This window comes from Variovorax sp. Soil_C_19, assembly GCF_057657255.1.
This window is the reverse complement of sequence record NZ_JBDGIV010000006.1, coordinates 169789-226123: the sequence shown is the minus strand read 5'-3', so window position 1 is coordinate 226123 and position 56335 is coordinate 169789. Positions and strand designations below refer to the sequence as shown.

52 protein-coding genes and 1 pseudogene (2 of these 53 running past the window's edge) are annotated in these 56335 nt (G+C 69.3%); 37 read left to right on the top strand and 16 right to left on the bottom strand.

Features of this window, described 5'->3' with window-relative positions:
- On the top strand, positions 1-94 hold the final stretch of the coding sequence (locus AC3A6R_RS15380; RefSeq protein WP_487864801.1) for an FAD-dependent monooxygenase. It extends 1076 nt beyond the left edge of the window; 94 of the gene's 1170 nt are visible here — the last part of the coding sequence; the start codon falls outside the window, past its left edge; it ends in the stop codon at positions 92-94.
- Between the two features lie 6 nt (positions 95-100).
- Here the strand turns inward: AC3A6R_RS15380 and AC3A6R_RS15375 are convergent, their stop codons facing one another.
- From AC3A6R_RS15375 to AC3A6R_RS15355, 5 genes are all read right to left on the bottom strand, one after another.
- A complete protein-coding gene (locus AC3A6R_RS15375) occupies positions 101-829 on the bottom strand; it encodes a TerC family protein (RefSeq protein WP_487864815.1) in 729 nt (242 codons plus the stop codon).
- Positions 830-949: 120 nt separating this feature from the next.
- Complete coding sequence (locus AC3A6R_RS15370) at positions 950-2359, bottom strand: sensor histidine kinase (protein ID WP_487864800.1); 1410 nt, start codon at positions 2357-2359, stop codon at positions 950-952.
- Complete coding sequence (locus AC3A6R_RS15365; protein ID WP_487860407.1) at positions 2346-3020, bottom strand: response regulator; 675 nt, start codon at positions 3018-3020, stop codon at positions 2346-2348. Before AC3A6R_RS15365 ends, AC3A6R_RS15370 begins: the two co-directional genes overlap by 14 nt.
- A 49-nt stretch (positions 3021-3069) precedes the next feature.
- Positions 3070-4767 (bottom strand): FxLYD domain-containing protein, encoded by a 1698-nt coding sequence (locus tag AC3A6R_RS15360; RefSeq protein WP_487864799.1) that lies wholly within the window; start codon positions 4765-4767, stop codon positions 3070-3072.
- Between the two features lie 89 nt (positions 4768-4856).
- Positions 4857-5990, bottom strand: coding sequence for an SMP-30/gluconolactonase/LRE family protein (locus tag AC3A6R_RS15355; RefSeq protein ID WP_487864798.1), 1134 nt, complete (start codon positions 5988-5990; stop codon positions 4857-4859).
- A gap of 133 nt (positions 5991-6123) precedes the next feature.
- On the opposite strand from AC3A6R_RS15355, the gene AC3A6R_RS15350 reads away from it, so the two are divergent.
- The 3 genes from AC3A6R_RS15350 to AC3A6R_RS15340 all read left to right on the top strand — a co-directional run bounded on the left by AC3A6R_RS15350 (position 6124) and on the right by AC3A6R_RS15340 (position 7571).
- On the top strand, positions 6124-6408 hold the full coding sequence (locus tag AC3A6R_RS15350; RefSeq protein WP_487864797.1) for a YlcI/YnfO family protein: 285 nt from the start codon (positions 6124-6126) through the stop codon (positions 6406-6408).
- Positions 6405-6725 (top strand): type II toxin-antitoxin system RelE/ParE family toxin, encoded by a 321-nt coding sequence (locus tag AC3A6R_RS15345; protein ID WP_487864796.1) that lies wholly within the window; start codon positions 6405-6407, stop codon positions 6723-6725. The genes AC3A6R_RS15350 and AC3A6R_RS15345 overlap by 4 nt, the downstream gene beginning before the upstream one ends.
- A 105-nt stretch (positions 6726-6830) precedes the next feature.
- A complete protein-coding gene (locus AC3A6R_RS15340; protein ID WP_487864795.1) occupies positions 6831-7571 on the top strand; it encodes a competence protein CoiA in 741 nt (246 codons plus the stop codon).
- A gap of 39 nt (positions 7572-7610) precedes the next feature.
- Here AC3A6R_RS15340 and AC3A6R_RS15335 read toward each other — a convergent pair whose 3' ends face one another.
- Positions 7611-7880: a type II toxin-antitoxin system Phd/YefM family antitoxin gene (locus AC3A6R_RS15335; protein ID WP_487864794.1), complete on the bottom strand. Its 270-nt coding sequence runs from the start codon at positions 7878-7880 to the stop codon at positions 7611-7613.
- A 188-nt stretch (positions 7881-8068) separates the two neighbouring features.
- Here AC3A6R_RS15335 and AC3A6R_RS15330 point away from each other — a divergent pair, with 188 nt between their 5' ends.
- Genes AC3A6R_RS15330 through AC3A6R_RS15320 form a run of 3 tightly spaced genes read left to right on the top strand, consistent with a single transcriptional unit; the run spans position 8069 to position 10392 of the window.
- Positions 8069-8350 (top strand): iron uptake protein, encoded by a 282-nt coding sequence (locus AC3A6R_RS15330; protein ID WP_487860412.1) that lies wholly within the window; start codon positions 8069-8071, stop codon positions 8348-8350.
- A 31-nt stretch (positions 8351-8381) separates the two neighbouring features.
- Positions 8382-10079: a PepSY-associated TM helix domain-containing protein gene (locus AC3A6R_RS15325; RefSeq protein ID WP_487864793.1), complete on the top strand. Its 1698-nt coding sequence runs from the start codon at positions 8382-8384 to the stop codon at positions 10077-10079.
- Positions 10072-10392, top strand: coding sequence for a DUF3325 domain-containing protein (locus AC3A6R_RS15320; protein ID WP_487864792.1), 321 nt, complete (start codon positions 10072-10074; stop codon positions 10390-10392). Before AC3A6R_RS15325 ends, AC3A6R_RS15320 begins: the two co-directional genes overlap by 8 nt.
- A gap of 20 nt (positions 10393-10412) precedes the next feature.
- On the opposite strand, the gene AC3A6R_RS15315 is transcribed toward AC3A6R_RS15320, so the two are convergent.
- Entirely contained in the window at positions 10413-11246 is an 834-nt protein-coding gene (locus AC3A6R_RS15315; protein WP_487864791.1) for an IclR family transcriptional regulator, read from the bottom strand.
- Between the two features lie 135 nt (positions 11247-11381).
- Between AC3A6R_RS15315 and AC3A6R_RS15310 the strand changes: the two genes are divergently transcribed.
- The 15 genes from AC3A6R_RS15310 (at position 11382) to AC3A6R_RS15240 (ending at position 26049) form a co-directional block, all read left to right on the top strand.
- A complete protein-coding gene (locus AC3A6R_RS15310; protein WP_487864790.1) occupies positions 11382-13115 on the top strand; it encodes an FAD-dependent oxidoreductase in 1734 nt (577 codons plus the stop codon).
- Entirely contained in the window at positions 13112-13888 is a 777-nt protein-coding gene (locus tag AC3A6R_RS15305) for an SDR family NAD(P)-dependent oxidoreductase (RefSeq protein ID WP_487864789.1), read from the top strand. Before AC3A6R_RS15310 ends, AC3A6R_RS15305 begins: the two co-directional genes overlap by 4 nt.
- A gap of 28 nt (positions 13889-13916) precedes the next feature.
- On the top strand, positions 13917-15113 hold the full coding sequence (locus AC3A6R_RS15300; protein WP_487860418.1) for an ABC transporter substrate-binding protein: 1197 nt from the start codon (positions 13917-13919) through the stop codon (positions 15111-15113).
- 60 nt (positions 15114-15173) lie between these two features.
- Positions 15174-16097, top strand: a complete 924-nt coding sequence (locus AC3A6R_RS15295; RefSeq protein WP_487860419.1) for a branched-chain amino acid ABC transporter permease — start codon at positions 15174-15176, stop codon at positions 16095-16097.
- Positions 16094-17887 (top strand): branched-chain amino acid ABC transporter ATP-binding protein/permease, encoded by a 1794-nt coding sequence (locus AC3A6R_RS15290; protein WP_487864788.1) that lies wholly within the window; start codon positions 16094-16096, stop codon positions 17885-17887. The genes AC3A6R_RS15295 and AC3A6R_RS15290 overlap by 4 nt, the downstream gene beginning before the upstream one ends.
- A 10-nt stretch (positions 17888-17897) precedes the next feature.
- Entirely contained in the window at positions 17898-18608 is a 711-nt protein-coding gene (locus AC3A6R_RS15285) for an ABC transporter ATP-binding protein (protein ID WP_487864787.1), read from the top strand.
- 36 nt (positions 18609-18644) lie between these two features.
- Positions 18645-19610 carry an MBL fold metallo-hydrolase gene (locus AC3A6R_RS15280; RefSeq protein WP_487864786.1) on the top strand — a complete coding sequence of 322 codons (966 nt, stop codon included), beginning with the start codon at positions 18645-18647 and terminating at the stop codon, positions 19608-19610.
- Entirely contained in the window at positions 19607-20797 is a 1191-nt protein-coding gene (locus tag AC3A6R_RS15275) for an NADH:flavin oxidoreductase/NADH oxidase (RefSeq protein WP_487864785.1), read from the top strand. The genes AC3A6R_RS15280 and AC3A6R_RS15275 overlap by 4 nt, the downstream gene beginning before the upstream one ends.
- Entirely contained in the window at positions 20794-21492 is a 699-nt protein-coding gene (locus tag AC3A6R_RS15270) for an EthD domain-containing protein (RefSeq protein WP_487864784.1), read from the top strand. Before AC3A6R_RS15275 ends, AC3A6R_RS15270 begins: the two co-directional genes overlap by 4 nt.
- Positions 21493-21790: 298 nt before the next feature.
- The gene (gene blaOXA, locus AC3A6R_RS15265; protein ID WP_487864814.1) at positions 21791-22600 is read left to right on the top strand and encodes a class D beta-lactamase; all 810 of its coding nucleotides are present in this window, start codon (positions 21791-21793) and stop codon (positions 22598-22600) included.
- 42 nt (positions 22601-22642) lie between these two features.
- The gene (locus AC3A6R_RS15260) at positions 22643-22909 is read left to right on the top strand and encodes a glyoxalase superfamily protein (protein WP_487864783.1); all 267 of its coding nucleotides are present in this window, start codon (positions 22643-22645) and stop codon (positions 22907-22909) included.
- A 47-nt stretch (positions 22910-22956) separates the two neighbouring features.
- Positions 22957-23211, top strand: coding sequence for a hypothetical protein (locus AC3A6R_RS15255; RefSeq protein ID WP_487864782.1), 255 nt, complete (start codon positions 22957-22959; stop codon positions 23209-23211).
- Positions 23212-23315: 104 nt separating this feature from the next.
- Entirely contained in the window at positions 23316-24653 is a 1338-nt protein-coding gene (locus AC3A6R_RS15250) for a glycosyltransferase family 2 protein (RefSeq protein WP_487864781.1), read from the top strand.
- Positions 24650-25612, top strand: a complete 963-nt coding sequence (locus AC3A6R_RS15245; protein ID WP_487864780.1) for a hypothetical protein — start codon at positions 24650-24652, stop codon at positions 25610-25612. The genes AC3A6R_RS15250 and AC3A6R_RS15245 overlap by 4 nt, the downstream gene beginning before the upstream one ends.
- Before the next feature lie 17 nt (positions 25613-25629).
- A complete protein-coding gene (locus tag AC3A6R_RS15240; RefSeq protein ID WP_487864779.1) occupies positions 25630-26049 on the top strand; it encodes a BLUF domain-containing protein in 420 nt (139 codons plus the stop codon).
- Positions 26050-26064: 15 nt separating this feature from the next.
- Here AC3A6R_RS15240 and AC3A6R_RS15235 read toward each other — a convergent pair whose 3' ends face one another.
- From AC3A6R_RS15235 to AC3A6R_RS15200, 8 genes are all read right to left on the bottom strand, one after another.
- Positions 26065-26505: an ester cyclase gene (locus tag AC3A6R_RS15235; RefSeq protein WP_487864778.1), complete on the bottom strand. Its 441-nt coding sequence runs from the start codon at positions 26503-26505 to the stop codon at positions 26065-26067.
- Positions 26506-26517: 12 nt separating this feature from the next.
- Positions 26518-27069, bottom strand: a complete 552-nt coding sequence (locus tag AC3A6R_RS15230; protein ID WP_487864777.1) for a VOC family protein — start codon at positions 27067-27069, stop codon at positions 26518-26520.
- A gap of 33 nt (positions 27070-27102) precedes the next feature.
- On the bottom strand, positions 27103-27873 hold the full coding sequence (locus AC3A6R_RS15225; RefSeq protein WP_487864776.1) for an SDR family NAD(P)-dependent oxidoreductase: 771 nt from the start codon (positions 27871-27873) through the stop codon (positions 27103-27105).
- Positions 27866-28840 (bottom strand): Bug family tripartite tricarboxylate transporter substrate binding protein, encoded by a 975-nt coding sequence (locus tag AC3A6R_RS15220; RefSeq protein ID WP_487864775.1) that lies wholly within the window; start codon positions 28838-28840, stop codon positions 27866-27868. Before AC3A6R_RS15220 ends, AC3A6R_RS15225 begins: the two co-directional genes overlap by 8 nt.
- A 33-nt stretch (positions 28841-28873) precedes the next feature.
- Positions 28874-29662 carry an SDR family NAD(P)-dependent oxidoreductase gene (locus AC3A6R_RS15215; protein ID WP_487864774.1) on the bottom strand — a complete coding sequence of 263 codons (789 nt, stop codon included), beginning with the start codon at positions 29660-29662 and terminating at the stop codon, positions 28874-28876.
- Positions 29659-30723, bottom strand: a complete 1065-nt coding sequence (locus AC3A6R_RS15210; protein WP_487864773.1) for a LacI family DNA-binding transcriptional regulator — start codon at positions 30721-30723, stop codon at positions 29659-29661. Before AC3A6R_RS15210 ends, AC3A6R_RS15215 begins: the two co-directional genes overlap by 4 nt.
- A gap of 194 nt (positions 30724-30917) precedes the next feature.
- Positions 30918-31796 carry a TauD/TfdA dioxygenase family protein gene (locus AC3A6R_RS15205; protein WP_487864772.1) on the bottom strand — a complete coding sequence of 293 codons (879 nt, stop codon included), beginning with the start codon at positions 31794-31796 and terminating at the stop codon, positions 30918-30920.
- 34 nt (positions 31797-31830) lie between these two features.
- Positions 31831-32817, bottom strand: coding sequence for a tripartite tricarboxylate transporter substrate binding protein (locus AC3A6R_RS15200; RefSeq protein WP_487864771.1), 987 nt, complete (start codon positions 32815-32817; stop codon positions 31831-31833).
- Positions 32818-32907: 90 nt separating this feature from the next.
- Between AC3A6R_RS15200 and AC3A6R_RS15195 the strand changes: the two genes are divergently transcribed.
- The 9 genes from AC3A6R_RS15195 (at position 32908) to AC3A6R_RS15155 (ending at position 51309) form a co-directional block, all read left to right on the top strand.
- Positions 32908-33708: an IclR family transcriptional regulator gene (locus AC3A6R_RS15195; protein WP_487864770.1), complete on the top strand. Its 801-nt coding sequence runs from the start codon at positions 32908-32910 to the stop codon at positions 33706-33708.
- A gap of 199 nt (positions 33709-33907) precedes the next feature.
- Positions 33908-35395, top strand: coding sequence for a Fic family protein (locus AC3A6R_RS15190; RefSeq protein WP_487864769.1), 1488 nt, complete (start codon positions 33908-33910; stop codon positions 35393-35395).
- A 77-nt stretch (positions 35396-35472) separates the two neighbouring features.
- Positions 35473-35934 (top strand): hypothetical protein, encoded by a 462-nt coding sequence (locus AC3A6R_RS15185; protein ID WP_487864768.1) that lies wholly within the window; start codon positions 35473-35475, stop codon positions 35932-35934.
- Between the two features lie 239 nt (positions 35935-36173).
- The gene (locus AC3A6R_RS15180) at positions 36174-36908 is read left to right on the top strand and encodes a secretin and TonB N-terminal domain-containing protein (RefSeq protein WP_487860441.1); all 735 of its coding nucleotides are present in this window, start codon (positions 36174-36176) and stop codon (positions 36906-36908) included.
- A gap of 4 nt (positions 36909-36912) precedes the next feature.
- A complete protein-coding gene (locus tag AC3A6R_RS15175; RefSeq protein ID WP_487864767.1) occupies positions 36913-37431 on the top strand; it encodes an RNA polymerase sigma factor in 519 nt (172 codons plus the stop codon).
- 110 nt (positions 37432-37541) lie between these two features.
- Positions 37542-38537 carry a FecR family protein gene (locus AC3A6R_RS15170; protein ID WP_487864766.1) on the top strand — a complete coding sequence of 332 codons (996 nt, stop codon included), beginning with the start codon at positions 37542-37544 and terminating at the stop codon, positions 38535-38537.
- A gap of 89 nt (positions 38538-38626) precedes the next feature.
- Positions 38627-50065 carry a filamentous haemagglutinin family protein gene (locus AC3A6R_RS15165; protein WP_487864765.1) on the top strand — a complete coding sequence of 3813 codons (11439 nt, stop codon included), beginning with the start codon at positions 38627-38629 and terminating at the stop codon, positions 50063-50065.
- A gap of 12 nt (positions 50066-50077) precedes the next feature.
- The gene (locus tag AC3A6R_RS15160) at positions 50078-50719 is read left to right on the top strand and encodes an RNA polymerase sigma factor (RefSeq protein WP_487864764.1); all 642 of its coding nucleotides are present in this window, start codon (positions 50078-50080) and stop codon (positions 50717-50719) included.
- 119 nt (positions 50720-50838) lie between these two features.
- Positions 50839-51309, top strand: a complete 471-nt coding sequence (locus AC3A6R_RS15155; protein WP_487864763.1) for a YbaB/EbfC family DNA-binding protein — start codon at positions 50839-50841, stop codon at positions 51307-51309.
- A 39-nt stretch (positions 51310-51348) separates the two neighbouring features.
- On the opposite strand, the gene AC3A6R_RS15150 is transcribed toward AC3A6R_RS15155, so the two are convergent.
- Positions 51349-51720 carry a hypothetical protein gene (locus tag AC3A6R_RS15150; RefSeq protein WP_487860447.1) on the bottom strand — a complete coding sequence of 124 codons (372 nt, stop codon included), beginning with the start codon at positions 51718-51720 and terminating at the stop codon, positions 51349-51351.
- 171 nt (positions 51721-51891) lie between these two features.
- Here AC3A6R_RS15150 and AC3A6R_RS15145 point away from each other — a divergent pair, with 171 nt between their 5' ends.
- The 6 genes and pseudogenes from AC3A6R_RS15145 to AC3A6R_RS15120 all read left to right on the top strand — a co-directional run.
- A complete protein-coding gene (locus AC3A6R_RS15145) occupies positions 51892-52602 on the top strand; it encodes a response regulator transcription factor (protein WP_487864762.1) in 711 nt (236 codons plus the stop codon).
- A gap of 11 nt (positions 52603-52613) precedes the next feature.
- A complete protein-coding gene (locus AC3A6R_RS15140; protein WP_487864761.1) occupies positions 52614-54371 on the top strand; it encodes an ATP-binding response regulator in 1758 nt (585 codons plus the stop codon).
- A gap of 82 nt (positions 54372-54453) precedes the next feature.
- The gene (locus AC3A6R_RS15135; protein WP_487864760.1) at positions 54454-55446 is read left to right on the top strand and encodes a hypothetical protein; all 993 of its coding nucleotides are present in this window, start codon (positions 54454-54456) and stop codon (positions 55444-55446) included.
- An 82-nt stretch (positions 55447-55528) separates the two neighbouring features.
- Positions 55529-55648: pseudogene (locus AC3A6R_RS15130) on the top strand (peptidoglycan-binding protein); the annotation flags it as partial.
- A gap of 111 nt (positions 55649-55759) precedes the next feature.
- Positions 55760-56086 (top strand): DUF1330 domain-containing protein, encoded by a 327-nt coding sequence (locus AC3A6R_RS15125; protein WP_487864759.1) that lies wholly within the window; start codon positions 55760-55762, stop codon positions 56084-56086.
- Positions 56083-56335 carry the 5' portion of a RidA family protein gene (locus AC3A6R_RS15120; RefSeq protein WP_487860452.1) on the top strand. The gene runs 149 nt beyond the window's last position, so 253 of the gene's 402 nt are visible here — the first part of the coding sequence; the start codon lies at positions 56083-56085; the stop codon falls past the right edge of the window. Before AC3A6R_RS15125 ends, AC3A6R_RS15120 begins: the two co-directional genes overlap by 4 nt.

Below are 56335 nucleotides of genomic sequence, written 5' to 3'. Positions count from 1 at the left end.
GCGCAACCTGCTGCTGTCGGCGTTGTCGCGGCTGCCGTTCGTTCGCCGCGATCTCGCGATGCGGTTGTCCGGCCTGGTGTACCGCCAGCCGTGATCGTGTTCAGACCGCGGGTTGCTTTTCGGCTTCGTGCTGCGCCTCGGCCTCGCTCTGCGCGCGGCGCTGCGTGCGCCGCATGCTCAGCCACTTGCCGATGGCCACCACGAACATCGCGCCGAGCGCGGGCACCACGCGGTGCAGGCTATGGCGGTCGGCCACCCATCCGGCGATGGCCGGGTCTCCGATCGCCATCTCGCCGGCCACCCAGCCCAGCAGCGCGGCGCCGAGCATGATGATGATCGGAAAGCGGTCCATCAGCTTCAGGATCAGCGTGCTGCCGAAGATGATGAGCGGGATGCTGATCACGAGGCCGAAGACCAGCAGCGGCACGTTGCCCTTGGCCGCGGCGGCCACGCCGACGACGTTGTCCAGGCTCATCACGAGGTCGGCGAGCACGATGGTCTTGATGGCCCCGGCCAGGCCCGAATGGCCTGCGAGGTCATGCCCGTCGTCCTCCTGCTGCAGCAGGCCGACGCCGATGTACAGCAGGAGCGCCGCGCCCACCAGCTTGAGGTAGGGCAGGGTGAGCAGATAGACCGCGAAGAAGGTCAGCACCACCCGCAGCACGATGGCGCCGACGCTGCCGAACAGGATCGCCTTCTTCTGCTGCGCGGGCGGCAGCGAGCGGGAAGCCATCGCGATGACGACCGCGTTGTCGCCACTCAGCACGATGTTGATCAGAATGATCTGCGACAGGGCGATCCAGAAATCGGGGCTCGACAAAAACGACAGCACGGCGGCTCCTCGGTGGAAATGGGTTCGGAACCACACGCGGTTCCGTCATCCACGAGCGTAGGCGCCTGGGCTGTCGCCTTTCTGCCGCCCGGCTGACAGCGGGCTAACGGCAAGCTGTCAGCCAGCTGACAGTGCGCGCGGGTTGCGCAGCGGGAAGAACACGCTGAAGGTGTTGCCCACGCCGTCGGCGTCTTCCTCGAGCGTGATGCGCGCGCCGTGCAGCGTGGCGATCTCGCTCACGATCGCCAGGCCGAGGCCGCTGCCGTCCTCCTGAGTGCCCAGCAGGCGGTGAAAGCGCTCGAAGATGCGGGCGCGTTCCTCGACCGGAATGCGCGGGCCGTCGTCGTTGATGGCGAGGCGGCACTGGTCGTCGCCGACCTGGCTGGTCTGCACGGTCACGTGGCCGCCGGGCTGGCTGTAGCGGATTGCGTTGTCGATCAGGTTGTTCACCAGCTCGCGCAGGCGGTCGCGGTCGGCATCGATCGTCAGCGCATGGTCGGCGCCCTCGAAGCCGAGGTCGATGTTGCGCTTGAGCGCCTGCGGCACCCATTCCATGCTCACCTCGAGCGCAAGGGCATTCAGGTCGAGCGGCTGCAGCTGCATCGCGTCGAGCGCGCCCGGCTCGTTGCGCGCGAGCGAAAGCAGCTGGCGCACCAGCCGCGAGAGCCGGTCGGCGCTGATGTAGAGCTGCGTGAGCGAATGGCGCACGCGCTCGGGGTCGTTCTCGCGCAGCGCCAGTTCGATCTGCGCCTTGAGGCCACTGACCGGTGTCTTCAGCTGGTGGGCGGCGTCGGCCACGAAGCGGCTCTGGAAATCGAAGGTGCGCCCGAGCCGGGCCATCAGTTCGTTCACGTCGTCGACCAGCGGGCGCACCTCGCCCGGCACGTCGTGGGTGTCGATCGGGCTCAGGTCCAGGTGCGAGCGGTCCGACACCGCGCGCCGCAGCCGCAGCAGCGGCGCGAGCCCGCGCGAGACGCCGAACCAGACCGCCGCGGTGGCCATGACGATCAGGGCCAGCTGCGGCAGCACCACGTTGGCGACCATTTCCCAGGTCAGGCGCGAGCGCTTGTGCAGCGTTTCGGCCACCTGCACGCGCACGCGCGGCGGGCGCGCCTCGGGTCCGGTGGGCATCCAGGCGTCCATCATGCGCACCGGCTCGCCGTGCACGGTGGCGCCGTAGAAGTCGGGCCCGGCCGCCTTCGGCGCGCGCGGCGCGGGGAGCTGCGCATCGCCGCCCAGGTGGTTGCCCGCTTCGTCGACGACGCGAAAGAAGATCCGGTCGTCCGGGTCCACGAGCAGGATGTCGGCCGCGGCCTGCGACAGCACGAGCCGGGGGCGGTCGCCTTCGCGCTGCACATGCATCGCGATCTCGCGGCCGACCTCGTGCAGCGCGCGGTCGTAGGCAATGTTGGCGAAGCGCAGCGAATTCCAGTAGGCCGCGCCTGTGTCGAGCACCAGCAGCAGCGCGAGCGGCCCGAGCAGCCAGGCCAACAGCTTGCGCTGCAGGCGGGGCTCAGACCGGTTCATCGCTGCTGTCGATCAGGTAGCCCATGCCGCGCACCGTGCGGATCTCGCAGCCGAGCGGCTCGAGCTTCTTGCGCAGCCGGTAGACGTTGACCTCGATCGCGTTGTCGCCGACCTCGTCGCCCCAGCCGTAGAGATGGTTGACCATGTGCTCCTTGCTCACCACGCGGCCCGCGCGCATCAGCAGCAGCTCGAGCAGCGCAAGCTCGCGCGGCGACAGTTCGACCGGCCGCTTGTCGTGGAACACGCGCCGGCCCACGGTGTCGAAGCGCAGCAGGCCGTGTTCGAGAAACGGCGTGGAGCCCGTACTGCGGCGCAGCAGCGCGCGCACGCGGGCCTCGAGTTCGGGCAGGTCGAAGGGCTTGGCGAGGTAGTCGTCGGCGCCGAGGTCGAGCCCGTGCACGCGGTCGGCCAGCGTGTCGAAGGCGGTGAGCATCAGCACCGGCAGGGTCGACTTGCGCGCCCGCAGGCGCTTCAGCACGTCGAGCCCGCTCAGGCCGGGCAGTCCGATGTCGAGGATCGCGAGGTCGTAGCTGCCGGCGGCGAGCGCATGGTCGGCCTCCTCGCCGGTGGAGACGACGTCGACCGCGTGGGCGGACTGCACCAGCGCGCGCGAGAGCGCGTCGGCCAGCACCCGGTCGTCCTCGACGAGCAATATGCGCATGGCGTGTCTTGTCTTCCTGCTTTGTGTGCTTGGCGCAGATGCTACGCGCCTACTCGCTCTGGAACAGCGTCTCCACTTGCGCGAAGTCGCGTCCGAACTGGTCGACCTTGGCCTGGAACGGCACGCTCTCGCCGGGCGCGATGGCCGGCAGGTTCTCGAGCAGCGTGAAGCCGGCGAGCTTGCCGCCGGCATCGCGCAGGCTGACCCAGAGCCGCACCTTGCGCACGATGGACTGCGTCGGGTTGGCCACCGTGCCGCTGACCTCGACGTACTTGTAGGTATAGCGCCGGCTGAAGTTGACCAGCACGCTGCTCGTGTCGGCGCGCGTGTCGGTCACGCGCACCTCCAGCGGCACGCGTGGGCCGGGCAGTGCGGCGCGGCGCATCGGCTTCCATTCGGCGCGCGTCGATGTGATGCGCCCGTTGCGGTGCGGCTCCAGCAGCACCGGAAAGCGCTCGCCGGGATAGAGGTAGGCCGGCCCGCCGACGGCCGTGGTGCCGTCGAGCCGGCTGCCGTCGTAGCGCGACACGACCGCGCCGGGCGACATCGCGATCGCATCGGTGCTGCGGTTGACGACCTCGGTGAAGTAGACCGGCCGCTGCGTGGTGTCGCGCGCGGCAACGAGCGGCAGCAGTTCGATCTGCGCCGCATCGAAACGCTTGGATTCGTCGGCCAGAAGGTCTTCGCTGCCGAGCCGCAGCGCGGGGTGGAAGCGCTCGGGCGCCGCGGCGGTGCGGACCACGCGCTGCGTGCTCAGCACGCGTGTGCGGCCTTGCTGCGCGTTGTCGGCCAGGTGGTAGTCGATGCGGTAGTCCCAGGCCGCGACGGGCGTCTCGGGGTTGCCGATGCGCGTCACGCGCACGTCCATCGCGCTGCGTTCGCCCGGTGCGATCTCGCTCGCCTGCGCGTAGCCGCGGCCGAAGCCGATCACCGCGCCGGCATCGTCGTACACCGTGACCAGCGCCTCGGCACCGGCCAGCATGGCGCGGTCGGTGCGGTCGTTGACGATGCGCCCGACCAGGCGCAGGTTGTCGTCCTGCTGCACCAGCCGCACGCGTGTGAACCTGAGCGCCGGCCCCTCGACGCTGCGATAGGGCGCCGACAGCGGCCCCACCACCTGCACCTCCTGGCGCGTGACGTTGCGGTCGCCTGCCGGCATGTCGATCAGCACGGGCGCGCTCTCGCCGGGCGCGAGCATGCCGATGGGCAGCGTCTCGCTGCGCTCGCCGATGCGGCTTTCGCCGTCGTAGAACACCGCCTTGATGGCCGGCCGCTCGAGCGGCATGCCGGTGTCGTTGCGCGCCACCACCAGTAGCCGCGGCTTGGCCGAGTTGCTGCTGCTGCCCGCCAGCACCTGGCGCGGGGTGTCGAGCTTGAGTCCGTCGACGGGGATGGCGCGCGGCGCCGCGGCCGTCACCGGCCGTGCGGCGGGCGCAGGCGATGACTCCCGGCCACTTCCGACGAACACCATGCCGGTGATCAACACGGCCGCGAGTCCCACGACCGCCGCCGCGGCGATGCCGATGGACTTGCCCGCATGCCGCTGGCGCGCCGACTGCTCGGCTGCGAGCCGGCGGCCGGCTTCGTCCTTGACCTGTTCGAGCACGCGCTCCAGGCGGTCGGAGACGTCGTCTTCCACGATCGACACCGAGCCGCAGTGGGCGCAGGTGTACTGGTTGAGCCCGGAGCGCTGGAGCACGCCGCTGCCGCATTCGCCGCACTTGAGCGTTTGCAGGTTGATGGTCACAGGGATTTTCCTCGTTCGAGAGAGCGCGCGGCGCGAGGGTGCGCAGCCGCGCGCATCTTAACGAGACGAAGGAGAAGGCGCGCGCTGGCTCAGGACGGCGCTGCGCTCTGCGTCGCCGTATAGACCGCGTAGAGCGACTGGCTCGCGGCCATGAAGAGGCGGTTGCGCTTGGGGCCACCGAAGCACAGGTTGCCGCAGACCTCGGGCAGGCGGATGCGCCCGATGAGCCGGCCTTGCGGGTTCCACACCGTCACGCCGCTGTAGCCGAGGTTGCGCCCGGCATTGCTCGAGCACCAGAGGTTGCCGTCGACGTCGGCGCGCACGCCGTCGGGGGCGCATTTCACGCCGTCGACCATGAAGTCGCTGAACCGCTGTCCGCCGCCCAGGCGGTTTTCCGCGCCGACGTCGAACACGTACATGTCTCCCTTGCCGCCCGTGATGGTGTCGCCCGGCCCCTGGCCGGTGCTCACGATGTAGAGCTTCTTGAAGTCGGGCGAGAAGCACAGGCCGTTCGGGTCGGGCACGATGTCCTCGCCGGCCACCTGCGCGAGCGTGCCGTTCTTGTCGAGGCGGTAGACGGCGGTCGGCAGCTCGCGCTTGTACGCGCCGATCTCGGGCGGCTGTCCCAGCCGCGGGTTGAGCCGGCCCGAACGGTTCGCGGGCCCGCCCGGCGCATCGACCGCGCCTTCATAGAGCTGCGCGCCGTAGGGCGGGTCGGTGAACCAGTAGCTGCCGTCGGGATGCGCCACCACGTCGTTCGGTGAATTGAGCCGCTTGCCGTTGAAGTGCGAGGCCAGCACCGTGGCCGAGCCGTCGAGCTCATAGCGCACCAGCCGGCGCGTGAGGTGCTCGCACGAGAGTTGCCGGCCCTGGAAGTCGAAGGTGTTGCCGTTGCTGTTGTTTGACGGCGAGCGAAACACGCTCACATGCCCGTCGTCCTCGCTCCAGCGCAGCTGGCGGTTGTTCGGAATGTCGCTCCACACCAGGAAGCGGCCCACCCCGTTCCAGGCCGGCCCTTCGGACCACAGCGCACCGGTCCACAGCCGCTGGATCGGCGCGTTCGGCTGGCGCAGCGCGTCGAACGCCGGGTCGACCGTGAGCACGTCGGGGTCGGTGAAGTAGGTGGTCGGCGCGCCGTTCGGGCCGAAGTCGCGCGGCGGCTGCGTGATGGTGCTCGGCGGCGAGGGGCGATGCGGTTTCGAATCGAGTGCTTCCGTTTTCATGTCTCACTTCATGGCGTGGGGGTGAAAGATGCAGCGAACCGAGGGATCGAAAAAGCGGTGGATGCTACGCGTTGTCGATGCGTGTCACCATCGTGGCTGGCGCCACGCATCGCATCTGCGATACAATTTTCAGATGAAGACTGCAACGCTTCCTTCTTTGAGAGTCGAACCCGCATTCCGGGCCGAGGTCGAGTCGGTCCTGACGGAAGGCGAGACTTTGTCGGAGTTCGTCGAGGCGGCGGTCCGTGACGGAGTTCAGCGGCGCCGCATCCAAGATGCCTTCATCGCCCGGGGCTTGCAAGCTCGCGATCATGCTCGGCAGAATGATGACTATGTCAGTGCAGATGCAGTTCTGCAGGGCTTACAGCGCAGCCTGGACATCGCGCGGAGCGCGACATCGCGCAGCTTGAAAAAGTGACGTTCCGGGTTCGCTTCACGCGCCATGCCCAGGGCGATCTTCAGCGGCTCTTCAATTTCATTCTCGAAAGAGGAGCAGCCCGCCCTGGAGGTGGAGACTTCATGCTGGCAGAGAGTGCCCTGGCCGCGATCCAGGCAGGCATGGAGACGCTCAAGAGCTCACCCTTCACCTGCAGGAAGGCCATCAACAGTCCGTTCTTGCGTGAGTTGGTGATTTCTTTCGGACATTCAGGCTATGTGGCATTGTTCGAGATCACCGATGCTTCAACCATCGACGTGCTTGCGATTCGTCATCAGCTTGAGGATGACTACCACTGAGCCCAGTGAATGCGGGGCCATGTAGCGCACGAGGCGCAGCAATAGCGACGAATACTCGAACATCCGAAGCCTCCTGTGCTCACAGCCCTTCGCCAATCCGACGGAATGAAGCTGGCGGCGCGCGACGCCGAGCGGCCTGACGCGCCTTTTCTCTGCGCGGCCTGCGCTGCGGAGATGACGCTGCGCAAGGGCCCCGTCCGCATCCACCATTTCGCGCACAAGGCGCCGACATCCTGCCGGGCCGCGGCGGGCGAGACCGAGGACCACTTGCTCGTGAAGCTCGCTATCCACGACGCGCTACGCGGGGAGGCCAACGTCAGCGGCGTCGAGCTGGAGAAGCGGCTGCCCGGTGCGATCGCCGACATCTTCGCGCTCATCTCCGGCGTTCCCGTGGCCATCGAGGTGCAGCGCAGCGTGCTGGGCATCGCGGGCATCGAAGCGCGCACCGCCGCCTACCACCGCCTCGGCATCGCCGTGGTCTGGGTGGCGCTGCCCGAAGGCCGGCTGGACTTCGACCGGTACAGCCCTGCGGCCTGGGAGCGATGGTGCCATGCGGCGTACTTCGGGCGCGTCTACTACTGGCAGCAAGGGCAGCTCCTGCGGCCGGTTCACTTTGCGCCGTTTGCGCTGCACGTGCCGCAGCAGACATGGCGCAGGGCGGGGCGCGAACTCACGGCCGGCGGCTATGACCGGCGCTCGAAGCTCTGGATCACGCCGATGGCGGGCAGGCCGGTGTGGCTGTCGGCCGATTTTCAGCGGCGCGTCCGGCCGGCATGGGCCGGCGGCAAGCTGGCGATCCCGGACTGCACGCTCTTCGTCGACCGGCAGCCGAACTGGTGGGCGTAGGGCGCATCGCGCGCCGCGCTCGCCGGGTTCACAGGCTGCTCACCAAGTCCTGAACTCTTCCCCGAACACGCCGATGCGTTCGACGAGATCGTTTTGTGCAGCGATCCAGTCCTTGTATGTCTTGTCAAATTCTCCCTTGTGCAGGGACCGCGATTTCTTCAGCGCCAAAGCCTCGAGTTCGGCGAAGCGCGCAGCCGAAACGATGACCGCGACCGTGCGATCGTTCTTCATGACGTGCACGGGCTCGCGCTCGGCTTGGAGGAGGTAGTGGCCGAACCGCTTCCTGACTTCCGTGGCACTGATCTGCATGGGTGAACTCCTCAATCGGTGGGCTATTTTTAGCGATTCGGCAGGACCTCGCCGCGCCAAAGTCGCCCGCGACATCCTCCGCTCCGCAGGGACATCCACCGCCAAGCCACCTCGGCGCCCCTACAATATGAATGCGACTCGCTCGCATTCTCTTTGACCACCCCTTTCAGCGCATTCCGATTTTCAAGATGACGCCCTTGCACATTGCATCGCGCGTGGCCGCCAGCCTGCTGGGCGGCTACGCATTCGTCTGGGGCTTCGTCACTTTGGGCATCGCCTTGCTCCTCGCGACGGGCGTGGGCTATGAAGATGCCCGGCTGATGTGCAACCTGCTGGCGTTCCTGGTGTTCCTGGCCTGCTTCTGCTGGGCCTTTGCCGCGGCCAGCCTGGCGCGCGTGTGGGGCGTGCTGGCGGGCGGGGGCGCGCTGATGACCGGCGCGGCCTGGCTGCTGCTCGGCGCCTCCCGCTGAGAGCGAGCAAGAGAAAGAAAGAGAAGAAGTCATGTTCCAGTCCTTCCGCCTGTCGATGGCCTGGCTGCACACCTGGTTCGGCCTGGTGCTCGGCTACGTGCTGATGATCGCGTTCTTCTTCGGCTCGCTCTCGGTCTTCGACCGCGAGATCGACCGCTGGGCGATTCCCGAAACGCGCTTCGAGCCGCAGGTGATGCCCTCGTTCGACCGCATGCTCGAACCGATCTTCAAGACCATCGGCCCCGACGACGACGAGCTCGAAGCGGCGCGCGCACGCGTGGGCGGCCCGCTGCCGAAGGACATGCCGCTGATGAACTGGAGCGCCTACACCACGCACCGCGACCCGGTGCTGCAGATGTTCGCCGAGTACGCGGTCACCAACAACCCGGACGACCCCGACGACCACGTGCACGGGCACGTCACGATCGATCCGCGCAACGGCGCCGTGCTGCCGCACGACCAGCTGAAGATCGGCAGCCAGTTCTTCTATCCGCTGCACTACAGCCTGCACATCGAGTGGAAATCGGTCGGCTACTGGATCGTCGGGCTGGCGGCGCTGGTGATGCTCGCGGCGCTGGTCAGCGGCGTGGTCATGCACCGCAAGTTTTTCCGCGAGTTCTTCACCTTCCGGCCCGGCAAGCATGTGCGGCGCAGCATGCTCGACCTGCACAACCTGACCGGCGTGGTCGCGCTTCCGTTCCATTTCATCTTCGCGCTGTCGGGCCTGACGATCTTTGCGGGCATCTACCTGCCGGTGTCCGAGACCATGCTCAAGCCCGAGGCGCAGGCGCATGCGATGGCCGACGCCAAGGCCAAGGGCCTGGCCTTCAAGCCCGCGGGCGTGGCCGCGCCCATGGCCTCGGTCGACGCGATGGTGGTCGAGGCCAAGCGGCGCTGGGCTGCGCGCGACATGCCCGGCGAGGTCGGCTTCCTGCACATCAGCCACGTCGGCGACGCCAACGGCTACGTCAGCATCTACCGCGCCGGCAGCGACCGCGTTGCGCTGGTGGGGCAGGCGGTGCACTTCGAGGCGACCACGGGCAAGGTCATCCTCGAGGAGCCGCCGCCTACGCCGGTGGCCAGCATCAACAACTTCCTGACCGGGCTGCACCTGCAGCACTTCGAGCACTGGCTGCTGCGCTGGTTCTACGTGCTGGGCGGCCTGCTGGGCTGCGCGTGCATCGCGACCGGCTTCTTCTTCTTCGTCGAGAAGCGCAAGGCGCAGCATGCGAAGCAGGGCAGCCGCGCCGTGCGCTGCGTCGATGCGCTGGCGGTGACCACGGTCACGGGCATGGTGGTCGCGGCCCTGGTGATGCTGGTGGCCAACCGCGTGCTCCCCACCGACCTCGCGCACCGCGGCGACTGGGAGAAGTGGGCCTTCTGGGGCAGCTGGATGCTGGCCTTCGCGCATGCCGCCTGGCGCAGCGCGCCCGTGGCCGAGGCCCGGCTCGCGCCGGCCTGGCGCGAGCAGTGCTGGGCCATCGCCGTGCTGGCGCTCGCGGCCGTGGCGCTGAACTGGATCACCACCGGCGACCACCTGGGCAAGACCCTGGCGCAGGGCTACTGGCCCGTGGCCGGGTTCGACCTGGCGCTGCTGGTGAGCGCGGGCCTAGCGGTGCTGGCCGCGCTGCGGCTGCGCCGGCGCGAGCGGCAGGGCGTGGTGGCACCCACGGGCGGCGGCGGCTCGCTCAGGCCGGTGCCGATGGCGGAGGCCGACCGCCATGGCTGAGGCCTTGCTGCTGCTCGCGGCCGTGCTCGCCAATTTCGCGGGCATGGCCTGGCTGGCGCTGGCGATGGAGGCGCATTGGGAACAGGTGCGCGGCAGCACCGCGAGGCCGCGCGCGGGAACTGCGGCAACCATGCGCCTCGCGGCCGTGGTCGCGATCGCCACGGCGTTCGTGCTCTGCCTGCGCGCGGACCATCCGACGATGGCGGTGCTGGTGTGGATCATGACGCTGACCGGCGCAGCCGTGACGGTGGCCCTTGCGCTGGCCTGGCGTCCCGCGGTGCTGGCGCCGATGGTGGCGTGGGTGCGGCGTTGAGCCGCGCCTGACGCGCCCGGCTACCCCACCCGCAACGGCTGGTGCCCCAGCCGCTTCGACACCTCGACCCCGCAGGCCTTCACCGCCTGCGCCTGGGTGCCGTTCCAGTCGGTGTCGAACGAGCGTGAGCGCCCCATCAGCGTGATGCCGAGCACGATGTTCCCCGAATAGTCGAACACCGGCGCCGCGAACGAGCAGACGCCGGGCGTGGGGTTGTTCACGGTGCGCGAGACGCGGTGCTTGCGCACTTCGGCGAGCATGTCCTGCAGGTTGTCGGCGCCCACGGGCGCGGCGATGTCGGGCCCGAGGCGGCGCTCGTCCTCGAGCAGCGATTCCTCGATCAGCTTGGCCGGCAGGTAGGCCGCGAACAGCCGTCCGGTGGCCGTGCCCGCGAGCGACATCACGGTGCCGGTGCGGATGTTGGTGTGCAGCGGATAGATCGCGTCGAACAGAAACACGATCGTCGGCCCCTGGTTGCCCCACACCGACAGCGCCACGCTGTGGCCGGTCTCTCGGGCCAGGTTCTCGGCAAATGGCGTGGCCTCGCGCACCGGGTTGAGCATGCGCAGCGTCACGAGTCCGAGCTGCATTGCGGTCGGGCCGAGCCAGTAATAACCGGTCGACGACTCCTGCGTCACCAGCCCGAGCTTCGAAAAGCTCACCAGATACGGATGGGCCTTGCCGGGCGCCATGTCGGCGGCCTTGGCCAGTTCCCGAAGCGGCATCGGCCGGCCGTGCGCGCCGAGCGCCAGCAGCAGCTGGCCGCCGGCCTCGATCGACTGGATGCCGCGTCGCTCCTTCTCTGCGCTCGCGTCGTTGCTCTCGCTGTCGCTGATGTCGGCGGATGGGCCCATGTGTGTCTCCTAATTTTTCGATTCTATCTAGCCAGTTAGTTCAGGGTAAATCATTAGATAGAACAAGATGCGTTAGCACCATACTAACGATGATGGATCGCCAGGTGCGATCCGCATGGCAAGGAGAGACGGTCAATGAGTGAGCAGCAAGCAGCGACGTACGACGTGCTGGTGGTCGGCACCGGTGCGTCGGGCATGTCGGCCGCGGTCACGGCGGCGCACCACGGGCTCAAGGTGCTGGTAGTCGACAAGGCGCCGGTCTACGGCGGCACCACCGCGCGCTCGGGCGGCTGGCTGTGGATTCCGGGCACGCGGCTCGCAAGGGAGCAGGGCATCCACGAGGCGCCGCGCGCCGCGCGCGCCTACCTGCAGCACGAAGCGACCACGCATTTCGATGCGGCGCGGGTCGACGCCTTCCTCGCACACGGGCCCGAGGCGATCGATTTCTTCACCGACAAGACCTGCGTGCAGTTCGACATGCCGCCGGTCTTTCCCGACTACCACGCCGAAGCGCCGGGCGGCCAGCAGGCGGGCCGGTCGATGGTCACGCGCCCCTTCGATGCGCGCGAGCTCGGCACCCGTGTGAAGCAGCTCGCGCCGCCGGTGCCCGAGCTGACCGTGTTCGGCATGATGTTGGGCTCGGGCAAGGAGCTCTGGCACTTCCTGCGCGCGTTCAAGTCGCTCGAGTCGTTCTGGTATGTGGCCAAGCGCTTCGGCGGCCACCTGCTCGACGTGCTGCGGCATGGCCGCGGCATGACGCTCACCAATGGCAACGCACTCGCGGGCCGGCTCGCGAAGGCCGGCATGGACCTGGGCATTCCGGTGTGGCTCGATGCGCCCGTGGAGCGGCTGATCGTCGAAGGCGACGCGGTGGTCGGCGCCACCGTGCTGCGCGAGGGCCGGCCGGTCGAGGTGCGCGCGCGCCGCGGCGTGGTGCTGGCTTGCGGCGGCTTTCCTTATGACGTCGAACGCCGCAAGGCGCTGTTCCCCCATGCGCCCACGGGCCGCGAGCACTACACGCCGTCGCCTGCGCTCAACACCGGCGACGGGCTGCGCCTCGGCGAATCGGTCGGCGGCTGGGTCGACGCCACGATCCCGAACGCGGCGGCTTGGTGCCCCACGTCGGTCACGCGGCGCAAGGACGGCTCCGAAGGCGTCATGCCGCACTTCATCGACCGCGCCAAGCCCGGCGTGATCGCGGTGACGCAGAACGGCCGCCGCTTCACCAACGAAGCGCTCTCGTACCACGACTTCGTGCAGCACCTCGTGAAGGCCTGCGCGGGCGCGGCCGAGGTGAGCTGCTGGCTCGTTTGCGACCACAAGCACCTGCGCCAGTACGGCATGGGCTGCGTGGCGCCGTTCCCGCTGCCGATCGGCCGGCACCTGCGCAGCGGCTACCTGAAGCGCGGGCAGACGCTGGCGGAACTCGGGCGCGCCATCGGCGTGCCGCACGCCGCGCTGCAGGAAGAGGTCGAGTGCTTCAACCGCGATGCGGCCCAGGGCACCGACACCAAGTTCGCCAAGGGCAGCACGGCCTACAACCGCTTCCAGGGCGATTCGCTGGTCGCGCCCAACCCCTGCATGGCGCCGATCCAGCAGGGGCCCTACTACGCGATCAAGATCGTGGTCGGCGAGATCGGCACCTTCGCAGGGCTCGCGACCAATGCCGCCTGTCAGGTGCTCACGCGGGCCGGCGCGCCGGTCGCGGGGCTCTATGCGGTCGGCAACGACGCCGCCAGCATCATGGGCGGCAACTACCCGGGCGCCGGCATCACGCTGGGCCCCGCGCTCACCTTCGGCTACATCGTCGGCCAGACGCTCGCGGGCCAGCTGCAGCAACCGCAGCCCGCAAGGATTTCGCACCCATGAACATTTCCGAACAGATCGCACCGCGCGTGCTCGGCGGCCGCACCGCACTCGTCACCGGCGCAGGGCAGGGCAATGGCAGGGCCATCGCCATGGGGCTCGCCGCGGCCGGCGCGCGCGTGGTGGTGACGGACCTGAACGAAGACAACGCACGCGCCGTCGCGGCCGAGATCGAGGCCGCGGGCGCCAGGGCCTTCGCGTACCAGCTCGACGTGACCTCGCCCGAAGCCTGCCGCGCACTCGCGCGCACGGTGGCCGCCGAGGTGGGCGCGATCGACGTGCTCGTCAACAACGCCGGCATCATCATCCGCGAAGGGCTCGACAGCCCCGAGGCGGCGGCCAACCTCGCGCGCACGCTCGACGTGAATGTGATGGGCAGCTTCCATCCGCTGCAGGCGTGGCTCGAAGCGCTGCGCCGCAGCAAGGGCGTTGTCATCAACGTGGCATCGATCGCATCGAGTGCCGGCATTCCCAACGCGGTGGGCTATTCGCCCTCGAAGGGCGCGGTCAAGCTCATGACGCAGGCGCTCGCGGTCGAGCTCGCGAAGGACGGCATCCGCGTCAACGCGATCGCGCCCGGCGTGATCGACACGCCGATGACCTCCTACACGCGCGAAGCGCCCGAGCGGCTCGACCGGTTCATGCAGCGCACGCCGATGGCGCGCGTGGGCCAGCCCGAAGAGCTCGTCGGCCCGGTCGTGTTCCTCGCGTCGGAAATGGCCAGCTACGTGACCGGCGTGACGCTGCCCGTGGACGGCGGCTTCCTCGCTTCCTGATCCTCAAAAACCACAAGGAGACACAGCCATGCGCATTCCCAAGTTCTTCCAGCGTGCGGTGCTCGCCGCCGGGCTCGTTGCCGCCGCGGCGGCCAGCGCGCAAGACATCAAGCTGGGCTACAACGGCGACCTGTCCGCTTCGCCCTCGGCGCAGAGCGGCCAGGCCGCGGTGCTCGGCATGGAGGCGGCGATCGCCGACATCAATGCCGCGGGCGGCGTGCTCGGCCGGAAGCTCGCCCTGGTCACGCGCGACGACACCTCGGCGCCGCCCAAGTCGATCCAGAACATGAGCGAACTGGTCGACAACGAGAAGGTCGCGGCCGTGTTCGGCCCGACCAACTCGGGCAACGCCATGGCCTGGAAGCACATCGCCAACCAGAAGAAGATCCCGGTCATCGGCAACGTGGGTTCGGGCACCGACATCACCAAGCCCATGAGTGCCGGTGCCGACAACTACATGTTCCGCGTCTCGATGGTCGACCGCGAGCAGGTCGCGGCGCTGATGGCCTACGTGAAGAAGAACACCGCGCAGTCGAAGGTGGTCGGCCTCATGGCCGAGACCACGGGCTACGGCCAGGGCGGCCTGAAGGACATGGAGGAGATCGCCAAGCTGCAGGGCATCAAGGTGGCCGCGACCGAGCGCTTCGGCGTCGGCGACACCGACATGACCTCGCAGCTCGGCAAGATGAAGTCGGCCAACGTCGACACGGTGGTGGTCTGGGCGCAGGGCACGCCGATCGCGCAGCTGGTGCGCAGCATGGAGAAGATCAATTACTTCCCGCTGGTGCTGACCTCGTGGGCGGCGGACAACATCACCTTCTACGACGCGGCGGGCAAGGCGCTGGCCGAGAAGCCGATCTTCATGCGCACCGTCAGCGAGACGCGCACCCCGGCGCAGCAGAAGCTGTTCGAGCGCATCGGTTCGAAGCTCAAGGCGCCCGGCTCGTTCTCGTTCGCGCTGCACGGCTATGACTCGGTCATGCTGTACGCCGCGGCCGCGAAGCAGGCCAACAGCATCGAGGGCTCGGCGGTGCGCCTCGCGCTCGAAGACCTGAAGGCGCCGGTGCAGGGCGTGCTCAAGACCTACGACAAGCCCTTCAGCAAGACCAACCACGAGGCGCTCACCGCCAAGGACCTGGTGTGGATCCGCTGGAAGGACGGCAAGCTGCTGTCCTATACCGACCCGATCATCGGCGCGCTCTCGGCGGCCGACTTCAAGCAGTAAGCACAGCAGCAACCGCAGCGCGCCCGCCGGGCGGGCCGCGCCAACCATCTCGGAGGCAACATGGCAGAGGCACTCTTGCAGGCCATCCTCAGCGGCCTGTCCGTGGGCGGTGCCTACGCGCTGGTGGCGCTGGGATTCAGCATCACCTTCACCACCACCAAGACGCTGAACTTCTCGCACGGGGAGTTCGTGTCCGCGGGCGCCTTCGTCGGCATGAGCGCGCTGTTCCTGGTGCTGGGGCTGCCGATCGGCTCCACCACCTTCGGCTCGGCGCTGCCCGGCGCCGGCGCGCAGCTGCTCGCGCTGGTGGCGGCGCTGGTGGTCATGGGGCTGCTCGGCTGGCTGTTGTACCTCGTGGGCGTGCGGCCATTCGCGGGCCGCCCCGGCATGGCGTGGGTCATGAGCACGCTGGGCTTCGGCGTGATCCTGCAGAGCATCGGGCTCGCGATCTGGGGGCCCAAGCCGGTGGTGGTGCCGGGGCCGGTGGGCGACGGCGTGATCCGCTTCCTGGGCATCGGCGTGCGGCCGCAGGAGCTGCTCACGCTCGCCGTCGCGGTGGTGATCATGATCGTCTTCGACCGCGTCATGAACCGCACGATGATCGGCAAGGCCATGCGCGCGGTCGCGGCCAATGGCAACGTCGCGAGCCTGATGGGCATCAACACCAACGCGGTGATGATCGGCGCCTTCGTCGTCAGTTCAGCGCTCGCGGGACTGTCGGGCTTCCTGCTCGCACCGATCGCGCAGGCCTCGCTCTTCATGGGGCTCACCGTCGGGCTCAAGGGTTTCTCGGGCGCGATGATCGGCGGGCTGAGCAATCCGCGCGGCTGCGTGATCGGGGGCTTCGCGCTCGGCGTGATCGAGTCGCTGGTCAACCTCTGGCAGGCGCAGTGGCGCGAGGTGGCGGTGTTCGCGCTCGTCATCCTGGTGCTCGCGTTCCGTCCCACGGGGCTGTTCGGCAAGCCGATGGTGGAAAAGGTATGAAGCCGGGCCTGCATGTTGCCGGCGTGGCGCTGGCGGTGGCCGGCGTGATCGGCGCCACCTCGCTGTTCGGCAACGACTACTACCTGCGCATCGTCTTCATGATGTGCGTCTACTACCTGTGCGCGGCCGGCATGAACGTGCTGGTCGGCTATGCGGGCCAGAAGTCGCTCGGCCAGGCCGGGCTCTTCGCGGCCGGCGCCTATGCGGTCGCGCTTTTGACCACGCGCACCGAGATGAGCCCGTGGCTCGCGCTCGTCGCGGCCGCGGCGATCTCGGGCGTCTGCGGCGTGCTGATCGCGCTGCCGTCGCTGCGCGTCAAGGGCCCGTACCTCGCGATGGTGACGCTGGCCTTCGGCATCGTGGTCGAGAAGCTCGTCGGCGAATGGACCGAGGTGTTCGGCGGGGCGCAAGGCATCTACGGCATCCGGCCGATCACCTGGAACGGCCAGCCGCTCACGACGCTGCAGTGGGTATGGTTCGCGGTGGTGCTGTGCGCGCTCGCGCACCTGCTGCTGCGCAACCTGCTGCAGGGCCGCTTCGGGCGCGCGCTTCTCTCGCTTCAGGCCGACGAGATCGCGTCGTCGTCGGTGGGCGTGCGTGTCTACCGCGCCAAGGTCATGGCCTTCGTGGTCGCGGCCGTCACCTGCGGCATCGCGGGCGCGCTGGTGGCGCAGCAGAACCAATACATCAATTCCGACTTCATCACCTTCCACCTGTCGATCTTCATCCTGCTGCTGGTGCTGTTCGGCGGCGCGGGCTCGATGTACGGGCCGCTGGTGGGCACGGTCGTCCTCACGGCCGTCGATGCGATGCTCTCGCGCTGGCCCTCGGCGCAGCATTTCCTCTATGGCTTCTTGCTGCTGTTCGCGCTCTACGTGATGCCCGGCGGTGTGACCGGCGTGCTGGCGCCGTGGTTCCGGTGGCGCCCGAAGGGCAGGGCCGCCGCGGCATCGAATCGCCCGGCGCATGCAGCCACGCGCATCGGGCCCGATGCGCACGGCGACCTGCTGGTGGTCGAGGGTGTGACCAAGGCCTATGGCGGCGTGAAGCCGGCGCAGGACGTGTCGTTCCGGCTCCAGCGCGGCCACATCCATGCGCTGATCGGCCCCAACGGAGCGGGCAAGAGCACCATGATCAACATGCTGACCGGCGTGGTCGTGCCGACCGCGGGCTCGATCCGCTTCCTCGGCGAGGAGATCGCCGGACGGCCCGCGCATGCGATCTGCAGCATGGGCATGGGGCGCACCTTCCAGAACCTGCGCCTGTTCGCCGACCTTTCGGTGCTCGACAACGTGATGCTCGGCCGCCACAGCCGCATGGCGAACGGTTTTCTCTCGTCGCTCGTCGCCCTGCCGGGCGCGAGAAGGCAGGAAACCGCGACGCGCGAACGCGCGCTGCAGCTGCTCGAACTGGTCGACCTCGCGCCGCTCGCGCACCAGCCGGCCGGCAGCCTGCCGTACGGCCTGCAGCGGCGCGTCGAACTCGCGCGCGCGCTGGCGACCGAGCCGCAGCTGCTGCTGCTCGACGAGCCCGCGGCGGGCCTCAATCCGCAGGAGACCGCCGAACTCGGCCAGCTGCTGCTGCGCATCGGCCGCTGCGGCGTGAGCATCCTGATGGTCGAGCACCACATGGACCTCGTGATGTCGGTCTCGGACCACGTGATCGTGCTCGACTACGGCATCAAGATCGCCGAGGGCAAGCCGGCCGACGTGCAATGCAACCCGCGCGTCGTCGAGGCCTACCTCGGCGTGGACGACGAGACCGAGCCGGCCCCGGCGGTCGTGGCCTGAGGAAACGGCGATGTTGAAACTCGAATCCGTCAAGGTCTCGTACGGCGCGATCGAAGCCGTCAAGGGCGTGAACCTCGAAGTGCGCGCCGGCGAGGTGGTCACGATCATCGGCGCCAACGGCGCGGGCAAGAGCACGCTGCTCAAGAGCATCGTCGGGCTGGAGCCCGTGGCGGGTGGCCGCATCCTCATCGACGGCCAGGACTGCACGCGCGTGCCGGCGCACCGGCGCGTGGGCCTCGGCGTGGCGATGTCGCCCGAGGGCCGCGGCGTGTTCGCGGACCAGACCGTGCGCGAGAACCTGCTGCTCGGCGCCTATACGCGCCGGCGCGACCCGGCCGCGGTCGAGGCCGCGATCGAGCGCGAGTTCGACCGCTTCCCGCGGCTGCGCGAGCGGCAGCACCAGCTGTCGGGCACGCTCTCGGGCGGCGAGCAGCAGATGCTCGCGATCGCACGCGCGCTCATGAGCGAGCCGCGGCTGCTGCTGCTCGACGAGCCGTCGCTGGGGCTCGCGCCGCTGATCATCAAGGACATCTTCGCGGCGATCCGCCAGCTGCGCGAGTCCGGCCTGACCATCCTGCTCGTCGAGCAGATGGCCCGGCAGGCGCTCGGCGTGGCCGACCGGGCCTACGTGCTCGAGACCGGGCGCATCACGCTCGAAGGCTCGGGCTGCGTGCTGCTCAACGACCCCAAGGTCAAGGCGGCCTACCTCGGCGCGCACTGACCCGCATCCCACCAGACACTCACAGGAGCCCCATTCATGACCACCGAAACCAAGAAGTTCGCCAGCCAGGCCGACATGGAGGAGAAGAAGGTCACCTTCAGCCAGATCTCCGAGCACGCCTGGGCCTACACCGCCGAAGGCGACCCCAACACCGGCATCGTGATCGGCGACGACTGCGTGCTGGTGGCCGACACCCAGGCCACGCCTGCGATGGCCGCCGACGTGGTGCGGCGCATCCGCGAAGTGACCGACAAGCCGATCAGGTACGTGGTGCTCACGCACTACCACGCGGTGCGCGTGCTGGGCGCCGCCGGCTACGGCGCCGAGCACATCCTCGCGAGCCAGGACACGCGCGACCTGATCGTCGAGCGCGGCGAGGCCGACAAGGCCAGCGAGATCGGCCGCTTCCCGCGCCTGTTCCAGAACGTCGAGACGGTGCCGCCGGGGCTGACCTGGCCCACCATGACCTTCACCGGCAAGATGACGCTGTGGCTCGGCAAGCTCGAAGTGCAGCTGCTGCAGTTGGGCCGCGGCCACACCAAGGGCGACACGGTCGTCTGGCTGCCCCAGGAGCGCGCGCTGCTGTCGGGCGACCTGGTGGAGTTCGGCGCCACGCCCTATGCGGGCGACGCGTACTTCAAGGACTGGCCGCAGACGCTCGACAACCTCGCGGCGCTCAAGCCTGCGGCGCTGGTGCCGGGCCGCGGCGCGGCGCTCACCACGCCCGAGCAGGTGGCCGAGGGCCTGCAGGAGACGCGCAGCTTCATCGCCGACGTGTATGCGAGCGTGCAGCAGGGCGTCGCGGCCGGCAAGGACCTGAACGCCGTCTACAAGGACACCTATGCCGCGCTCAAGCCCAAGTACGGCCACTGGGTCATCTTCGACCACTGCATGCCCTTCGACGTGACGCGCTGCTACGACGAAGCCACGCAGTACGCCGACCCGCGCATCTGGACCGCCGAGCGCGACATCGAGATGTGGAAGGCGCTGGAGGGCCAGTGACGCCGGCCGCACCGCTGCTGTTCCAGCCACTGCAGCTGCGCGGGCTGGCGCTCCGCAACCGCGTCGTCATCTCGCCCATGTGCCAGCACGCGGCCGAGGCCGGGCGGGCCGCGGCGTGGCACCTGGTGCACCTCGGCAAGTTCGCGCTCGGCGGCGCCGGGCTGATCCTGACCGAAAGCACGGCGGTCGATCCGCGCGGCCGCATCGGCACCGCCGACCTCGGGCTCTGGAACGACGGCCAGATCACGCCGCTCAAGGCGGTGGTCGACTTCGTCCATGCGAACGGCGGCGCGATCGGGGTGCAGCTCGCGCATGCCGGGCGCAAGGCCGGCAGCCAGCCACTCTGGGAGGGCGGCGCCGCGCTCGGCGAGGCGCAGTTGCAAGGCGATGCCGAACCCTGGCAGCGGCTCGGGCCCAGCGCGCTGCCGGCCGGCCCCGGCTGGTCGGCGCCCGTGGCGATGGACGCGCGCGCCATCGAGGAAGCCATCGCCCGTTTCGTCGACGCGGCCGTGCGCGCCGAGCAGGCCGGATTCGACGTGGTCGAGCTGCATTTCGGGCATGGCTACCTCGTCGCGAGCTTCCTCTCGCCAAATTCGAACCACCGCACCGACGAATGGGGCGGCAGCCTCGCGGGCCGCATGAAGCTCGCGCTCGAGACCGCGCGGCGTGTGCGCGCGGCCTGGCCGGCGCACAAGCCGCTGTTCTGCCGGCTCTCGGCGGTCGACGGCAGCGAGGGCGGCTGGTCGCTCGACGATTCGGTGGTGCTCGCGCGCGAACTGGCGGCGCTCGGCGTCGACGTCATCGACTGCTCGTCGGGCGGCCTCACCGAGGAAACGCGCGCGCTGCCGGTGCCGCGCGGCCTCGGGTTCCAGGTGCCGTTCTCGGCGCGGATCCGGCGCGATGCGGGCGTGAAGACCCAGGCGGTCGGCATGATCGTGGACGCGCAGCAGGCCGAGGCCGTGCTGCAGCAGGGCCAGGCCGACCTGGTCGCGCTCGGGCGCGAGGCGCTGTTCGATCCGTACTGGGCGCACCACGCGGCCGCGGCGCTCGGGCACGACCCCGAATTCCGGCGCTGGCCCGAGCGCCATGGCGTCTGGCTCGCGAAGCGCGCGCCCGGCCTTGCGCGCGCCCGCGCCGCAGCCGCCGCCGATGCGGCATCTCCAACGAACGAAAGGCCGAACCCATGAACGTGCGAATGGGGCTGATCCGCAAGAAGGCGGACTGGACGCAGGAAGACTTCGATGCCCACTGGCGGGACCGCCACGGCCAGCTGGCCGCGCGCGTGCCGGGCCTGTGCGACTATTGGCAGAACACGGTCGTCGAGCGGCTCCAGCGCGGCATCGACTTTCCGCGCGGGCCGTGGGATTTCGACGGCTTCTCGCAGCTGTGGCTCGACGATGCGAGCAACCCCACGCGCCCGTTCGCCGAAGGCGAGACCGCGGCCCGGCTCGTGGCCGACGAGCAGCACTTTCTCGGCGACCTGCACATCGTGGGCGCGGAGACGGCGGTGGTGATTGCGCCGCCCGCGCCGGCCGTGCGCGCGCGGTTGCTCAAGCGCATGTCGATCCTCGAGCGGCTGCCGGGCCTCGACGCAGAGGACTTCCGCCGCGAATGGCAGCGCCACGGCGAGCTGGTGCGCGGCATGCCCGGCGTGAGCGGCTACCGGCAGAACACGGTCGTCGCGCGCGAGCGCACCAAGGGCCAGCCCTGCGGGCGCGGCGAGCTCCCGATCGACGGCATCGTCGAGCTGTGGTTCGAGAACACCGCCACGCTGCAGGCCGCCTTCGCCTCGCCGGCGGGCCGCGACACGATGGCGCATGCGAGGACCTTCCTCGGCGAGATCACCGCGTTCCTCGTCACTGAGCGCGCAATCCTTCCGTGACAAAGCTGGCAAATACGGCGGAACGCCAACGAACCTTGGTGTCTGACCCCCGGAAACCATCCTCCAATTGCGCCGCTGGCCCCATCCGAATTTCGCGTAGCGCGCCGTTGAACTTTCGCAAGTTTCGATTTCAAGCCATTGGATCCACGCGTGCGTCGCGCCTTTGCATCGACCTGTGGGCCCTCGCCCAAAGCAGAAGTAGCTAGGCGCCGAAAGCAGACGCTGAGGTCCTCGAGTGTTCGGTGCTCGAAGCTGCCCGTTGAGCGAAACTCCCGCTCCTGATGTTTTGGGTTCGAAGATGCGCACAGCTGTAGTAACCGTTCTCACCCCGCTTGTGCTGCTCGCAGCATTCACGTCATCCGCCAGCCCAATGTGTACCCTGATTGTGGACGCGGTGACCGGCAACCCCGTCGTCAGGAGCGGCACAGGCTGCGACACGCGTGTAACGCCTGCGTCGACGTTCAAGCTCGCGATCAGCGCGATGGGATTTGACTCTGGGATCCTGGTGGAGGCGGAAAAGCCGTCGTGGCCGTACCGTACTGGATACCCGGACTGGGCTGGAGACGCCTGGAGGCGGGACATCAACCCGACCACATGGATTGAAAATTCCGTGTTTTGGTACTCGCAGCAGGTGGTGAAGGAGTTGGGGCAGGCCCGTTTCGAGAGATACGTGAAATCCTTCGGCTATGGCAATGCCGACGTAACGGCAGTTTCGGTTCTGAATCCGGGAAGCAACGGCGTTTGGGTGATGTCGTCGCTGCAGATCTCACCCGCTGAGCAGGTCGCGTTCCTGCGAAAGCTCGTCAACGGCCAGCTTCCAATAAGCGCTCACGCATTGGAGATGACCGCGCGTATCACCCTGGAGAGCCGGCACTGGGATGGCTGGAGCGTTCACGGGAAAACTGGCACCGGCTCACCGGGAAGAGACAACCGATACCGGGCGGATCAAGCGTATGGCTGGTACGTGGGCTGGGCCACGAATGGTGCGCAGTCCCTGGTGTTCGCCCACCTGATTCAGGACAAAAGAGCGCGATCCCCAAACGCCGGCATTCGTGCTCGCGAACAACTACTGCAACAACTGTCTACGGTGATCAATCCCAGCCGCTGATGCTAGGCTTTGGAGCGGGACAACCAAAAGGAAACAACGCCGATGGAGCAACATCGCTTTGAGCCTGCGCTGCCACCGTACCTCGTGTCGCACGCCGGCCGTGTGCAGCACTTGGCTGAACACCACAGGGGCGGCTGCGGCGGTGTGCCCTGCGCATTCGGGATCGCTAGCTTGCATGCCGGGCTGACAGCCAAGCAGTACGGCCATGCGCGTCCTGGCATCAAGGACACGGGGTGGGGAACACATGAGGTGACGGTGCGGCATTCCTACGGGAAGCGGCTGATCTTTGGCAACGCATTGCGAACGTGACGGGCCGTCCGAATGCCCCGAGCCACCGACGGTCATGGCTACAGTCGATGGCAGCCCTCGCCGTCGCGGCCTTGATCGGCTGGGGTTGCCTTATTGGAGCCACCGAAGTGGTGGAAAGCGTGCGCACCGGGGTGCTCAACAACCGCAAAGGACCTGAGATCCTTGCCGTCGAGCAGCCTGTCCTTTATTGGGGCCTGATCGGCTTCTACACGGCGGCAACCCTGACCGCCGCCGGCTTAGCGCTTGTCGTGCTGGCCATTGCCGTGCGCGATCTGATTGGTGCAAGAGGCCCTGATCGATGAGGCTGGGCAACGTGGCACGCATACCACGGAGTTAGGCTTGGAAGTGTAAACAAATGCCTTAAAAATCGGCGATCGCGTTACATTCTCGTGCTCACGAGGACACCATGACCGACGCGCATCACGGCAGGCCACGATCGAGGCTCTACCTGCCCGTCGTCGCCAAATTCTTCATCGCACTGGCAGGCGCCAGCGCCTGGGCGGCTTTCTCCATCTGGGCGGCGGCCCACTGGCTGGCCGACCTGCGGCAGTACGTCGGCATCGTGGTCGCGGTGTTCCTGGTCTACGGCATCGCCGTGATCCCGGGCTTCATGAATGCGTTCCTCGCGATCAGCCTGATGCTCGACCGCCGGCCCGTGCGCCGGCCGCTCACGGCCTATCCGCCGATCTCGATCCTGGTGGCGGCCTACAACGAGGAAGCCTCGATCGAGGAAACGCTCGTCAGCATCGACCGGCAGGGCTACCCCGGCGAGTTGCAGGTCATCGTCATCAACGACGGCTCGAAGGACGGCACCGCGCAGGTGGTGCGCGCCGCCGAGGCGCGCTTTCCGTGGCTCACCTTCGTCGACCTGCAACAGAACGGCGGCAAGGCACGCGCGCTGAACATCGGCTTCAAGGCAGTGCGCCACGACCTCGTCATCACGGTCGATGCGGACTCGTTCCTCTACCGCGGCGCACTGGTCAACATCGTCGAGCGCTACCGCGCCGACCCGCCCAACACCCGCGCGGTGGCGGGCAAGATCCTGGTGCGCAACTCGCGGCTCAACTGGCTCACGCGCTGCCAGGAATGGGACTACTTCCACGGCATCGCCTCGATCAAGCGCGTGCAGTCGCTGTTCCAGGGCACGCTGGTGGCGCAAGGTGCCTTCTCGATCTACGACCGCGCCGCGCTGGCCGAGGTGGGTGGCTGGCCCGAGTGCGTGGGCGAGGACATCGTGCTCACCTGGGCGCTGCTCAAGGCCGGCTACCGCATCGGCCACTGCGAGGACGCCTGCCTGTTCACCAACGTGCCCACCACGGTCGGGCAGCTCGTCAAGCAGCGCCAGCGCTGGGCGCGCGGCATGGCCGAAGCCTTCGTGCAGCATCCCGGCATCCTGCTGCAGCCGCGGCTCTCGACCTTCTTCATCTACTGGAACGTGTTCTTCCCATGGCTCGACGTGGCATTCACCATCGGCTTCATCCCCGGCGTGGTGTTCGCGCTGTTCGGCTACTACTGGATCGTCGGGCCGATGACGCTGGCGCTGCTGCCCGCCGCCTTCGCACTAAGCTTCCTGATGTTCTCGATCGAGCGCCGGATGTTCAGGAGCACGGGCCTCGTGGTGCGGCGGAATTTTGGGGGGTTCTTCATCTACGTGCTGCTCTACAGCTTTTTGCTGCAACCCGCGAGCGCCCTGGGCTACCTGGACGAACTTTTGAGAAAGCCCAAATCGTGGGGAACGAAATGACCAGGGCCGCACGCGTCGTGGCCGGCGCCTTGTCGGGTTTCTGCATGGCACTGGCCGCGCCCAGCTGGGCCGAGGAGGCGCCGAAGCCCGCCGGCGAGCGCTCGGGCATGGCCTATGGCAGCGAGGTGTACCTGACCCACGACAGCGACAACTTCCAGTCGCGCCGCGTGTCGGCCGAATTCTTCCCGGCCTTCGCGCATGCCGACCGCTACCTGGGCTTCCGGCTCGGCGAATACCAGTACCGGCAGGACAACTGGCGCAGGAACGGGCAGAAGGTCTCGTTCCTCGCGCGCTCGGTCGAGACCCGCACCGCCGACGGCGGCGTGATCGAGGCCGGTCTGTTCCGCCAGGGCGGGCACACGCTGCTCACGCTCGACGGCAGCTACCGCATTTCGCCCACGAAGAGCACCGCGGTCGAATTCATCGTGAACCGCGACTGGGTCGAGACGCCGCGCGCGCTCGACCGCGGCGTCGACTTCTCGATCGTCGGCGTGGCCGTCGACCAGGGCATCGGCAGTCATGTCACGCTGGTGGGGCTGCTCGGGCAGCAGTACTTCTCGGACGGCAACCGGCGCGACCTCGGCCGCTTCCGCGTGATCTACCAGCCCTCGCTCGACCTGGGCCTGACGCTGCAGGCGCGCTATCGCACCTACCGCAGCACGCACGAGGACGTCGATCGCGCCTACTTCAACCCCAAGAGCTACAGCGAGGCGATGCTCGCGGTGGGCTGGCGCTACCGTTTCCAGGGCTGGACGGCCGCCGTGACCGCGGGCCTCGGCAACGAGAAGATCAACCACGACGTGAGCCAGCCGACGCGGCTTTTGGACATCAACCTGCAAAGCCCGGTGCGGGGCTCGCAGGTGTTCCGCTTCAGTGCCGGCTACAGCCGCAGCACCAGCTTCTCGGGCCCCAGCTACCAGTACCGGTACCTGCGCGGCGAATGGGTGATCCTCTTCTGATCTGCCGCCGACCTCCGATGCTCGCCCGCCTCATCTATGCCAGCAAGGCCATCGCCTTCCGTGCCGCCGACCTGGCCGACATCCTCGAGATTTCGCGCACCGACAATCAAAAAGCGGGCATCACCGGTGCGCTGGGCCTGCTCGACGGCGTGTACCTGCAGTACCTCGAGGGCGACGATGCGGCGCTCGAGGCGCTGTACGCAAGGATCCAGGTCGACCTGCGCCACCAGGCGCCGGTCGTGCTCGACCGCACCTTCATCGCAGTGCGTGCGTTTCCCGAATGGTCCATGGCGCTGCTGCGCTGGGACGAGCGCATGCGGGCCGTTGCCCGGCGGCACGGCCTCGATCCCTCGCAATCGCCCTACGAGATCGCGCCCGCCGCCGTTGCGCCGTTCTTCCGCGCACTCACCGCCACGCCGAACTGGGTGGCGCTGTAGGCGGGCGCACGCGGCTCATTCGAGCCCAAGCGCGCGCAGCTTCGCATCGGCGGCCGAGTAGGGCCTCTCGCACACGATCTTGTCGGAGTCCGGCGCGAACTCGAAGCTCGCGGCCATGCGGATGCGAAAGCGGCGGCCCGTGGCCTCGTACACCTTGCCCTCGGCCTGCAGCGGCCCCAGGTGCGTGCCGCTGAGCCAGAACTCGACCAGCACCGTGTCGTGGTCCGCCGCGATCGCGATGATCTCGTTGGCGAGGTCGGGGAAGGGCGTGCGCGAGCTCTCGAAATAGCCGCGCACTTCTGCCTCGCCGTCGAACACCGCGCCGCTGCCGTGCATCTCGTAGCGCGGGTGCGCGAAGGTGGCGATCACCGCATCCCACTCCTGGGTGCATTCGAGCGCCATGTGGTCGCGCACCGTCTTGATTCTTGCCGCCTGCAGCATGGCTGGGGTCTCCACGTGGTGTTCTCCTCAAGGATTGGAAATGGGTGCGCCAATGCGGCGGATCGGCTCGGTGTGGCCGTCCCAGCTATCGGCCGCGTGCCGGATCTCGCGAAAGTAGTCGCCCTTGCCGCCGGCCATCTCCGAGATCTCGAACATGCCGCTCGGCAGCGCCGGATGCACGAAGTACGCAAAGCGCCCGCGTGCGCCCATGCGCCCGCTGTGGCCCTCGACGTAGCCCATCGACAGCAGCTGCCGCACGGCGTCGTCGAAGCCGTCGTCGGTCCACCAGGCGAGATGCTGCGCGCCTTCGCCGCCGCGCCGCAGCGAGTCGAGGTAGAGCGAGGGCGCATCGTCGCGCTGCTGGATCAGTTCGATCTGCAGGTCGCCGGAATTGGCCAACGCGATCGAGAGCTTCGGCAGCCGCGACGGCTTGCCGTAGTAGTTGAACTCGGTCGTGCCGACGTCTTCCTTGTAGAACCAGGGGCCCACGCCCAGCGTGCGCGACCAATGGGCCATCGCTTGCTCGATGTCGCTGACGACGTAGCCGACCTGGCGCACGCTGCCGAAAAGTTTGCTCATGATGAAGTCGAGCCTTGAAAGCGTGCGCGCCGGTCAGCGCATGTAGGCGCCGCCGTTAACGTCGAGCGTGGCTCCGGTCATGAACGACGACAGGTCCGAGGCCAGGTAGAGGCACGCACCCGCGATGTCCTCGGGCGTGCCGACGCGCCCGAGCGGAAAGCCCTTGCCCAACTCGTGCTTGCGCTCGTCGGAGGTCGCGCCGCGCGAGAAGTCGGTCATCACCAGCCCGGGCGTCACCGCGTTCGCGCGCACGCCGTCGGGGCCGAGTTCGCGCGCCATGGCGCGCATCAGGCCCAGCACGCCCGCCTTGGCGGCGCAGTAGTGGCTGCCGCCGAACACGCCGCCGCCCTGTTGCGCCGACATCGACGAGATGCAGACGATCGAGCCGCTGCGCTGCGCGCGCATCGCCGGAATCACGCACTGCGACATCTGCAGCGTGCCGCGCAGCGCAATCGACACGACCGTGTCGAAATCGTCGGCCGTCACGTCGAGCACCGCGCGCTTCTGCGTGACCGCGGCGTTGTTCACGAGCACGTCGATGCGGCCCGCCCACTGCAGCACGCGCGCCACCGCCGCCGCGCAGGCCTCGGCATCGCGCACATCGCAGCCGATGCCGATGTGCGCCGCGCCGATCGATTGCGCGGCCGCCCCGGCCTCGCCCTCGTCGAGGTCGAGCAGCGCCACGCGGGCGCCGTGCTGCGCGAAGAGCCGCGCGGTCGCGAGCCCGATGCCGCGCGCGCGTGATGCGCCCGTGACCAGCGCCACGCTCCCGTCCAGCAGCCGGAGCGCCGCGCCCTCATTCATCGCTGATGTTCGCCGCCTTGGCGATCTGCTTCCAGCCTTCGATGTCGGCTGCCGTCATGCTGCGCAATTCGTCGCCGCCCACGTAGGCCGCGGTGATGCCGAGGTCGAGCAGCCGCGCCTTCACGTCGGGCATCTCGACCACCTGCTTGAGCGCCGCCGAGAGCCTGGCGACGATCGGCTTCGGCGTGCCCGCGGGTGCGTACAGCGCCCAGCGCAGCGCGCCCATGCGCTTGCCCGCGAAGTCGATGCCCTCGTCGTCGTAGCTCGACACCTCGGGCAGGCTCGGCGAGCGCGAAGTGCAGGCGGTGATCGCCTTCACCTTGCCCGATTTCACCATCGGCGTGCCAGAGGCCATGTCGACGTAGGCCAGCTTGACGTGGCCGCCCAGCATGTCGGTCTGGATCTGCACCACCGACTTGTAGGGGATGTGGCTCATCTGCGCCTGTGTGCGCAGGTTGAACAGCTCGCCGCAGAAATGGCCGGTCGACGCGATGCCCCAGCTCGCGTACTGCACGCTTCCGGGCGCCTTCTTCGCGAGCGCGACCAGTTCCTTGGCGTTGTTTGCCGGAAAGTCGTTGGTCGCAATGAGCAGGATCGACGCGGTGCCCACCTGGCCGATCGGCGCGAAGTCCTTCACCGAGTCGTACGAGAGCTTGGGATTGCTCGCGGGCAGCAGCACGTGCGTGGTCGCGCCGCCGATGCCGATCGTGTAGCCGTCGGGCGGCGCCTTGGCGACGAAGTCGGTCGCGATCGCGCCGCTGGCGCCGGGCTTGTTGTCCATCACGAACACGCCCTTGACGAGCGGCGCCATCTTGTCGGCGAGCAGCCGCCCGAGCGTGTCGCCGCCGCTGCCCGCGGCCGAGATCAGCACGAAGCGGATCGGCCGTGAGGGATAGTCCGAGGCCGTCTCGGCCCGCGCCGCGAGCGCCAGGCCCGCGAGCGCCGCTGCAATCCAGATCTTGCGCATGGTGATGTCTCCTTGTTGTGGATGTGATGGGACCTAGAGCGACAGCCCGCCGTCGACCACCAGCTCGAGGCCGGTGACGTAGCTCGATTCGTCGCAGGCGAGGTAGAGCGCCGCATTCGCCACGTCCCAGGCCGAGCCCTGGCGGCCCATGGGGCAGCGCGCACTGCGCATCTCGCGGCCGGCGCGCGCCGCTTCGTCGCCCTCGAACAAGGCCGCGGCATGCGGCGTGTCGATCAGCCCCGGCACGATCACGTTGCAGCGCACCTGGTGCTGCGCGTACTGCCGCGCCACCACGCGCGTCATGTGGTTGAGCGCCGCCTTCGAGGTGCTGTACGACAGGAACTGCATCGGGCTCCACTTGCGGCTCGCGATCGACGAGATGTTGATGATCGAGCCGCCGCCCTGGCGGATCATGTGCGGCACCACCTCGCGCGCCGTGAGCATCGGGCCCTTGAGGTTGATCGCATGCACGCGGTCCCAGGAGTCCTCGGTCACTTCGAGCAATTCGCCGAATTCCTCCACGCCCACGTTGTGGTGCAGCACGTCGATGCGGCCGAAGCGCTCGATGCAGTGGCGCACCATGGCCGCGATCTGCGCGCTGCTGCGCACGTCGGCCTCGAAAGGCTCCGCGATGCAGCCGCCGTCGCGCACCAGTCGCACCGTGGCCGCCGCGGCCTCGGGCGACCGGTCGGCGCAGACCACCTTGGCGCCTTCGCGCGCGAAGGTGAGGGCCGCGGCCGCACCGTTGCTGATGCCGTCGCCGATCGAGCCGGCGCCGACCACGATCGCCACCTTGCCGTGCAGGCGCTGCCCGGTCGTCATGCCGCGCCGGCTTTCCGTGCGGTAGCCGAGGTCTTGGCGCGAGCCGCGGGCTTCGCAGCGGGCCCGCACGATTCGCGCAGCACCATCTGCGTGGTCAGCAGGATGCGCTCCTGCTCGAGCGGCGCCGTGCTGTCGAGGCGGCGCAGCAGCAGCTCGGCCACGGCCGTGCCGACCGCCTCGAGGTCCCAGGTGAGCGAGGTGATGGCCGGGCTGAACAGCTGCGACAGGTCGGTGTCGCCGATGCTGACCACGCTCACGTCGTCGGGCACCACGCGGCCCGCATGGCGCAGCGCCTGCAGCACGCCCGAGAGGATGCGCGTGCCCAGGCACAAAAAGGCGGTGGGCGCAGCCGGCGCGCCGAGCAGCGCGAGCGCCTCGCTGAAGGCGAAGTCCATCGCCGACTTCTCGGCCCGGATCAGCTTCGGGTCGGGCTGCAGGCCGCGTTCGGCAAAGGCGTCGCGGTAGCCCGCGATGCGCTCTCGCCCGGGGCGCAGCACGCTGCCCGGCGTCAGCAGCGCGATGCGCGTGTGGCCCAGGTTCAGCAGGTAGCGCGTGGCCTGCAGCGCGCCGTGGTAGTGGTCGACGTGCACGCCCGCGTTCTCGCCCTGGAAGTCGCGGTCGAGCGCGACCACAGGGCCGTCGGCCGCGAGCAGGTCGAGGTAGGCCGGCGTCTCGGCATGGCAGGGGCCGAGGATCAGCCCGTCGACGCGGCGGCGCCGGAACAGATCGATCAGCACCTTCTCGCGCTCCCCGTCGTTGTGCGTGCTCGCCACCAGCAGCGTGTAGCCCGCCGTCAGCAGGCGCGACTCGACGGCCGTGATGATCCGTGCGTAGAGCGGATTGGCGAGGTCGGACACGATGAGCCCGACCACGCCGGTGGAGCGCGTGCGCATGCTCTGCGCCACCGCGTCGGGGGTGTAGCCGAGATCGCGCGCGGCCTTGGTGACCGCCGCGATCGCCTGTTCGCTCACACGCCCGGTGCGGTTGAGCGCGCGCGACGCGGTGCCGATCGCCACGCCCGCGGCACGCGCGACCTCGCGGATGGTGACCTTGGCCTTCATGCGCGCACCGCCTGCGGCGCCGATGAAGCGGAAAGGACAAGAGAAAGAGAAAAGGGTGCGGCAGCGAACATGGCCGCAGTGTGCGGCATGTTGTGGAAACGTTTCTATGCGCAATAACCCTGACTGGCTTGTCCGAGTTATGTCGCTCAGCTAGAAACGGTTCCACCGCCCGCCGCACGGCGGCCGGCCGGCCTTCAGGCGGCCGCAGGCACCGTCGACGGCACGTCTTCTGTCGTCGTGCGGCGCAGTTCGCGGCGCTCGGCGATGTCGTAGCGCCGACCGCGGTGCAGCGTGCTGCGGTTGTCCCACATCACGAGGTCGCCGACGCGCCATTCGTGGCTGTAGACGCGCTCGCGCTGGGTCGCATGCTCGAGCAGGTCCAGCAGGTAGATGCGGCCTTCGGCGATGGGCCAGCCGACGATCTCGCGCGCATGAACGCCCACGAAGAGCAGCTTGCGGCCCGAGCCCGGATGCGTTTCCACCAGCGGCCAGACGGTCGGCGGGATCGCCTTCTTCTGCGCGTCGGTGTAGGCATCGTCGCCGAGCAGCAGCCGCGTGTGCAGCGCGTAGTGCTCGGCGCGCAGATCCGCGATCTCGCGCTGGGTGCGCTCGGGCAGCGTGTCGTAGGCCGCGCGCAGGTCGGCGAACTCGGTGGTGCCGCCCCAGCTCGGCAGCACCAGCGCATGCAGCATCGAGTAGGCGGCGCGCGGGTTCTGGAACGAGCTGTCGCTGTGCCACAGCTGGTTGGCAAAGTTCGACAGGTTCTTCGGCGAATCGCGGCGCGCCACGTTGCCTTCGGCGTCGACGTTGGAGATGTCGATCAGCCGCTCGTCCTCGAGTCGCTCGGGCCGGCGGAACACCTTCTTGAGCCCGATGTCGAGCGGGCCGAAGGACTTCGCAAAGTCGAGCTGCTGCTGGCCCGAGAGCGGGCAGTCGCGCCAGACCAGCACGGCGTATTCGTCCATCGCGGCGCGGATGTCGTCGATCTCGGCCTGGCCGAGTGGGCGGGCGATGTCGATGCCGCTGGCCTCGGCGGCGAAGACCGGATGAAGGGGCTTGAGTTGCAGTGTCATGGGTTCGGATGACGTTCTTCGGGGGGGGAGGGGGCTATTCGGCCTGGATGCCGGCATCGGCGATGGTCTTGGCCCAGCGCTTCATCTCGGACTGCACGAAGGCATCGAACTGCGCCGAGGTCGAGGCGACCACCGTCATGCCCTGTTCCTCGATGCGCTTGCGCATGTCGGGCGCGTTGAGCACGCGGGCGATGTCCTGCTGCATCTTCTGCACCGCCGCTGCGGGCGTGGCGCGCGGCGCCACGAAGCCGAGCAGCGCGTTGACGTAGAAGCCCGGCAGCGTCTCCGCGACGGTCGGGTAGTCGAAGCCCGGCACGCGCTGCTCGCCGAGCGTGGCGATCATCTTCATGCGGCCGGCCTTCATGTAGGGCAGCACCGAAAGCAGCGGATCGAACACCAGGTCGATGCGCCCGCCCATCAGCTCGGTGTGGGCCGGTGCGCTGCCCTTGAACGGCGCATGCAGCATGTCGAAGCCGGCCTCGCGCTTGAGCAGTTCGGCGCCCAGGTGCGTGGTGCTGCCCGCGCCGGGCGTGCCGTAGGTGAGCTTGCCGGGGTTCTTCTTCGCGTAGGCGACCAGTTCGCGCACGTTGTTGAACGGGGTGTCGGGCCGCGCGACGATCGCGAGTTCGAGGTTGGCGATCTGCGTGATGCCGGCCAGGTCCTTGACCGTGTCGTAGGGCAGGTTCCGGCGCAGCGACGGATTGACCGCGAACGACGAATTCACCATGCCGATCGTCAGCCCGTCGGGCGCCGACTTGGCGACGAAATCGGCCCCGATCGCGGTGCCCGCCCCGGGCTTGTAGTCGATGATCACCGGCTGGCCCCAGATCTCCTGCAGCTTCTGGCCGATAAGCCGGCCCACCGTGTCGGTCGGCCCGCCGGGAGCGAACGGGATGATGATCTTGACCGGGCCGGCCGGGAAGTCGCGGGCCGCGGCGCGCAGCGGAACGGCGAGCGCCGCGACCGTGAGGCCGGCGGAAAGCATCAGGTGTCGCCGCGTGGGCTGGTGCATCGTGTGCATGGCTTGTCTCTCTTTTTAATGGAACAACGTTCCGAAATATGATCGAGTTGCGGCGCAGGGTCAATAGAAAAATGAAACGGTGTTTTAAAAATGAATGAACGACTGGAATCGGGCGGCGGCGCCGAGGTGGCTGCGCTGGCGCGCGGGCTCGCGCTGCTGCGTGTGGTGGGCGACGCGGCGGGCCCGCTGAGCAACCGCGAACTGGCTGATGCGACAGGCATTCCGAAGGCCACCGTCTCGCGGCTCACGGCCACGCTGGTCTCGGCCGCCTACCTGCGCCAAGCCGCGGACACCGATCGCTTCGCGCTGGGGCCCGCGCTGCTCGACCTGAGCAACCGCTACTTGCGCCACTTCGACCTGCGCGCGGCGGTGCGCCCGCACCTGGTCGCGCTGTCGGAGTTCGCGGGCGCCAGCGTGCACATGGGCGTGCGCGACGACCTCGACATCCTCATCATCGATTCGCTGCGGCCGCGCACCGCCTTGATTACCTCGCGCATCGAGATCGGCTCGCGCATGACGATCGCCACCTCGGCCTCGGGGCGGGCCTACCTGGCGAGCCTCGATCCGCCCGAGCGCGATGCCATGCTCGAGCGCATCCGGCTGGCCAGCGGCGAGGGCTGGGCCGCGCTTGCGCCGCGCCTTGCCGCGGGGCTCGAGGAGCACGCGCGCCTCGGCTACTGCAGTTCGTTCGGCGAATGGAATCCGCACATCCATGCGCTCGGCTTCGCGGTGCGCGGGCCGCAGGGCGAGCGCTTCGCCTTCAGTTGCGGCGGGCCGGCCTACCTGCTGCCGCGCGACATGATGATCGCCAAGGTGGCGCCGCGGCTGCTCGAGACCGTGGCGCGCATCCGCGAGGAGATCGGCTCGGGCGCCGCTGCGGATTCTCAGTGAGGGTTGGACCCCAATCGCCTTTGGATTCAACACTTTCGGGCCGATGAATCTCTCGGCTTTGAACCGTCGTCCCACTCAGGATGGTTCGCCAGATCGCCAGATCGCCAGCCGACGAGGCCCTGGGCCGAGCGCCGGAGAATGGCTAAAATCTGGGATTCAGGCCTTAGAATGCAAAAAAACTTGTAACACTTAGGAAAAAATGGCCTACGTGGGCTACGAATACGTGCGGTCAAGCCTGGACCTGCCCATCTTCGAAGTGCGCCGACCCGCTTTGGTCAAACCGGTCACGCGCATCATGTCATCGGCTGAAGCCCTTGGCGTGCCGGGCGCCCTGACGCCGGCCGACGGCGACCTGGTGGCGCACTTGCTCTTTGCCCTCAAGCATGAGGGAGTGAACCTGCAGGTGCTTGCAGGCGCATCCAAGCACCTCGCCGGCGCCGATCTGGCCGCGGCGCTTGCCGCGACTCCGAATGGACAGTACGTGCGAATGCTCTGCAGCGCGTGGGAACACTTCACCGGCAACCAGGTGGTGGCCCAGCCGGTCATCACCGCGGGCTATGTTGACTTGTTCGACCCACGTCGTTACTACACAGGCGGGACCGACCGCGACTCTCGATGGCGAGTCAACTTCAACGGTCTCGGGACCTGGGATTACTGCGTCACAGTGGAGCGCACGCCGGCGATCAAGGAGTTGTTGGACTTTGATGTGCTGGCGGCCACTCGCGAATTCGTTTCCTCGCTCGACCGCGAATTACTCGATCGCACGTTGACTTGGGCGTATCTGCATGAGACCCAAGACAGCTACGCGATCGAGAACGAGGCGCCGTCGGAAGACAAGGCGCGCACATTCATCGGCCTGCTGCGCCAGGCGCACGAGCCGCGTGCCCTCGACGAGCAGTATCTGGTGGAGTTGCAGACCTCGATCGTCTCCAACCCTTACAACAAGGCAGTTCAATACCGGACGGAGCAGAATTGGCTGAGCGATGGTGGCCGCGGTGCGCTGGGCGTGACCTTTGTGCCTCCGCGGCCTGATGATCTGCCGGAACTGATGGATGCCTGGTCACGTTTCGCCAACGACACCGCGAAGCGTCTGGATCCGCTAATGGCCGCCAGCATTGCCTCTTTCGGTTTTGTCTTCTTGCACCCATTCATGGATGGGAACGGACGTCTCTCCCGCTTTCTCTTTCACAAGGTCCTATGCCAGTCCGGCCAATTGCCCGACGGCATGCTCCTTCCGGTTTCTGTGGCCATGAAGCGCCACGAGCCACAGTATCTGAACGTCCTGCAGGACTTCTCCCGTCCGGCGCGCGCGCTGGTCAACGCCAGGGCGGCCGGCGAGGGAGACTTCGAATTCACCTTCAAGTGTGACGACACGATCTTTCGATTCTGGGATGCCACTCGCTGTGTGGAATTCGGCTTGAGCATGGCGCGCGAAGCACTGGAGGTGGAGCTGCGCAGTGAGAGGAACTTCATCGTTCATTTCGACGCGGTGCGCAAACAAATCAATGACCAGTACGAGCTGCGTGGTTCGACGCTGGCGACGCTGGTGTCGATTGCGCTGAACAACGGCGGTGCGATCTCGAATAACAAGCGAAAGCGCTACGCCGATGAGGTCGCGCCTGAGATCTTCGATGCGATCGAGGGCAAGGCCCGAGAAGTTCTCACCGTCCGAGAGCCAACGCAGTGAGCTTGGTCGATCTGGACTCATGATTGTCGAGGTTGCCGGTTAGGGCTGGTTGCAGCCAAAAAAGGGGCGTTCGCACCATGTCAAAAGTAGACAAGCTTTGTGCCACTTATGAGCTGTTCGGCCTGGCATTAAAGGAGATTCCGGGCAAGACATCAGAGGCGATTTACCAGGTATGTGCCGGAGTGCGCGGCTTCGTCGCCACAGTTCGCGAAGGAACTCCCAAACCGACCCCCTCGCAGGTGGCTGCGGGATTGGAACAAGGTTGGCGAGAGATGCTGGATTCGCTTTCGGACTTTCCGGAAGAATGGCGGCCAGCTGTCGCAAAAGCTTGGTTCGCGGCGACCGAGCACGCATACCCTGAGTTCATGGCGAACGAGGAACGACGACTTGCCAAGGTGCTTGATCGCGGAAAAATCCGCACGGAACCAGAGTTCCATCGAGTTCGGCATGAAATCGATCTACTTGAAGGTCAGCCTGACAGGCAATCTGAACTGCACCATCTGTATTCCATGATCGACGCTTTTGAGGGGCGCCCTTAACGACTGGCACCGCTGGTTCCGGCCTGTTGGTCGCATTCTGCCGTGCCCGGCCGGCACGACGCAGCGCCGATCCGGTGCTCTTCGGGCAGGCCTTCGCTCCTCCGCAGAATCGGAGTTCCATTTTCAGTGGAAAAATTCCAAGCCCGGTGAAAACCGACAGCCGCGCTAATGGGAATGTTTGCAACGCGCCCGTCACATGCCGGTGACAGCATGCAAGTTTCCCGAATGGCGCGCGCTCCTTGCCGACCCGATTCCTTCTCCTGCCGCTCTGCGGGCTGGTGCTGTGCCGCGCGGCCGCGTCGGCCTGCGCGGCTGAGCCGCCCGTAGCAGACCCGCCGCTGCTGCCGCCCGCGGCCGAACGGGTGCCGGACGATGCTGCTGCGATCGCCTTCGACCTGCCGGCCCTGCCGCTGGCCGATGCGCTCAAGCGCTACGCGGCGCTGACGCGGCAGCCCGCGCTCTTTCGCAGCGAGATCCTGGCGGGGCGCACCTCTTCTGCGGTGCGTGGCCGCTACGCACCCGATGCCGCGCTGCGCCTGCTGCTCGAAGGCACGGGCCTGGTCGCAGAGCAGGTGCGCACAGGCTCGGGCCCCACGCTCGCGCTGAAGCCGGCGGAACCGGCCGCCGCACCACCACCGCGCGCCGCCAGCCTCGGGAACCTCGCGGGCTATCCGGGCCTGGTGCAGGCGCGGGTCTGGCAGGCCCTGTGCGACGACCCGCGCACCCGGCCGGGCGCCTACCGATCGCTGCTGCGCTTTGAGGTCGATGCCACGGGCCGGCTGCAGCGGCCCCGGCTGCTCGGCTCCAGCGGCGACGCGGCGCGGGATTCGGCCATGCTGCGCGCGCTCGCGGCGGTGCGCCTGGCCGAGGCGCCGCCGCCCGGCATGCCGCAGCCACTGACGCTGCTGGTGCGCCCGGCCGAGCCCGGCGGCGACCCCGGCTGCCGCGACCCTGCGGCCGACCCTGCCGATTGATGCCATGGCCGAAGACGCGCGCCCCCTGCTGATGGACTACTTGTCCCGCCACTACGACGCCCTCAAGCGTCAGCTGGGGCGGGCGTTGCGCAATGCCGACCTGGCCGAAGACGCGCTGCACGACACCTGGCTGCGCGTGAACGACCAGGGCGGCACGGCGGACGGGCCGATCCAGCGCCCGGGCGGCTACCTCGTGCGGATGGCGTACAACATCGCGCTCGACATCCAGCGCCGCCAGAGCCGCAACCTGCCGTTCGACGAGATCGATGCACTGCTGGAGCTCGCCGACACGGCGCCCGGCCCGGACCGCATCGCCGAGGCGCGCTCGCAGCTCGACGCGGTCGTCAGGCTGCTCGACCGCATGCCCGCGCGGCGGCGCGAGGTCGTCGTGCTGGTGCACATGGAGGGGCTCACCCAGCCCGAGGTGGCGAGGCGGCTCGGTGTTTCGCTGCGTACCGTCGAATACGAGCTCAAGCATGCGCACGACCACCTGAGCGCGAGGATCGCCCATGACGAAAAATAGTTGCGGGGTCCGGCCGCCCCGTTCGTCGTATGGGGTGAAGCACCGCATCGCCCCGCGCCGCAGCACGGACCGTGGCCCCTTGAAAGGCCGCGGCCGTGACGCATGACGCCATGACCCCGTCCCTGCGCGACGACGAAACCCGTCGCCAGGCCTGGGAATGGCTGCGCCTGTTCCATTCGGGCGCGGTCAAGCCGCAGGACGCCGAGCGCTTCAAGCGCTGGTTGGCGCGCAGCCACCTGCATGCCGCGGCCGTGCGGGAGGCGAAGGCGCAATGGGCCGCGCTCGGCCCGGCCTCCGCCGAGCTGCTGCGCGCCAATGCCGAAGCGGCGGCCTTCCATGCTCGCCACCGGCCCCGGCCGGCGCTGCCCCGCCGTGCCTTCCTCGGCGCCGCAGCCGGTGCGGCGGCCATGGCCGGCGTGGCAGGCGTGGCCGTGTTCCGCCCGCCCGCGGGGCTGTGGCCCGCACCGGGCGAGTGGGGCGCCGACTACCGCACCGCCACCGGCGAGCAACTGGTGGTGGACCTGAGCGAGCGGGTGCAGGTCACGCTCAACACCCAGACCCGCATCCGGCGCGAGACGGCCGACGGCCGGACCACCGGGGTCGAGCTGCTCGCGGGCGAGGCGGCTTTCGACCTGCCGTCCGGCCGGCATGGCGGGCCGGCCTTCGGCGTCGTCGCGGGCGCCGGGCGCAGCCTGGCCGCGGCGGGGCGCTTCGAGGTCCGCTACCTGCACGACAAGGTCTGCGTGACCTGCATCGAGGGCGCGGTTCGCGTGGAGCACCCGGCCGGCACGCGCGAGCTCGGCGCGCGCCAGCAGACGGTGTATGACAACCGGTCGGTGAGCGGCGTGGCGCTCGTCGGCGCGGCAAGCCTCGCTGCCTGGCGCAAGGGCGCGCTGGTGTTCACCGAGACGCGCCTGTCCGACGTGCTCGACGAGATCAACCGCTATCGCCCGGGCCGCGTCGTGCTGGTGAACGCGGCCGCGCGCGACCGGCCCGTCACGGGCAGCTTCTACATTGCGTCGCTCGACCTCGCGCTGGCGCAGCTACAGCACGCCTTCGATCTGCAGGCGCGCTCGCTGCCGGGCGGGGTGGTCGTCCTGAGTTGAAAAAATAAGTTGCGGGAGAAATAAGTTGCGGGAGATGGGGTGCCCGTTCGTCGATGTGCATCGACTCAACTTTCCGGCGGAAACGACCCATGACCACACGCGGACCCCAGGGCGCAGCAACGACACCGATCCACGCGGCGCCTGCGCCGCACATCCCGCGCGGTGGGCGCTTTCGCATGGCGCCGGTGGCGCGTGCGATTGCCATCGTGGTGGTCGCCAACGGTGCGCTCGCCGATGCCCAGGCGCAGCGGGCATTCAGCGGCGCGTGGTTCGCCGGCAAGAATGCGGCGCAAAGCACCGCAACGGCCACGGGCCGCCTGCCCAACGGCATGCCGGCATCGATGCTGACCGACCCGCAGGCACAGCGCAAAGCCGACGAGCAGTTGCAGCGCTCCATCGGCAACCTGAACCTGGCCGCGCGTTCCATTGCCGCGCAGCAGGCCGCGCAGGCCGCCGCGCGCGACGCCGCAACGAACGCCGGCTCGGACATTCCCGACGGCCTGGCCGACGGCGGCCTGAAGGTCGACACCAACAGCCTCACCGCCGGCTGGCTCAATGCCCGCGCACCGGTGCAGACGGTGGCCGGCGGCCGCACCGTGGTGGGCATCGAGCAGACCGACGAGAAGGCGATCCTGAACTGGGAGCGCTTCAACGTCGGCCAGAACACCACCGTGCGCTTCGACCAGAAGGGCGGCGCCAAGCCCGACGGCACCAACGCATGGATCGCGCTGAACCGCATCAACGACCCGAGCGGCAAGCCGAGCCGGATCGCGGGGCAGATCCAGGCCGACGGCGCGGTGTACCTGGTCAACCGCAACGGCATCGTGTTCGGCGGCGGCAGCCAGGTGAACACGCGCACGCTGGTCGCCTCCAGCCTGGCGCTGTCGGACAAGCAGTTCAACCTGGGCATCAACAACCCGCAGGTGCTTGCCAACCAGGGCAACGACTTCGCCATTCCGCAGTTCGGCGAATTCACATCCATGCGGCCCGAGATCTATGGCGACTCGGGCTTCAAGCCCGGCAGCGGCGGCACGCCCGACCGCATGGGCGGCGTGGACCGCTTCGATCCCGGCGCCGCGCCGGGCGCGGTCACGGTCGAAGCCGGCGCGCGCCTTGCGGCGGCCGCGGGCGGCAAGGTCATGCTGTTCGCGCCCAAGGTGCGCAATGCGGGGCACATCGCCGCGCCCGACGGCCAGGTCATCCTCGCGGCCGGCGAGAACGTCTTCTTGAAGACCGCGTCCGTGCAGGACCCGAACGCGCCGCGCGGCCTCGATGTGGCCGCCTCGGCGGTGCCCGGCTGGGCTTTCGGCGGCGGGCAGATCCTGGGCGCACTGGGGCTGGCGCAGGTCTATTCCGACGCGCACTTCGTCTTCGGCCTGCGCGACGTGGTGCTGCCCGAGATGGCCGCACGCGCCAAGTCTGTCGGCTACGAGGTGGTCAACAGCGGCACGGTGCAGGCCGACCGCGGCAACATCACGCTGCAGGCGCAGGACGTGCGGCAGTCGGGTGTGCTGGCCTCGACCAGCGCACTGAACAACCGCAACGGCTCGATCCTGCTGCGCGCCTGGGGGCAGGGCTCCCACATGTACGCGGACGGCGTGAACGACCTGATCAACTGGTCGGCCGGCACGCTGACCCTCGGCGCGGGCAGTATCGCGCAGGTCTTGCCCGACGCCTCCGACACCAGCGAGATCGAGGCCTCCGCGCTCGCCACGCGCTACCAGCCCGGCCGCGTGAGCCTCTTCGGGCAGCTGATCGACGTGCAGGCCAACGCCGGCGTGCTGGTGCCGGCGGGAACGATCAGGGCCGACTCGGCGGCCAATCCGATCTTCACGCTGCTCCCGTATCTCAAGCCGGGCAGCCGCGGCGACGCGAGCCGCATCTACCTGGACAGCGACGCCTTCCTGAGCGTGGCCGGCCTGCAGGACATGCGCGTGGACATGTCGCGCAACTTCATCGAGGCCGAGCTGCGCATCAACGAACTGCGTGATTCGCCGCTGCTGCTCGACTCGTGGCTGCGCGGAAAGAAGGTGATCGTCGACCGCCGCATGGCCGGCGTGTTCCGCGACGGCCCGATGACGGGCGTGCAATGGGTGCTCGGCCCCGACGGCACGACCTACATTCCCGGCGCCTGGACCGGCACGCCGCTGGCCGACGTGACGGGCTGGGTCGGCGTGGGCAAGACCGACCTGCGCGAGCTGTCGGCCGACGCGGGCAGCATCGAGCTGCGCGCGGGCGGCGCGGTGATCACGCGCGCGGGATCGATGCTCGACGTGTCGGGCGGATCGGTGCGCTACACCGACGGCATGAATACCGCGACCAAGCTCATGGGCGCCGACGGCCGCGTGCACACGATGGACCGGGCCATGCCCGAGACCGACTACATCGGCATCGCGGGCGAGTTCACGAACGCGCATGCGCGCTGGGGCGTGAAGAACACCTGGCGCACGCCGCTCATCGGCGCCAACCACAAGGAGGCCGGCTACACCGAAGGGCGCAAGGCCGGCAGCGTGAGTATCCTCGCGGGCGACGCGATGGTGCTCGAGGGCGACATGCTCGGCGGCGTGGTGGTGGGCGACCGCCAGGCGCAGAAACCGGCCGCCAACCAGGGCGGCCGGCTCGAGCTGGGCGAGAACACGCCCGACGGCCGGCCGTGGTCGCCGGGCACCATCATCGTCACACACGACCCGAAGCGCCTCGCGCCCGGCTTCGACGCGAAGGCCACGCTCGGCGAAGACTTCTACCTGCCGCTCGTGCCCGACGAACCGAAGTCGCCCAAGCTGACCTTCCTGTCGGACCGCATGCTCAGCGACTCGGGCATGGGCACGATCGTGCTCAACAACATCAACGGCGACTTCGAACTCGCCGAGGGTGCCGCGCTCGACCTGTCGCCGGGCGCATCGCTCTTCGTGGCCGGCACCGAAGGCTCGACGAACGACATCCGCATCCATGGGCCAATCCGCGCCGCGGGCGGGCGGATTTCGCTCACCTCGGTCAACGGCATGCTCGAAGTGGGCGAGCACGGCCGGATCGATGCCAGCGGCCAATGGATCAACGCCTGGCGGGACGGCGCACCGCGCGGCGCCTGGGCGGTGGACGGCGGCGCGATCACGCTGAACGTCGGAGAGATCTCGGCCCACCGCGACGCCGTGTTCGACGTCTCGGGCGGCGGGCGCGCCGACCTCGGCAAGAAGGGCCTGCCCTCGCTGCGCGTCGGCGATGCGGGTTCGATCGCGCTGACCGGCGTGACGCCCGAGCTCGACCTGGGTGCGCTGAACCTGCGCGCCCATGCGGCCGGCGCGGCGGGCAGCCTGTCGATCGAGACCGCCTCGGCGGTGCAGATCGGCGGTGCATTGAACAGCGCACCGACCGACCCATCCACCGGTGACGATGCGGCAGCCGCCGTCACCCTGCTGCCGGCCACGCTCTTCGGCGAGCGCGGCTTCGGACGGGTCACCATCGCCGCGCGCGGCGAAGGCCACGGCATCGAGGTGCCCGAAGGCGTCACGGTCTCGCAGCAGGCCACGAACATCGACCTGAGCGGCTTCGCCTGGCGCGACCTGCCGAGCGGCCGGATGCTGGCCGACGTGGCGCCGCTGGGCGTGCTGCGGCCCGAAGAGCGTGCGGCGCGCACGCCCGCATCGCTGTCGCTCGGCACCGAGAACGGCCCGATCCGGGTGGCGCGCGGCGCAACGGTGCGCCCCGACACCGGCGGCGCCCTGGCACTGGAGGCCGGTGGCGAGCTGGGCGCGTTGACCGTCGCTGGCCGGCTCGACGCACCGGCAGGGCGCATCGTGCTGTCGGGCGCGGAGCTCACGCTCGAGGCCGGCGGAGAACTGCTGGCGCGCGGCGCGGCGCTGATCCACGCCGACAGCACCGGCCGCCGCGTGGGCGAGGTGCGCGACGGCGGCACGGTGGAGATCCGGGCGGGCGAGCTCACGCTCGAGAAGGACGCGCTGATCGACGTCTCGGGCGCGACCGGCACCATCGACGGCGTGCCCGACACCGGCACCAGCGGCACGCGGCTGCCGCGCAGCGTGCCGCCGATCACGCTCGACAGCAACGGCGGTCTGATCCAGATCACCGGCAAGGGCCTGGTCGAAAGCACGATGCGCGGCGCGGCGGGCGGCCCCGGTGGTGTCGGCGGCCGCATCCGCGTGAACATGATGGCGGCCTCGGGCCCGAACGGCTCGCCGCTGGAGCAGCTGGAGCGCTCGCTGCCGGACCCGGACTGCTACGGCTTCTTCGTCGACGGCAACTGCAGCGACTGGAAGCAGGGCCTGGACTTCGACTGGGCGCCCGGCCTGCGCAGCTGGGGCTACGACATCGCCGGCCCGATGGTGCTGCCGTCCACGCTGCTCGCGCACCTGGCGGACAAGAAGGAACTGGTGCTGTCCGACGGCCTGGCAGCGCCGGGCGTGCCCGGCCCGCTCGACCCGGCGGCGTTCGGCCTCTCGGCCCAGACGCTGGACAGCTTTCGCGACACGCTGTTCGGGGGCGAGCTGCTGCGCGACGCGCTCCAGCAGCCGGGCCAGCAGTTCGCGCTCACGCTGCGTCCGCAGGCGTTCAGGGACGGCGGCTTCGCCGACCTCGCGCTGGTGACTGCCCCGCAAGGCGCCATCCGCCTCGACAACGCGCACCTCGCGCTGGGCCGCTCGATCTCGCTGCAGGGGCCGATCGTCGGGCATGCGGCCTCGTCGTCGTCGCTGCGCGCGCCGCACATCCTGCTGGCGACCACGCCCGATACCGCGGCCGTGCCCGCACCGCAAGCGCCCGGCGCGACGGGCCAGCTGAGCGTCGCCGGCGCGCTGATCGACATCGCCTCGCCCGACGACCCGAGCGGATTCCAGTCGGGTGCCGTCCGCATCACCGGCTTCGGCCGCACGGTGCTCGAGGCCGGCGAGATCCGCCTGGGCGGCGCGCTGCCCGCGCAGTTCGGCGAGGAGACGCGGCTCCAGGTCAACCTGGACGTGGACGGCCAGCTGCAGCTCAACGCCGGCCAGATTTACCCGGCGACCGCCATGACCGGCATCATCCGCGCCGGCGATTCGATCACCGTCGAGCGCCTCGGCGATGCGGGCGGCGCACCGCTCTCGGCCGGCGGCAGCCTGCGCCTCGAAGCGCCGGTGATCGCGCAGAACGGCGTGCTGCGCGCACCGTTCGGCCAGATCGAGCTGGCGGCGGGCGAGCGCCTCGCGCTGGGTGCGGGCAGCCTCACCTCGGTGTCGGGTGCCGGCCTGGCCGTGCCCTACGGCACGCTGTCCAACAACGAGCACTGGCAAGACCCGTCGAAGCCCGTGGACCCGGCCAATCCTTCGAGCGGCTCGCTGGTGGCGCCGCCCGAAAAGCGCATCACGCTGAAGTCGCCCGACGTGGCGCTGGCGCCGGGCGCGGTGGTCGACATCGCCGGCGGCGGCGAGCTGCATGCCTCGGAGTTCGTGCCCGGTCCCGGCGGCTCGCACGACGTGCTGAACGTGCCCGGCATGTACGCGATCCTGCCCGGACAGGCGGGCGCGGCGCCGGCCGGTGGCGCACCGGCCGGCCAGCGCGTCTGGCTGGCCGGCGGGCCGGGCCTGGCAGCGGGTTGGTACAACCTGCTGCCCGCGCGCTTCGCGCTGCTGCCCGGCGCCTTCGCGGTGCAGGCCACGGGCAAGGCATGGGGCGGCGCGCCCGCGCCCGCCACCCGCGCGCCGGACGGCAGCCTGGTCATGCAGGGCCGCGCCGGCAACGCCTACGGCGGCAGCCAGGACGCGCAGGCCACGGCCTGGCGCGTGATGCCCGGCGGCACGCTGCGCCGCTACACCGAATACAACGAGGCCACGGCCAACGACTTCTTCTCGTCCGAGGCCTTCAAGCTCACGCAATATCGCCTGACGGGCCAGGACGTGGTCACGCCGCGGCTGCCGCGCGACGGCGGCGCGGTCGTTTTCGACGCGGGCCGTCGGCTCGTGCTCGACGGCACGCTGCGCTCGGCCCCCGAGGCGGGCGGGCGCGGCGGGCTGGTGGACATCGCGGGCAAGAAGATCGCCATCGTCGGCCGCGGGCAGGACGGCACCGACCTGCAGGCCGACGGCTACCTTGTCATCGATTCGGCGAGCCTGTCGAACTTCGGCGCCGGCAGCCTGCTGGTGGGCGGCAAGCGCCAGGGCAATGCGCTCGGCCTCGAACTGGACGTGACCGCGACCGACATCGTGGTGCGCAACGACGAGGGCTCCGAACTGTTCGGCCCCGAAGTCATCCTGGCGGCCAGCGAGCAGGTGGCCATCGATGCAGGCAGCCGCGTCAGCGCACGAGGCCGCGGCACCGGCGGCACCGGCAGCCTGGTCGTCAAGCCCCAGGTCGCGGCGGTCTACACCGACCCCGACGGGCAGCCAGACGACAACAACGACGGCGTGATCGACGCCAGGGACGCCGTCGACGATGTGCTCACGACGCCGGCCCGTGACTGGGGCGCGCTGGTGCGCGTGGCGACCGGCGACGCGGTCAAGGTCATCCGCGAGGGCGTGGACACCGCGCGCGGTGGGCTGGTCACCATCGGCGCGGGCGCCGTGGTCGACGGCGGTAACGCCTTGCTGATCGACGCCACGCGCACCACCGAACTGGCCGCCTCGGCGCAGATCGCAGGCGCCGACTTGTCGGTGGCGGCGGGCCGCATCGGCTTCGGCGGCGGCACCGAGGGCATGGTGCTCGACAGCGGCGCGCTCGCGCAGCTGTCGCGCTCGACGCGGCTGACGCTGCGCAGCTACTCGGACTTCGACTTCTACGGCTCACTCGACCTGGGCGCGGCCGGCCTGAAAGCGCTGACGCTCGACGGCGCCGCATTCGTCGGCCGCGGCGCGGGCGACGTGGTGATCCGGGGCGAGGGCATCGCGCTCGCCAACAGCGGTGGCGGTGCCACGGCCGGGGGCGGCACCGGCGCAGGCGGCTTCACATTGGACGCGGCCACGCTGGTGCTGGGCGCCGGACAGAAGAGCTTCTCGGGCTTCGGCAGCGTGACGCTCACGGGCCGCGAAGGCATCGTCGGCGAGGGCGCGGGCGGCATCGACACCGGCGCCGCACCGCTCACGCTCAACACGCCGCTGCTCACCGGCCGCGGCGGCGCGGTGCAGACCATTGCCACCGGCGGCGCGCTGCAGGTGCTCGCATCCCCGGGGAGCGCGTCTCCATCGGTCGGCCTGCAGGACAGCCTGGGCCTGCGCCTCGGCCTCACCGGCCGCAGCATCGTCTTCGGCGGCCGGGCCGTGGCGCTGGGCGGCAACATCGACATGACCGCGACCGGTGGCAGCCTGGTCGTGGCCGACGGCGCGCTGATCGACGTGGGCGGCTTCGCGAAGCAGTTCTTCGACGTGAGCGAATACGCCGACGCGGGCCGCATCAACCTGTCGGCGATGGGCGGCGACGTGCGGCTCGACGCGGGCGGGCAACTGAACCTGGCGGCGCACCCGGGCGGCGGCGACGCCGGCACCCTGAGCCTCGCCGCGTCGGGCGGCGGAACGGTCGTGCTCGACGGACGGATCGCGGCGCAGGCCGGTGCCAATGGGGGCCGGGCCGGTAGCTTCGCGCTCGACATCGAGGCGCTGCCCGACTTCGCCGGCTTCAGCCAGCGGCTGAACGAGGCCGGCTTCAACCGGTCGCGCCAGTTCCGCATCCGCCAGGGCGACGTGGTGCTGGGCGGGTTGACCACGGTCGAGGACTTCGGCCTGACGGCCGACCGCGGCAGCATCGACATTGCCGGCACGGTGGATGCGCGCTCGGCCTATGGCGGCGCCATCCGCATCACCGGCGGCAACGGCGTGGCGATGCAGGCCGGCGCACGGCTTCTGGCCGGCGCCACCGGCAGCCTGGGCAACGGCCGCGTCACGCTCGAAGCGGCGGGCGGGCAGCTCGACCTGCAGGGCGGCCTGATCGACGTGGCCGGCAACGAAGGCGGCAAGGTGCGCTTGCGGGCGCAGCAGAACGCTGCGCACGACGACCTCGCCGTCGCCGCGCTGCGTGCCACCGTGGCCGGCGCACGCTCGGCGGTGCTCGAAGGCGTGAGCGTCTACGACGTGGAGGACTACGACGGCGCCACGGTCGACTCGGTCAAGGCCGACGCGATCGCGGATGCCGGCCGCTTCCGTGCCGCATCGGCCGCGGTAGCCGCGCGCCTGGGCACCGGCCTCGCCGTGATGCCGGGCATCGAGATCCGCAGTGCCGGCGACCTGGCGCTGAACGGCGACTGGAACCTCTACAGCGATTTCGCCGGCGCGCGTGAAGGCACGCTGACCCTGCGCGCGGGCGGCAACCTGGCCATCCACGGCCACCTGAGCGACGGCTTCGATGCCGCGGACCGCAGCGGCCTGCTGCAGGCCGGCGCGTCGTGGAACCTGCGGCTGGTGGCGGGCGGCGAACTCGGCTCGGCCGACGCGCTGGCGCTCAAGCCGCTGGCGGCGCAGGCCGCGGGCAAGGGATCGATCGTGGTTGGCACGGCCAACACGGCGGTGCCGTCCGAGGGCGAGCCGGCGCCCGACAACGGCGCGGGCAAGCAGGTCCGCACCGGCACCGGCGACCTCGACGTGCGCGCGGGCCGCGACCTCGTGCTGGCGCACAAGGAATCGGTGGTCTACACCGCCGGACGCCGCGACACCACCGCGTGGAGCGACTTCACCACCGCCAACCCGAACGCGCGCTACGGCGTCGAGGGCGGCAACCTCGCCATAGGCGCGCAGGGCAGCATCGAGGCCGCGCCGTCGGACCAGCATTTCACCGAGTGGCTCAACCGCCAGGGCAACCTCAACGAAGAGCGCTACTTCGGCGTCTACACCAACAACGAGTACGGCGTGCTGCCCGACGGCAGCTACGGCCTGATCCAGCATGCGCCGGAGCAATCGAGCTGGTGGGTCAACCATGGGCAGTTCCAGCAGGGCGTGGGCGCGCTGGGCGGCGGCAACGTCAGCGTCGATGCGGGCGGCGACCTGCGCAACCTGCTGGTCGCGCTGCCGACCCACATGCGCATGCGCGGCGGCCGCTCCGCGAGCGAAGCGATGGCGATGGAAGTACGCAACGGCGGTGCCATGACGGTGACTGCCGGCGGCGCGATCCGCGGCGGCCAGTACTACGTGGCGCGCGGTGCGGGCGACATCCGCGCCGGCGAGACGGCGGTCGGCCGGACCGTGGTGCTGACCCGCGACGACAGCAACGGCGGCACCACCACCACCGACTACACCGTGGCGCCGGTGCTCGCGCTCGGCGACGCCACGCTGAGCCTGCGCACCGCGGGCGACCTGCGCCTGCAGTCGGTGATCGACCCGCTGCTCGTGACCTACGGCGAAGGCCTGCGCAACGACGGCCAGCTGCTGAACTACGGCGCCTACATGAGCGGCTACACCGACCGCAGCGCGCTCAAGCTGGTGTCGACCGGCGGCGACATCACCTTCGTGAACCGCGCGACCTTCATCTTCCGCGACCTGCGGCTCAACCCTTTCGACACCGATACGCTCGTCGGCTTCGGCGGCAACCGGTATCCGGCGCGGCTCTCGGCGGCCGCCCTGAACGGCGGCCTCAGCATCGAAGGGCCGCTGCACGTGCTGCCGGGCACCACGAACGACGTCACCCTGGTGGCGAAGAACGACATCCGCTTCGACCGCGGCCAGCTCGCCATGGCCTACGCCACGCCCGCGATGATGCCGTCCGGCTTTCTGCCGGGGGGCTCGAACTCGCCGTTCAACCAGGTCGACCTGGACCGCCTGCTCGAGAACATGATCAACTGGCCGGGCGCCTCCTACATCCGGGACCCGTACCTGGGCGAAGTCGGGAACCCCGACGTGCTGCCGCTCGCCAACGACTTCGAGCCCAGCCGCATCTATGCCTCGCAGGGCTCGATCATCGGGCTGGACCTGAGGGCCAACGAGCAGACCTGGGTGCGCGCGGGCACCGACATCCGCGGCGTTCGCGTGGCGGGGCGCAACCTGCGCGCCTCCGACGTCACGCTGCTGGAGGCGGGCAACGACATCCTCGCGGTGGAGCGCGTGGCGGCGCTCAACACCGACAGCCAGATCGGCCAGGGCCTGACCGGCAACATCGAGATGCAGGGCCCCGGCACGCTGGTGCTGGCCGCCGGCCGCGACCTGTACGCCGACAACCTGCAGGTCCAGACGCTGGGCAACCAGCGCTACGACGCGAACAACCGCGCGATGCCCGACACGCAGGTCAACGGCCTGCCCGAGCAGGGCGCCGCGATCACCGCGATGGCCGGGCTGAACAGTGCGGTCGGCTACGACGCGATGGCCCGCGCCTACCTCGACCCGGCGGCCGTCGCCTCGATGCCCGACTACCTGAAGACCCGCACCGAAGACGGCACGGTGCTGCCGCTGCACCTGGTCGACCAGCTCGAAGTGCGCGCGGGCGGCCAGGAGAAGACCGTGCGGCGCGGCCTCGTGTCGTACATGAAGACCATGACCGGCGAGACGCTCGCGCCGCTGGACGCGTGGGCGCGCTTCCAGCAATTGCCGCAGCTCGCGCAGCAGCAGTTTCTGCGGCAGGTCTACCTGCTCGAACTGCGCGAAGCGGGGCGCGACCAGAACGAGCCGGGCACTGGCGGCCTGCCGCGCAACGGCGGCTACAACCGCGGCCATGCAGCCATCAAGACGCTGTTCCCGGGCGACAGCTGGAAGGGCGACGTGGCGGCGAACACCCTGATGCTGCGCACCCAGGCCGGCGGCGACATCAACGTGCTCACGCCCGGCGGCGGCCTGCAGGTGGCCGCGCTCGGCGCCACGGTGCCGGCCGGCTACGGCCTGGTCACGCTGGCTTCGGGGCACATCGACATCTTCGCGCGGGACGACGTCACCGTGAACCAGTCGCGCATCCTGTCGTTCGTGCCCGAGGTGACGCAGGAGGGCAGCGACCAGATCATCTGGTCCACCATCGGCGACATCGATGCGGGCCGCGGCTCGAAGACGCTGCGCGTGCCCTCGGCACCCGAAGTGGCGACCGACCTCGACGGCACGACCGTGGTCCGCGAGAAATCGGACATGAGCGGCAGCGGCATCGGCACCGTGGGCGACGGCGACGTGGACCTGGTCGCGCCGGGCGGCACGGTGAACGCGGGCGATGCGGGCCTGCGCGTGGCGGGCAACCTCAACATCGCGGCGCTGCAGGTGCTCAACGCAGACAACATCCAGGTCAAGGGCGAGACCAAGGGCCTGCCGGTGATCGCGGCGGTGAACATCGGCGCGCTCACCAATGCGAGCGCTGCGGCAGCGCAAGCCACGGCCGCGGCGCAGGACGTGGTGCAGCGCGAACGCGCGGCCGCGCGCCAGGCGCTGCCCTCGGTCTTCACGGTGCGCGTGCTCGGCTTCGGCAACGAGCCGGCATCCGGCGGCGCCGACGCCTCGCCGCCTGCGCGCGGGCTGCCAGCGGGTGCATCGGCCAGCAACTACGACGCGCGCAGCCCGGTGCAGGTGGTGGGCATGGGCCCGAACATCGACCCCGCGCACTGGGCCGAGCTGAGCAGCGACGAGCTTCGCCGCCTGCGGCAGGACCGCTGAGAGGTTCACGCCATGGCATCGATTGCCCTTTGCGAACTGCAGCAGCCATCGCCCGCGGCCGACGAAGCGGCCAACGAGCCGCTCGACGAGGCGCAGCGCCGCCTTGCGCTGCGGGCGTTTCTTGCGGCCAACTACGACGCGCTGCGGCGCAGGCTGGTCCACCACCTGGGCTGCGCCGACATGGCGAGCGAATGCCTGCACGATGCCTGGCTGCGGCTGGGCCACCTGGAGGTGCGATCGCCGGTGCAGAACCCCAGCGCCTACGTCTACCGCATGGCCTGCAATGCGGCCATGGACCGCATGCGCAGCAACCGCTCGTGGCAGTACACGAGCGCGGACGCCGACGGCGAGATCGAGCACCTGGCCGACGACACGCCCGGCCCCGAGCGCATCGCCGAGGCCCGCTCCGACCTCGCGGCCGTGCAGCGCGCCATCGACCGCCTGCCGCGCCGCCATCGCTCGGTGCTGGTCGCGCTGCGCATCGACGAGATGACCCGCGACGAGGTCGCCAGCCGGTACGCGCTGTCGCTGCGTGGCGTGGACACCGCGCTGCGCCAGGCGCTCGACTACTGCGCCGGCAACGCCGGTCAACAGGCGCTCGCAGGCGTCAGCGCGGCAAGGCGCGCGCTGCGCCCAGGGCGCGGATTTTCATGAAGTTTTGGTGACAAACCGCAGTCCGGTGCGGCGCGGACCGTCTCCTTGAGAGTCCGCGCAACCGCGTGCGCCGCAGGTGCGGCGCGCGTTGCGTCGGGCTTCCTTCCTGAAAGACCGCGATGACTGCTGCTGCTTCGACACCTGCGCCCCCACGGGGCCGCCTGCGCCGCGCGCTGGGCTGGCTCGGCCTGGGTCTCGCCAGCGCCGCCGTGGCAGCGCAGACCCAGCCGCAGCAGCAGCAGCAGCAGGTGCCGCAACACTGGGTGAGCTACGCCACGCGTGCAAGCAGCCAGCTGCAGTCGTCGCTCAGCGACCCGGACGACGACACCGTGGTGCGCCTGCACACCGCGATGCAGTCGCGCATGCGCGAGGCGGGCCGTGCCGTGCCGCCCGCACCGTTCGCGGTGCGCGTCTGGGTGGGGTCGACCGGCCGCATCGACCGCGTGGCCTTCGACCCGCTCGGCGATGCACAGGCCGACACCGACCTGCGCGCGGTGCTCACGGCGAAGCCCTTGGCCGAACCGCCGCCGCGCGACATGCGTCAGCCCATGGTGCTGCAGCTCACGCTGCGGCTCGTGTCGCACACCTGAGGCGAGGCCAAGGGCCCGGCCGGGCTCAGCGGCCGTTCATCAGCGGCCGTTCATCAGCGGCGAAGACGGCACCACGGGCGGCGGGCGCTGCGGATGGACCGACGTGCCGAAGGTGTTGCCCATGCGGTGGCCTGTCGCTGCGCGGTTGAACAGCCCGAGCTGGTTGGACGGGCGCTGCACGATCGCTTCGGAGCCCATCCCGGGAGGTGCATCGCCGGTGCCGCGCTGCGGCGCTGCAGGACTCAGCTTCTGCGTGAGGCAGGCGTAGGAGGGCGTGCGCTCGCCGTTGACCACGACCTCGACGCAGCTGTCGGGGTCGGTGTTGCTGGCGGGTGCCTGTGCTGCTGCGCCGGCGCAGAGGCCGCACAGCGCGAGGGCCGGGAAAAAGCCCTGCAGGAATTCCATGCGCATGGGCGCCTCCATTGAACGGAACCCTGCAGTGTGCGCTGGGTGCAAGTCAGGAGAAAGACGGCCGCGCGCCCCTTGTTCGTAGCGTCCGGCGAACACGCCCGCGAAGGTCCGCGCACCAGAGATGACTTCCGGCACTTCCGCGTGCCGGGTGCTTCGTTAACATGTTTAGCAATGCGACCCGAAACGACCCTGTCTTCCCTTGCGGCCCCGCACGCCGACACCTTTTCACCGCTGGCACGACCGCGCGCGATCCTGGTCGTCGACGACCACGATCTGGTTCGCCTGGGCGTGCGTGCGCTGGTGCAGTCGCAGGCCACCGATCCGGCGTCGGCCACCGAGGTCTTCGAGGCCGACACCCTGGCCAACGCGCTGTCCCTCTATGCGGCTGCGGAGGACGCGATCGGGCTCGTGCTGCTCGACCTCGCCTTGCCCGACACGCAAGGCCTCGAGGGCCTCATCGCGTTTCGCACGCGCTTTCCCTCGGCTCGCATCGTCGTGCTCTCCGGTACCGTCGACACGACGCAGTCGCGCGGCGCGCTGGACCACGGCGCGGTCGCCTTCCTGCCCAAATCGGCCGACCTCAACGAGGTCGTGAGCTTCATCCGCGCCTGCGGCCTGCTCGACGTGCAGAGCGCCGCCATCGGGCTGGCGGCGGCAGCGGGGCCGGTGTCGCCCACGCCGCCGGCCGAACGGACCGAGGCCCTGGAGCAACTCTCGCCGCGGCAGCTCGAGGTGCTGCAATGGCTGCTCGAAGGCAAGGCCAACCGCGAGATCGCGCAGCTCGCCCATCTGAGCGAAGGCACGGTGAAGAACCATGTCTCGACCTTGCTGCTGCTGTTCGGCGTGCGTTCGCGGGCGCAACTGATCAGCCAGCTGCGCTGAGGCCGCTGCCCGTGGGCAAGCCCCTCCCCGCCCGCAGTGCGGGCAACGCCGGCGACGACGCGCTCGACCAGCGCGTGCTGCGCGAGCACGTCGCTTCGGTCTACTACATCTACAACGCCACGCTGATTTCCAGGGTCGTGTTCATCCTGGTGCTCGGCGGCTTCCTGTACCTGCAGCTGCGCGATCCCGCGGTGATCGCCTTCGTCGGCCTGCACCTCGCGCTGTACGGCTACCTGGCGCTCGCACCGCGCTGGACGCCGGCGGCGCCGGCCGCCGACAGCCCGCAATGGGTGCGGCGCATCACGGTCACGGTCACGCTCATGGGCCTGGCCGACGCCGTGGCACCCTGGCTCTTCGTGCCCGCGGGCAACATCGCCGTGACCGCGGTGCTGATGGTGGTGATGCTCGGAAACTGCGCGCGCGCCGTGCAGTCGCTGCGACCGCTCACGGCCGCGATGTACGGCCACACGCTGCCGATGCTGGTTGGGCTCATCGGCGCACTGATCGTGCACGGCGGCGGGGTGCACTGGTTCCTTGCCGCCTTCGCCACGATCAACCTCGCGCTGATGCTGCGTGTCGGTGTGCGGGAGCACCGGCAGCTGACCGACGCGCTGCTGCTGCGCTTCGAGAACGAGGCACTGGCCGCGCGCCTGAGCGAACAGGTCGCGGCCACCGAGCGCGCGAGCGCCGAGAAGACGCGCTTTCTCACCACCGCCAGCCACGACCTGCGCCAGCCGCTGCACGCCGTCGCTCTGTTCGGCGCCGCCCTCGAGAGTGCGCTCCAGAACCGGCCCGAGGGGCGCAACGCCGAGCGCCTGATGCGCGCGGTCAACGCGCTGGGCAAGTCGCTCGACACCATGCTCGACGTGTCGCGCCTCGACGCCGGCGTGGTCACGCCCGCATTCCAGCCCGTGCAGATCGATGCATTGCTGCTGTCGCTCAACCATGTGTTCTCGGCGCAGGCCGAGCAGAAGAACCTGCAGTTGCGCTTGCGCGCCAGCGGCCTCTGGGTGCACAGCGATCCGCAGCTGCTGGCGCGCATGCTGTCGAACCTGATCGACAACGCCATCAAGTACACCCAGCGCGGTGGCGTCGCGGTGACGGCGCGCGCGTTCGGCCGCACGGTGCGCATCGACGTGCTGGACACCGGCGCGGGCATCGCACCCGACCAGCGCGACCGGATCTTCGAGGAGTTCTACCAGGTCGGCAACACGGGCCGGGACCGTGCGCGCGGCCTGGGCATCGGCCTGTCGATCGTGCAGCGCCTGTCGCGCCTGCTCGGTCATCCGGTCGAACTGCATTCGCGGCCAGGGCGCGGCAGCCGATTCCGCATCTCGCTGCCGCTGGCCGAAGCCCGCGCCCGTGTCGCGCTGGCCGCGCGTCCGGCCGGTCGCCTGCCCCGGCGCGTGCTGCTGATCGACGACGAGGCCGACATCCGCGAAGCCATGACCGTGCTGCTGCGCGCCTGGTCCATCGAGGTGGTGGCGGTCTGCGACGAACAGGCCGCCGTGGCCGCACTCAGCCGCGCCCAGGTGCCTTCGCAGCAGGTCGACTTGTTGATCTGCGACTACCGCCTTCCCGAAGGCGTCAACGGGCTCGACGTCGGCCTTCGCCTGCACCGGCGCTTCGGCATCGAACGGCCCCTGCTGCTCATCACCGGCGAGACCGCGCCAGAGCCCTTGCGGCATGCGCGCGAAGCGGGCGTCCCGATGCTGTTCAAACCGGTCAACGTCGCGGCGCTGCGGCGCGCGCTCACCGCCGAAACATGACTTTCGGCACTGTCAAATCCAGCGCGCACCGCTTAACTTTCGGGCCCGCCCGGCAAGGGCATTTCTCTCCTGAAAGTTCTCCATGAAAAGCAGTCTGTGGATCGCGGCGACCGCCGTCGTTTTGAGCGCATGCGGTGGCGGCGGTGGTGGTGGCAACGGCATCGGACTGATGCCTGTCCCGGCCCCAGCCCCTGCGCCGGCGCCAGCCCCCGCACCGGCCCCCGCGCCAGCACCGGCGCCCGCTCCGGCCACGCAAACCATCAGCTACCAGGCCCTGCCGGCCAGCCCGTCTTTCCTCTCGCAGCTGAGCGCCGAAGGTGCCAACGGCTGGAACTACGTCAGCGGCATCATCTACACCACCGGCACGACGACCTACGACCTCTCCGTGTTGTTCGCCAAGAGCCACACCACGACCTACAGCTTCGAACTTCCGCCCAACGCGGGCACGGCCGCCGAACTGCAGCAGCAGCTCGACGCGCAGGGGGCGCGCGGCTTCAGCTATGCCGGCCCCGACACGCGGGGCGCCATCTACCGCAAGGACAACGGCAGCAGCTCGACCTACAGCTACCGCGTGCTGCCCGAACCGGCCGGCAACACCATCGCCGGACTGCTGGCGCAGGACAAGGCGCAGGGCGCAGAGGGCTACTACCACCTCGGCAGCTCGCTGATCGTCGGCAGCGAAACGGTGCGCATCTTCCAGAAAGACTCGCAGAGCACCGCTAGGTACGACGTCGAAGTGCTGCCCAGCGCCACGACCGATGCCGAATTCATGGCACAGCTCGAAGCCCAGGGCGCGCGCGGCTTCCGCTTCAAGAGCGACTACATCTTCGGCAGCGAAGGCATGCGCGCCCTCTATGAAAAGGACACGACGCAATCCGCCACCTTCAGCTACGCCGCATTGACGAGCGCGGCGAACGCAAACGATCTGGTCGCGCAGGCCAACGCCCAGGGGGCGACCGGCGCGGTGCTGATCGGAGACCTGGGTCTGCCGAGCGGCGAGATCAAGACGCTCTATGTCACGCCGTCCGCCTGCAGCGGGCTGCTGTGCGGCGTGCGCAGCGCTTTCGGGTTCTGAGCTGCGCATTGCTTCGCGGCATCCTGCGCACCTGAAGCGCTTCACGCGAACCGCCAGCGGTGCTGGCGGGCCTGGCGATGCTCGCGCGAACTGCATCGTGGTGGTCGAGCGCGGCGCCGCCTGCATGAACGCGATGACGCGCGAGCGGGCGCTGATGCGGTCCGGTGAGATGCGCCAGGGTCCATCTTCAGGTCATCTCCAAGGTAGTCAAAGAAGCCGAAGCACGGAGACGCTATGGCGGAGTCAACCATTACTGCCAAGGGCGCTGAGCTGTTAAGAACTTAACCAGCCTTGAAGGCTCGCGTCGACACACTTGGGACACCTCAACTCGAAACAGGGTGTTCTCGTGGCCGTATACGTTGTTGCGCAACTGAAGTTCAAGGATCGGCCGGCCTACGACCGCTACCAATCAGCCTTCGGCAGTGTCTTTCGAGCGTTCGCAGGCCAGGTCCTCGCCGCCGACGAAAGTCCGAAGGTGGAGGAGGGGGACTGGACGGGCGACAAGGTCGTGGTCCTTTCGTTCCCCGATGAGCCGGCCTATCGCGCATGGGCGGAATCGCCGGCCTATCAAGCGATCGCGCGCGACCGCCGAACGGGCGCCGACTGCGTGGTTCTGCTGCTGAGGGGCGTTCGCACATGAGCCGGCGTGTCGTACAGGTGGGCAAACCTTGGGAGAGCGCTGTTCGGTTCTCCCTGGGCGTCGTGCATTCGGGACAGACCTTGCATACGGCGGGCGTGACGGCGCGCGATGCCGACGGGCAGGTCGTGGGGGAGGGCGACATCCGGGAACAGACCGCGCAGTGCTTTCGCAACCTCGGCGACATCCTCGATGCGGCAGGCGCGCGCTGGGAAGACGTGGTGAAGTACACGCTCTACACGACCGACATCG

Excerpts from the sequence above, each read along its gene's own strand:
- AC3A6R_RS15340 (WP_487864795.1), top strand. The coding sequence starts at position 6,831 with ATGAAGCTGGCGGCGCGCGACGCCGAGCGGCCTGACGCGCCTTTTCTC.
- AC3A6R_RS15185 (WP_487864768.1), top strand. The coding sequence starts at position 35,473 with ATGTCAAAAGTAGACAAGCTTTGTGCCACTTATGAGCTGTTCGGCCTG.
- AC3A6R_RS15295 (WP_487860419.1), top strand. The coding sequence starts at position 15,174 with ATGGCAGAGGCACTCTTGCAGGCCATCCTCAGCGGCCTGTCCGTGGGC.
- AC3A6R_RS15205 (WP_487864772.1), bottom strand. The coding sequence starts at position 31,796 with ATGACACTGCAACTCAAGCCCCTTCATCCGGTCTTCGCCGCCGAGGCC.
- AC3A6R_RS15330 (WP_487860412.1), top strand. The coding sequence starts at position 8,069 with ATGACGCCCTTGCACATTGCATCGCGCGTGGCCGCCAGCCTGCTGGGC.
- AC3A6R_RS15320 (WP_487864792.1), top strand. The coding sequence starts at position 10,072 with ATGGCTGAGGCCTTGCTGCTGCTCGCGGCCGTGCTCGCCAATTTCGCG.
- AC3A6R_RS15215 (WP_487864774.1), bottom strand. The coding sequence starts at position 29,662 with ATGACGACCGGGCAGCGCCTGCACGGCAAGGTGGCGATCGTGGTCGGC.
- AC3A6R_RS15250 (WP_487864781.1), top strand. The coding sequence starts at position 23,316 with ATGACCGACGCGCATCACGGCAGGCCACGATCGAGGCTCTACCTGCCC.
- AC3A6R_RS15230 (WP_487864777.1), bottom strand. The coding sequence starts at position 27,069 with ATGAGCAAACTTTTCGGCAGCGTGCGCCAGGTCGGCTACGTCGTCAGC.
- AC3A6R_RS15135 (WP_487864760.1), top strand. The coding sequence starts at position 54,454 with ATGAAAAGCAGTCTGTGGATCGCGGCGACCGCCGTCGTTTTGAGCGCA.
- AC3A6R_RS15350 (WP_487864797.1), top strand. The coding sequence starts at position 6,124 with ATGAAGACTGCAACGCTTCCTTCTTTGAGAGTCGAACCCGCATTCCGG.
- AC3A6R_RS15325 (WP_487864793.1), top strand. The coding sequence starts at position 8,382 with ATGTTCCAGTCCTTCCGCCTGTCGATGGCCTGGCTGCACACCTGGTTC.
- AC3A6R_RS15300 (WP_487860418.1), top strand. The coding sequence starts at position 13,917 with ATGCGCATTCCCAAGTTCTTCCAGCGTGCGGTGCTCGCCGCCGGGCTC.
- AC3A6R_RS15240 (WP_487864779.1), top strand. The coding sequence starts at position 25,630 with ATGCTCGCCCGCCTCATCTATGCCAGCAAGGCCATCGCCTTCCGTGCC.
- AC3A6R_RS15370 (WP_487864800.1), bottom strand. The coding sequence starts at position 2,359 with ATGAACCGGTCTGAGCCCCGCCTGCAGCGCAAGCTGTTGGCCTGGCTG.
- AC3A6R_RS15225 (WP_487864776.1), bottom strand. The coding sequence starts at position 27,873 with ATGAATGAGGGCGCGGCGCTCCGGCTGCTGGACGGGAGCGTGGCGCTG.
- AC3A6R_RS15305 (WP_487864789.1), top strand. The coding sequence starts at position 13,112 with ATGAACATTTCCGAACAGATCGCACCGCGCGTGCTCGGCGGCCGCACC.
- AC3A6R_RS15310 (WP_487864790.1), top strand. The coding sequence starts at position 11,382 with ATGAGTGAGCAGCAAGCAGCGACGTACGACGTGCTGGTGGTCGGCACC.
- AC3A6R_RS15315 (WP_487864791.1), bottom strand. The coding sequence starts at position 11,246 with ATGGGCCCATCCGCCGACATCAGCGACAGCGAGAGCAACGACGCGAGC.
- AC3A6R_RS15190 (WP_487864769.1), top strand. The coding sequence starts at position 33,908 with ATGGCCTACGTGGGCTACGAATACGTGCGGTCAAGCCTGGACCTGCCC.
- AC3A6R_RS15260 (WP_487864783.1), top strand. The coding sequence starts at position 22,643 with ATGGAGCAACATCGCTTTGAGCCTGCGCTGCCACCGTACCTCGTGTCG.
- AC3A6R_RS15150 (WP_487860447.1), bottom strand. The coding sequence starts at position 51,720 with ATGCGCATGGAATTCCTGCAGGGCTTTTTCCCGGCCCTCGCGCTGTGC.
- AC3A6R_RS15220 (WP_487864775.1), bottom strand. The coding sequence starts at position 28,840 with ATGCGCAAGATCTGGATTGCAGCGGCGCTCGCGGGCCTGGCGCTCGCG.
- AC3A6R_RS15285 (WP_487864787.1), top strand. The coding sequence starts at position 17,898 with ATGTTGAAACTCGAATCCGTCAAGGTCTCGTACGGCGCGATCGAAGCC.
- AC3A6R_RS15335 (WP_487864794.1), bottom strand. The coding sequence starts at position 7,880 with ATGCAGATCAGTGCCACGGAAGTCAGGAAGCGGTTCGGCCACTACCTC.
- AC3A6R_RS15165 (WP_487864765.1), top strand. The coding sequence starts at position 38,627 with ATGACCACACGCGGACCCCAGGGCGCAGCAACGACACCGATCCACGCG.
- AC3A6R_RS15255 (WP_487864782.1), top strand. The coding sequence starts at position 22,957 with ATGGCAGCCCTCGCCGTCGCGGCCTTGATCGGCTGGGGTTGCCTTATT.
- blaOXA (WP_487864814.1), top strand. The coding sequence starts at position 21,791 with ATGCGCACAGCTGTAGTAACCGTTCTCACCCCGCTTGTGCTGCTCGCA.
- AC3A6R_RS15365 (WP_487860407.1), bottom strand. The coding sequence starts at position 3,020 with ATGCGCATATTGCTCGTCGAGGACGACCGGGTGCTGGCCGACGCGCTC.
- AC3A6R_RS15280 (WP_487864786.1), top strand. The coding sequence starts at position 18,645 with ATGACCACCGAAACCAAGAAGTTCGCCAGCCAGGCCGACATGGAGGAG.
- AC3A6R_RS15160 (WP_487864764.1), top strand. The coding sequence starts at position 50,078 with ATGGCATCGATTGCCCTTTGCGAACTGCAGCAGCCATCGCCCGCGGCC.
- AC3A6R_RS15155 (WP_487864763.1), top strand. The coding sequence starts at position 50,839 with ATGACTGCTGCTGCTTCGACACCTGCGCCCCCACGGGGCCGCCTGCGC.
- AC3A6R_RS15210 (WP_487864773.1), bottom strand. The coding sequence starts at position 30,723 with ATGAAGGCCAAGGTCACCATCCGCGAGGTCGCGCGTGCCGCGGGCGTG.
- AC3A6R_RS15245 (WP_487864780.1), top strand. The coding sequence starts at position 24,650 with ATGACCAGGGCCGCACGCGTCGTGGCCGGCGCCTTGTCGGGTTTCTGC.
- AC3A6R_RS15355 (WP_487864798.1), bottom strand. The coding sequence starts at position 5,990 with ATGAAAACGGAAGCACTCGATTCGAAACCGCATCGCCCCTCGCCGCCG.
- AC3A6R_RS15195 (WP_487864770.1), top strand. The coding sequence starts at position 32,908 with ATGAATGAACGACTGGAATCGGGCGGCGGCGCCGAGGTGGCTGCGCTG.
- AC3A6R_RS15145 (WP_487864762.1), top strand. The coding sequence starts at position 51,892 with ATGCGACCCGAAACGACCCTGTCTTCCCTTGCGGCCCCGCACGCCGAC.
- AC3A6R_RS15175 (WP_487864767.1), top strand. The coding sequence starts at position 36,913 with ATGGCCGAAGACGCGCGCCCCCTGCTGATGGACTACTTGTCCCGCCAC.
- AC3A6R_RS15200 (WP_487864771.1), bottom strand. The coding sequence starts at position 32,817 with ATGCACACGATGCACCAGCCCACGCGGCGACACCTGATGCTTTCCGCC.
- AC3A6R_RS15270 (WP_487864784.1), top strand. The coding sequence starts at position 20,794 with ATGAACGTGCGAATGGGGCTGATCCGCAAGAAGGCGGACTGGACGCAG.
- AC3A6R_RS15290 (WP_487864788.1), top strand. The coding sequence starts at position 16,094 with ATGAAGCCGGGCCTGCATGTTGCCGGCGTGGCGCTGGCGGTGGCCGGC.
- AC3A6R_RS15170 (WP_487864766.1), top strand. The coding sequence starts at position 37,542 with ATGACCCCGTCCCTGCGCGACGACGAAACCCGTCGCCAGGCCTGGGAA.